This window comes from Alteromonas lipotrueae, from assembly GCF_019249255.1.
GTDB lineage: Bacteria > Pseudomonadota > Gammaproteobacteria > Enterobacterales > Alteromonadaceae > Alteromonas > Alteromonas lipotrueae.
The window spans coordinates 1-57,671 of the sequence record NZ_JAESDJ010000019.1 but is presented as its reverse complement, the minus strand read 5'-3'; the positions used below and the strand labels follow the sequence as shown (position 1 = coordinate 57,671).

Genomic DNA, 57,671 nt, shown 5'->3' with positions numbered 1-57,671 from the left:
AAAGCTGCGATAGTTGCTAAAACCAATACCCCCATAATGGCTTTTGCTACGCCTTCGAGGGCTTCAAAATGCCCTGCCAGTAAGATAAATAAGATGGCGCCGAGAATAGCCGCAGAGGTGATAGCAATAGAGATGTTGAAGGGCAGAAAGTAAGAAAGCAGGCTTGCAGCAAAGAGCAGGAGTGCGGCTGCGTTCACTACTGACGCCAACGCATTTAAGCACAGCGCCACAATCAAATAGCCTTTGCCCATTTGGTGGTAGCCGTATTGCAAGGTTTGCTTCGTACTGATGGTATAGCTGACACCGGCTCGGAAAAAAGGGTACTTGAGCACGTTAACCGCAAGAATAAGCACAACTAACTGCCAACCGAATTTCGCACCTGCTTGCGTTGAAGCAACAAGGTGGCTTCCGCCAACGGCGGCAGTGGCCATTAGAACGCCTGGACCAAGTAACTGCACCATGCGCATGAAGCGGTGATATTGTGTAAGTGAAATACTGAGGCTCAATCCTTTTCCTTTAATCGCAAACTGCTAGAAGCGGTTACGGAGTATACATATTCCCGCCACAAAATTGCGAGCTTCCAGCAGTATTAGATTAAAACGAGTAAGAATTAGCACTTATTTAGAACTTGTATAACGCGCCGGTAAATACAAACTGGCTATCATCAGGGTAATCCCCACGCTCAAACCCATCACCTTTCAGCAGATAAGCCGCACCAATGGCAACCCTCAGCGAGGGTAATATCTGCCAGCGCCACCTTGCTTCCAACTGTTGCCCGATAAAGTTATCAACAGAATCAGGGGCTTTTTGGTACCACATGGCCTTGTAGCTAACCATAATATTATGTTCTTTAGAAGGTTTAGTCACACTTCTCGCGCCAACTGTGTATAAGTTTCTTCGAGGCATAGCCTGATAAACATCCGTTGGACCAAAATCGAAACGCCTTACCCCATAAAGGCTATCAAAGTTAGAAATGGTATTATCTGAGCTATCATTATCACCGCTAATCGCGTCTATTTCGCCGCGTAAGAACGTATGTTCGGTGATTTTCTTGCCTACGTTTGCGTGAAGTAACCAGCTCTCCACGTCTAGCTCCGTGGTGTCACTTGCACTGGAGGTTTGATGTGACGTGCCGGTTTGCCCAATCACTTCAATATTAGCTTTCCAAGTCTCTGCAAACGGCTTGGTGTAATCAACGGAAAGTGTGTATAAGTCACGATTTTTCGTGGCAAGTTTTTCAGAGTCTTCCTCTTTTAACCAGTAACTGTGAACCTTCACGTTTTTATCTGGTGAGGTTATATACAAACCAAAGAACTCACGTTCACTGTAGCTTTTATCAAAAGCACGTTCTGCATCGGCAACCGCCCCACTGTCGCTGGGTAATCGGCTGACCGGCAGCAAATAAAAACCACGGATGTCCCAATCATTAATTTGGTAATCTACCAGCACCCCATCGAATGCATTTTTTGTATTGCGGTACACGCCTTGACCTATCAGCCTGCGACTACCGTGATCGAAGGTAACTCGTCCCGCCGTAATCCCTTTTAAATATTGGCTATCTTGGGGCGTATACCGAGCGAAAAACTGTAGGGGTTCTAACGTATTTACCTGAGATGATTTCAACGTAGGATCGTTGTCGTCTAACCATACACGGGAATCGGCCAACTCAAGGGTGACATTGAATACATCCCAATTGGCTTCAGTTTTAAGTAGCACACGCGACGATACACGACGATTTACTTGGTCCCTGTCTTCGCTTGAGGAAGGAAATATGGGGTTATTTAAATGTTCGTAACGAAGACGCCATGAACCGCTAACGTCGAAACTGAGTTCGCTAGCAAACGACGGAACCGATAACGTTAGAAACACACCTAATATGACTATAAACTTCATAAGAGCTCTCCCCACAAAAACACTATTTCGATTTTTAAATAACCTAATTTCATTTCTATACCTCAATCGTTTTACAACTTCGACTGCTCTTAAGGCGTGAAGTATAGACGGTTAAATTAAAATCACATTACCTCTTTTGTCTACATTGTCTTGCTGTATATCTAACTAAAAATGTATTGGAAAGTCTAAGTGCAAACTTAGAATTCTTGGACTAACCTTTGCCTACGTGATTTGTAGATTAGTGCGTTATTACTAGCTAGGAAGTAAAGGCCATGCTGAACTTTGATAATTTATCTGTCAGGCAAAAATTTGCCGTTCCATTGAGTTTTGTTGCAATTTTAGTTCTGATTGTGAGTACAATAAGTATCAATAACAGTCGATATCTGGCACACAATACAGAGACACTATCTACGGTGTATACCCAATCCATCAGCATTGCCCTAAATGCCGACCGAGATTTATATCAAGCCCATTCGGCGCTGTTAGAACTCATGCTCAACCGCTCAATGAACTCAACAGCTGGCAGTGATCACCTTGCAGATTACGAAGAAAATGCTGATCAAGCTAAAGCTCGGATGATGGAGGTTAAAAGCCTGATTAAAGATTACCCGGAAATGCTCAGTGTTACGCGAGATTTCACCCAAGATTATCAAAACTGGATAGCTTTAAACCAAACCGTCATTGAGCAAATTGAGAATGGGAATATCTCTGCGGCAGCACAGCTATATCGCACCGAGGGGATGGAGTTGTTCGAAACCTTGCGAGGGAATTACGATCGTATCGGTGAGGCTGTTAAAACGCAATCTGATGAAGTTACTCAACAAAGCCTAGATTCAAATGCAGTGCAAACGTGGTTTCTCATCATTGCCATTGTACTAGCTGTGCTGGCTTGTATTGGTAGTATTATTGTTGGCCCCCGACTTGTCACCCGTCGCATTCATATTCTGAAAAACATGCTGGTTTCTATAAGCGAAGGTGAAGGTGATTTAACTCAACGCTTAAACACGGATGGGAACGATGAAATTACCGCAGTGGCTGTAGAATTCAATAATTTCATGAACAACCTACAACGACTTATCACTATGGTGAAAGCCGATGCTGAATCGCTCGCTGACGCACAGTATTCATTAATTAGTGCAGCCGATGCTACAAACACTATTTCGGGGCAGCAGAGCGAAAATTTAGATCAAATTGCGACTGCGGTTACCGAATTAAGTCATGCACTACGTGAGGTAGCAAATAGTACGCAAGGGTCATTGGCCGAAACTCAACTAGCGAACGATGAAGCACTTGCGTCCCAAGAGGCGGTATCACAATCGACCGAGAGTATTTCACTGATGTCAGGAACCATCAGCCAAGCAAGAGACGTTATTGAGGAATTAGCCAAAGAAACATCAAAAATTTCATCCTTGCTAGGGGTAATTCGCGATATTGCTGACCAAACCAATTTGCTAGCGCTAAACGCGGCTATTGAAGCGGCAAGAGCGGGCGAGCAAGGCAGAGGATTTGCTGTTGTCGCAGATGAAGTACGTTCTTTAGCAAACAGAACGCAACAAGCTACAGGCGATATTAACACTATGCTCGTTAATCTTAATAAAGGGGTAGATGAGGCAGTAAACTCAATAAACAGTGGTGCATCACAGGTTACCGATGTGGTGGGTTTATCTTCGGCACTTTCTGAACGATTGCAAAAAGTAGTAGAGGCAGTGAGTGGCGCTAACGACGGCATCTATCAAATAGCCTCTGCCACTGAACAGCAGAGTCAGGTAGTTGATAGCGTAAATGAAAACATTTCTTCACTGAATACGCTAACTCAAAAAGCAGTACACACTGTTACTAGGTCAAGCGAAGCCAGCGAGAACGTTAATAAGGTGTCGAATAGCTTAGGTCAGAATGTAGGGCGCTTTACTGTATAAACGCAGCAAAACTGAAATAAAAAAGGAGAGCGCGCTCTCCTTTTTAATGCCTCATTTCCGGCATAACCTTCATCGGTTAGCGCAACGGTTTAACCGTTAGCGCCTGTCGAAGTTAACCGGCTTTTTAGGATCTTGGTAAAAACCGTCTTTTAACAACCGTTTAAAGCGAGTTAGTTTCCCTTCTAATGTTAGTTCTTCTAAGCCTTTGTTGAAAAGCTCAATAAGAAGCCTGTCGTCATTTCTCCCCTTTGCTACCAGTAAATGCGTGGTGACGGTAGAGATAAACGGGTCGATAGTCATTACCGCTTGGCGCTGCTCGTTAGTGAAGTCTCGTTGAAGCAAGTACCAACCAGTAAGATCATCTATTGGAAATAAATCTATTTCACCGCTTACTAATGCCTCTAAATTCTCTTTGTCTGTAGCGTAAGTCGTTACTGTTGGGGTATTTTTAATATAAGTCGCTAGCTCGTTATTGTACAAATAGCCTTCTGTCACCCCCATTTTTTTGTCTTTAAGTTCGTCAAAACTCGACCATGACGCTATATCAGACTTAGCATTTACATAAAAGACTAAGCTTTCGGCAGTGATAGGGTCGCTGTGCCAGAATTTCTCGCCTCTAGCGCGCACAAAATTACCGTACGACAGTGCATCAAATTCGCCATTCAATGTGGCTTCTACCGCTTCATCCCAAGGCATTGAGACAAATTCAACCACCACTCCGGTTTCTAAAAAAGCCTGTGAAATAATGTGGTTAATATAGCCGTTGTGCTCCATCTCTGAAGAGGTGTAAGGTGCATATTCAGTGGTAGCAATTTTAATTTTTAGCCAGGCATGCCCCCAGCTTTGCAGTGGGACTAACGCCAAAAGTAGTGTGAAAATAGCTAATAAACGCATAATCTTCCCTTAGAAATAGATACCTAAATTAATATTCAATCTGTGTGTTGTTTCTTGTCGACCACCTAGGTCTAAGCCCACGCCTGGACCGCCAGAAAACCACATATTTTTCCCTTGAATACTATCTACATAAACAAACAATTTGTCCCAGCCAAAACTACAGCCATTTATCCATTGCGATGAATCTCGGCCTGACGCTTCGTCACCCTGCGCCACACTGTACTCGGTATAACACGTAAGTGAGTTAATACGGGTGAATTTATAAGGTACGGAATACACCAAATTCGCCGAATACGTTGACCCATCGGCAGCCGCTAAGAATGGAAAGGTAAATGCAGAAAGCGAAATTCTATCTGTGGCTTGTCCCTCAGGCGCAGCTAAATCGTATTCGTAATCAATGTATTGTAGCTCTACTTTAAAATCACCTTGCTGATGACGAACGTGAACGGCGTAAGCTGTCATGTCGCCATCTTCTAGCGTATCTAAGTTTAAGATATCGCCATATTGGTAAGACACACCAATGTCGGTGGTACTCCTAGGCAGCAGCTTCGCGGTATAGTTTGCACGTAAGTTGTATTGGCCATCTTCTTGGTTACGAAACTCACCATCGTCGGCCACATCGAATGAGTAGCGGCCAAATTCAGCGGCATCGTTATATTCATCATTCATGAAGTAAGCGGCTTGAAAGTCCCAATTACCGTAATCATGATTTATCTTAATGCCGGCTTCGTAGTCATCTTCAAAGCCTAAGTAGTAATTTACCGAAAACCAGAAGTTGTTTGAACCAAAGGGCTGCAAGCCGAAAGGAGTTTGGGTGATACCCGCGGTAATGTCGGTCGATTCGTCCCAATGGTAGGTAAGTTCGGCAAAGCGAATAGTGTCGAAATCGGTATTTTCATACCATCGGTATTCTGCTTTATAGCTAAACTGATCTGACTCGCCAGCGACACCTAACTTAATAGATTCAAATTCAAATCCATCTCTTATCTCAGGTAGTTGCCAATCTTGGTGCCCATAATTAACTCGCACATGGCCACTAAGCGTAAAAGGGAGCTCATCTGCCTGCACTGCTAAGGAATTGCTGCCTAGTAGCGCGGCTAAGGAAAGTAGTGGAAGTTGTCTGTTCATTCCTTGTCCTAATGTCAATTTGCTCACAATCTGGACCACCCCATTTTTGGAAGCCCTCGTTGTGATATATATTCCTTCAGTACAAATTATATAGAGTGAACCTTACAAAAAGATCATTGTCGTACACGAAATATGTAAAGTAAGTTTGTCGATGAAGCACATTTCATTTGCGTTAAATAGTGGGTAAAATTTCACAAAATTTACGTAAAACAAGATTCTATGCAGCATCACATTTCAGCTATTACCTTCCTTGTAGACAATTACGACAGCGCTATTGCCTATTTCACCCAAACCCTTAATTTTTCACTTACCGAAGACAGAGATAAAGGGGAAGGATCGCGCTTTGTATTAGTAACACCGAAAGGCAGCGCAACGTCACTCTTGTTAGCTAAAGCTAACTCGTACGAAGATAAAGCGATGATTGGAAAGCAAGCTGGGGGTAAAGTGTTTATGATTTTATATACCGATGACTTTTGGCGCGATCATCAATCAATGTGCGATAAAGGCGTTGAGTTTTTAGAAGCGCCGCGAGAAGAAGCTTACGGTACAGTAGCTATTTTTAAAGATTGTTTTGGCAATAAGTGGGATTTACTTCAACCCGCGCCTGCCGACCTTAATTAGGTGTAACTACACCCTCTGGAGATTTGTTTTGTCCCCCATGAAGCGTTCAATCATTACCGACATTGTGGCTGTATTGGCCATTGCGATACTCATTGCAACGGCGTTTTATGGGCTTGAAGCCAGAAAAGAAGTTATTTATTTATGTGATAACTTTACGCCGGGGGTATCGAAAAATAGTGTTGAACGACAATTAAATACCACTAATTTACTGGTATGGGATACCGAGTTTTTAGCGGTTGGTAGCCGCATAGTGGCCTATAGCCCGCTAAATTTCGGCTACATGCACTGCCGGGTTGAGTTCAACAGGCAAGACATTGTGGTGTTTTCAGTAGTGGAATAGCCCGCTTTTCGCTCAGAAACGGTGCAATGTTTACAAGTCAGCAACTTACCGTTTACTCTGCGGTTAAAAGTCGTAAAGCTGTGCGTACCAATAGATTTTAAGCTAAGCATGTTATCTAACCACAGCCCTGTATACCCCATCAGCGTAAACGTATAATTACAGCGTGTCTTATCAACTAAGAATCGCCACTTATGCAAAACTCCAATCACAGTGTTATCGAAGATATCTTTGCATTAGTTAGTGCCGGGTTATTCGTGGCATTTGGTGTATTTCTATTCCAGTCTCAAGATTTGATGGTGGGTGGCGCTGCGGGTATCGCATTGCTGGGGACTTACGCAATTGATATGGACTTTGGTGTTCTATTTTTCCTAATTAACTTGCCCTTTTATACCCTTGCTTGGACTCGCATCAGCAAGCGCTTCACATTGAATACGTTTATTTCTGTGACCACGGTATCGGTCTTAACTGAGCAGATCCCAGCCTTCGTCGACATTTCTAGCATTGATCCTATTTTTGCTGCCATTTTTGGTGGCTTGCTTATAGGCGTGGGCATGCTGATTATGTTCAGACATAGCTCTAGTTTAGGTGGTTTGGGTATTTTAGCGTTTTACCTGCAGTCTCGATTTAATGTGCGCGCAGGTACATTTCAACTTACGGTAGATAGCGTTATTCTGCTTTGCGGGCTTTTCTTTATTCCATGGCATTTAGTGCTTATTTCGATTCTTGCCGCGTTCTGCTTAAATATGGTCATTTCGTTAAACCATCGCCCAGAACGTTATATACCTGCGAATAAAGAGAGTGAAAAGTCGCCTGAAAAAAAGGGGCCTAGCGTGCAGTCGTGTGCAACAGTAAACACTAATCTACACGCTCAAAACAACTAGTCTGTTAATTTTTCGCCTGCGCTAAACGTAAAAAACCCGGCCATATCAATGCCGGGTTTTTATATTATTCCTAACGTAACGCTTTGTATCCTTGTCGCTACCCTACTGCTTTTTTCTGCACAGGCTTAAACGGTCGACTTACTAGTCCTCGATTCACCCTAGGGCGAGAAAACGAAGTACGCATACAAACCTCACTTACGTGATATACCCACAACAGTCGAAGATGAAATATTCATCTCAATACTGAAAGTGGGACGTTAGTATAGGCACAAGCGAGTGAAAAACACCCCATTGTTTCGGTGAATGGTCATTCATCAGCGCATTTACAAGAATGTAAACTACTGTAAGTACTAGCGATATTTCACTATGCGAGGTACACGGGCTGATACTCGGGTTAACAATTCGTAATCTATGCTACCGGCAGCTTCTGCCACCTCGTTAATAGGTACATTCTCACCCCAAAGTTCTACCCTATCGCCAATGTTAACGTTCGAAATATGGGTAACGTCGATGGTGATCATGTCCATAGACACACGCCCGGCTAGGCCAGCGCGCTCGCCGTTTACTACAACAGGCGTGCCGTTCGGGCAATGTCTTGGGTAACCGTCAGCATAGCCAATACCGACCGTAGCAATGCGGCTATCTTTTTGCGCCACCCAGTTTTGACCGTAACCAACCGACTCCCCTTTTGGCACATCGCGAAGGGCAATAATACTAGAACGTAACGTCATGGTAGGGGCTAATGCCACATTGGCCGTATTTGGCTGGCCGCCGTAAACAGCAATGCCTAGGCGGTTCCAATCGCCACGGCTTTGTGGCCATTCAATGGTGGCCGGAGAATTAGCAATACTAACAGGTAGGCCTAATTGGCTAACAACCTGAGTGAAGGCACTTAGCTGTTGTTGGGTGAAGTCGTTACTGGTGTCGTCTGCACAGGCTAAATGAGTAACTAGCACGGTATCTTGCGTAATAAGCGACGCATATTGCTTAACAATACTCGGTAGCGTGTTCAGCGCGAAACCCAACCGATGCATACCGCTGTCGGCTTTTAGCCAAATAGTAGGCCGCCGGTCTTCAGGGCAGGCTAACATCCATTCTAATTGCGCTTGATTGTGCATTACTAGAATACAGCCATGTGATGCAGCCATAGCGCACTCTTTAGCTTGGTGTGCACCTTCTAACACTACGATAGGCGCTGTTATCCCTGCCTCTCTAAGTGCAATAGCTTCTTCAATAATTGCCACTGCAAACCGAGGGGATACATGTTGTAGAATACGTGAAACGTTAACTGCACCATGCCCATAAGCATCTGCTTTTACCACCGCCATAGAACGGCTTGTAGGGGCTAATTCTGCTAATCGTTTAAAGTTACTTAAAATAGCATCAGCGTGAATAATGGCTTGGGTTTGACGGCTCACAGTAAACAGATAATCCTTTGTATTTGCATAGGGGAAGAGTGTATCACGAGTTGAATGAAATCGAATTCTCGGTACACAAATTTATGAACGCACGTACGAACTATGCTTCTGTTATCTTTTGCCCTATGGAGCACGCCTTGTTGGTTTGCGCCTCTCTGGTTTACGCTACAGGTTCGCCACATTATAATGCGTTGTAAATATGGTTAATTTGCTCTTACACATATATGCAAATTCAGTATGCTAGCCAAGACATCCAGCATGAATGTATAGCAAATTAACTCCCTTTGTCTTTCGTAAGGTATCACCATGCAGCCCACCGACTCATCACGTAGTATTCACCACCTCGCTAAAGATTTAGAACGGGTAGTGTCTGAAGGGCGAAACCCCAATACTGTAGATATTGATACCCTTTCCACAGAAGGAATGCTGGCGCGAATTAATCATGAAGACGCCAAAGTTGCCCCAAGTGTGGCAACCGAAATTCCTGCCATCGCAAAAGTGGTAAACGCCGCTGCACAAAGCATCGCAAAAGGCGGGCGACTCATTTATATAGGCGCGGGCACCAGTGGCAGGCTAGGTATTTTAGATGCAGCTGAATGTAGACCCACCTTCAGTGTGCCAGATGGGGTTGTAATCGGCATTATTGCTGGCGGCGAACGAGCGGTTTTACACGCAGTTGAAGGGGCAGAAGATAATCGAGAAGCCGGCAAGCAAGATGTTATTAATATTACGCTTAGTCAACACGACACACTGGTTGGGTTGTCGGCAAGTGGGCGCACGCCTTATGTTTCAGGCGCCCTTGCGTATGCGCAATCTATAGGCGCGGCTACTGCGGCTATAGCCTGTAGCCCAAACTCGGCCATATTTGAACATGCCGATATTGCCATTTGCCCAGTGGTGGGCCCCGAGGCACTTACCGGTTCAACAAGAATGAAATCTGGCACTGCGCAAAAGCTGGTACTTAACATGATAAGTACCGCCACCATGATCAAGCTGGGCAAAACCTTTGAAAACTTAATGGTGGATGTCAACGCAACTAACGAAAAGCTAAAAGCCCGCGCCCTACGCATTGTGATGCAAGCCACTGAATGTAATGAACACGACGCCGCTACCGCGCTAAAAGCATCGAACAACAATGCAAAGCTGGCTATCTTAATGGTGCTAACGGGGGCTAATGCCGACGACGCGGCTAAACAATTGGTGGCCAGCAATGGCTATTTGCGTCACGCTGTAAAACAACCGCTTTAAAAGGCCACCTTCATAAATGCCTATCAAGTCGCTACTTACATTCGTTTTGCTATTAAGCGCTGCTATTACTTTTAGTACGCCAGGCTATGCCAAAGTTCATGAGGAGGCTGACGTTGCCGAACGTAGGTTACAAGTGGGCGCAGCGCAATTTGATGAATATTTGCCTTTACTTGAAGGCAAACGAGTTACCCTGGTGGTTAACCAAAGCTCAATTATAGAAAGCACGGGGGTCGAAGGCTCAACTATAAAAAGCTCGGCTGTAAAAAACTCGACGGAGCCTACCCACTTAGTTGACGCGCTGCTAAGTCGTGATATCAATGTGGTGAGTATTATGTCACCTGAACATGGCTTTCGTGGTAAGGCGGGAGCGGGTGAAAAAATAGATAACGATGTTGATGCTAAAACCGGTCTTCCTATTCACTCCCTTTACGGTAAAACGAAAAAGCCGACGGATGACATGTTAGCCAATACCGATATTTTGGTGTTCGACATTCAAGATGTAGGCGTGCGTTTTTATACGTATTTAAGCACCTTACATTACGTGCTAGAGGCCGCTGCTCAGGCGCACATTCCTGTCGTAGTATTAGATAGACCCAACCCTAATGGCGCCTTTACTGATGGCCCTATTTTACAGCCTGATTATGCATCCTTTGTAGGCATGCATGCTATTCCTGTATTGCACGGTATGACGTTAGGCGAGCTCGCATTAATGATAGTGGGTGAACAGTGGATTGCGACCGATGCCATTGATGCGAAACAGCCAGCGCAGCAGTATCAATCTAAGCCGCAGGCGCTGTTAACAGTTATTCCCGTGGCAAATTATCATAAACAAATGCCTTACTCTCTGCCTGTTGCCCCCAGCCCGAATCTACCTACTGATGCTGCCATTGCCTTATACCCCACCCTTTGCTTTTTTGAAGGCACGGACGTAAGTGTAGGAAGAGGTACACCGCTTCCTTTTCAACTTATCGGCCACCCTGTGGTAGCGCTTGGCGATGAAAGTATAGACGTAGCTGCTAACCAAGCAGCCCCATCCCCTAAACACAATAACACTGCCCTGAAGACTTCGTTATTCGTAGATGCCCCCTTTTCAGGAATAGATGTTGAGATCCTACTTAGCGCTTATGCTCAGTTTAAAGAAGAAGGCATTACCTTTTTCACTCGCCCAGATTTTTTCGATAAGTTAGCCGGAACGGATTCACTCCGACAGGCCATTATCGCGGGGAAAACCAGCAACCAAATACAAGCAAGCTGGGCTGAAGGCTTGGCTACATTTAAACAGCTTCGCGCTCCCTATTTACTTTACCCGTTTACGGCTTCTGAATTACCTAGCGAAGGAAAAGGCAGCGTTGTAAACCGTAAATTTCAAAGCGATGACGCCCAATGAATAGCCGCAATACGCCGGAAAAAGCTCAAACAGAGATGGTAGTGAATAATGTGGCAAGCACACCTGCTGATGATATTAACTTTCATGCCTTTTTAAAGGGCATTAGTGAATGGTTAGCGCCCGATAATATTATTAACGATAAACCTAGGCTAATTGCCCTTGCTACCGACGCCAGCTTTTACACCAAAATTCCTAAGTTAGTAATAAAAGTGCCTAGTATTCACGTTATGTGCCGCGTATTAGCAATGGCTAATCGCTTAAATATCGCCCTGACATTTCGTGCGGCGGGCACCAGTTTATCTGGTCAAGCAATTACAGACTCGGTATTGGTCATGCTAACCCCAGATTGGCAACAGTTTGAGGTAATAGATAACGGTGAGGCCATATCATTAGCGCCGGGTATTATTGGCGCAAAAGCGAATCGAATATTGGCAGGTTATGGCCGAAAAATTGGGCCAGATCCGGCTTCTATTAACGCCTGTAAAGTGGGCGGGATTGCAGCGAATAATGCGTCGGGCATGTGCTGTGGGGTGAAAAACAACTCGTATCACACTCTGCGTCACATTCACGTATTGTTGCCCGACGGCAGTGAAGTCAATACCGCTGATGCACAAAGCGTTGCAGCGTTTGAGCAAAGCCATAGTGTGTTGTTAGCCTCTCTTGCTGAGCTTCGCAGCACGCTCTTGGCGAATACAGCACTGACTGAAAAAGTGCGTTACCAATATCGCCTTAAAAATACTATGGGGTATGGCCTCAACGCCTTACTTGATTATGAAAACCCGCTAGATATTTTTACACACCTAATGATTGGTTCAGAAGGCACATTGGGCTTCATTGCCAACATTACCTACAACACCGTGCCTTTGCCTAGTGCGCGAGAAACCGGGTTATACTTATTTGAAGATTTTGAAGCCGCTTGTGCCGTTATCCCTGCGCTAAAAGCCTGTGATGTAGATGCTGTAGAGTTGATGGACGCCAGAGCATTGCGCGCAGTTGCGCCGTTGCTAGACGAGGTGGTAGTTAGCAAACGCAATATTAGCAACCCAGATGCTGTTGCTCTACTTATTGATGTAGGTGCCCCTTCACAGGCTGAACTTGATTGTACGCTTAAAACGGTACGCGACATTTTAAGCCAGCCAGCACTGGGTTTAAGTAAAGAACATGAGCACCCAGCTAAGCAAGAGCAGAAGCAAGGCCAGCCTCTGCAAGATTTCACCGCAGAGCCTAGCATCATCGAGAAATTGTGGAACATTCGAAAAGGGCTATTTCCCGCAGTTGGCGCAGTAAGGCCGACTGGCACCACGGTCATTATTGAAGATGTGGCCTTCCCGCTTGAAAATTTAGCCGATGGGTTAAATGCGCTAGTCGCCTTATTCGAAAAGCACGATTACCACGACGGCATTATTTTTGGTCATGCACTCGATGGCAATGTGCACTTTGTTTTTAGCCAAGGGTTCAATTCCGCAAAAGAAGTCAGCCGCTATCAGGCCTTTATGGCCGATATAAGCGTGCTAGTGACACAGCGCTTTGCGGGGAGTTTAAAGGCCGAGCATGGCACGGGGCGTAATATGGCACCGTTTCTTACTGCACAGTGGGGTGAAGAAGGCGTGGCGTTAATGCGCGCTCTCAAAGATATTATCGATCCTAAAGGTATTCTAAACCCAGGGGTTATTTTAAATGACGATCCTAAAGCACATATTACTCACTTAAAGCCGATGCCGGCAGTACAAGACACGGTAGATGCCTGTATTGAGTGCGGCTTTTGTGAACCTCAGTGCCCTTCGCTTAATTATACCTTGTCGCCACGCCAACGCATTGCATTGAAGCGGCGACAAACGTCATTAACAGAACCTAGGGTTATCAATGAAATTAGCGACGCATTTTCACATTTAGCGGTAGATAGCTGTGCAGCAACCGGCTTATGCGCAAGCGCTTGTCCGGTAGGCATTGATACTGGGCAGTGGATAAAACAAATACGTGGCCAGCGTGTTAGAGGTCCTGCGACCAAATTAGTAAGTGACCTTGCCGCTAAACATACCGATAAGGCGTTATCAATTGCACGTTTTTCACTAAATATCGGCCATAAAGTAAAAGGGGTAATTGGCGAAAAGACATTTAATTCTATTACAGGTGCACTTCATTTACCCCAGCTTCATAATGCTGTTCCCCAAGCTTCGAAATATAATAAAAATACTTCGCAGTATAAAAACGGGACAGATTTTAACGCTACTACTCTCGCTAATGAAACAGCATCTGAAGCACATAAAGCGACTGAAAAAGACGCTGAGTACATCGCAGAATTACCTACCCATTTAGGGCAGCAAAACTGCTCTGAAAATACAGCTGAGAAAGTGGCTGGGAAAGCGCTTTCTCAGGCGACTTCAAAAGTAGTTTACATGGTTAGTTGCCCAAGCAAAGTTTTCGGTGGCAACGCTAATGAAAAAAGTGTTATTCAGGCTGTGGTTTCTTTGTGTGAAAAGGCCAACGTGGAAGTGGTGTTCTCTAGCGCAAAAGACCTTTGTTGTGGCCAACCTTGGGATAGTGAAGGTGAAACAAGCACTGCGAGAGATAAACTCGCGGCATGGACACAAGAAGCTTATACACTTTCTGAGCAAGGACGCTGGCCTGTCATCATTGACAACAGCGCTTGTGCTTACAACGTAACTTCAAAAAACACCAATAACTCAGACTTCAACAAAATAGAGATATTGGAAGTTAGCAAGTATTTACTTCAGTACATTTCACCTCGGGTAAAGGTGGTTAAAACAGATGCCCCTACAATGCTTCATATTGGATGTTCAAGTACTAAGCTAGATTCAGGGGTTGCTATCAACGCGTTGACGAACCTTTGCACTTCAAACGTTATTATCCCTTCTGATATTACTTGTTGCGGCTTTGCGGGAACTAAGGGCTTCACTACCCCAGGGCTGAATAAAAGTGCACTGGCACCGCTTGCCAGTCAGGTGCCTGAAAATTGTTATAGAGGGGTATCTAATAGCGTTACATGCTCTATTGGGTTAAGCCGGCACAGTGGGGTGGTTTATTCACACATCGCGGTGCTGCTCGACGAGGTCAGCCAGCCGCTTTTCTAACGTCGCTTTGTGTGTTTTTAATTGTTCTTTTTCATCACCCTCTGCGGTTTCAAGTTGTAGACTGATAGCCGCAATTTGTTCGGCTAAACCTTCTCGATTTTTCTCATGCTGCTCAGCCTCTTCCGCTTTATCAAAAATGATTGCTTCGGGATTACCCTCTTCTTCATCTTGAGGCGCCGCTATCTCTTTCGATGTGCCAGATTGCTGAGGAATCATTTGCAGCCCCTCAGGTTGGGGCCGCTGATTCATAAAAGTGGGCGATACGATTTCAATCCCAGTATTGTGCAATGCATCAAGCACCGACTTGTGCAATCGAGAACGCGCACTTAGCATGCTTTTCACTTCTTTAAGCAGGCCAGCAACTCGGTAGCTTACTGAAAAATCGCCTAGAGAAATCACTTGGACAAAAGGCTCTTCTAACCCCGCATTGGCTGCTGCAGTTAGTAAGTGCTTCTCAACCTCTGAGTGATGAATATCATAACCTAGGCTTAAATCAACCGAGATAATCGCCCCTGAGGCACGAGTCACTCTCACCGGAGTGTTCACCATTAGGGTATTAGAAAAAGCAATTAACTCACGGGTTTCGGTTTGAATTTCCGTATCTAGCAAGCCCATTTCAGCCACCCTCCCGCTGTAGTCTTCCACGCGAATAAAGTCTCCCACTTTAAACGGTTTATTTACCCGCAATACCAAGCCAGCCATCAGATTACCCACCATGGTAGTAGATGAAAATGCAATGACACCAGATAACAAAACACCAATTAGCGCGATCACTTGATTGCGTGTACTTTCGTTCACCGGAAGTGCCATGGAGATGGCGACCAAACCTACAATAGTAAGTACTAACAAAGTAACTTGGCGCGGCAACTTTTGCTCACTGGTTAGGTGAGATTGTCGCGCAAGTAGCACGTAATGAAGTGTGCCCAACCCCACCACTACCAAAATAATCGCTAAGACTAGCGGAATAAAGGGAATGAGAAAAGCCACCATCGTATCCACACTGAAACTCCATTTTTTCTTATTTCCAAGTTACATTTAACTTAGGTTTTCGCCGTATAGCGTTGAATTTTAAATTTTGTTTTTTGCTTCAGCCCATTAGCAACACTAGCGCTAGCTGAAAGTTTTTAATTAAATTTTCAGCCTCAATTGCTTACATACATAGCCTAGTCATTCATCGGCTGTCTGGACGACGCTATGACTTTAACACTACTCAGAGTCGCGATTCCACTGAACAGGTAAGTAATCGTTGGGTCTGTTCAAGCCTAGTAAGGTTTCTACTAAAGCATCGAAGATTGGGCTGTATATTTGACTATCCACGTTGTAACTGAATGTAGCAATAGCAATATCGGTGTGTGGCTGCATTTCTTTTGCTATATAGGGCATGCGAAGCGGCACTAGAACCGTGGTAAGCCCTTGTTTTTTCGCTTTTCCCAAGGCTGATTTAGTATATCTATGTACATCAACCAGCGACGCCCGTGAAGTCATCGCCTCTTCGCTATCGAAGCCTTTCATTTCATAAACGGCATGTTGTGGTGAAATATCTCCCACCATCAATAGGTCGGCTTGCTTCAATGCGTAATCGAAGGTGGCTTTGTTTGGAAGCTTGGTAAGCGGCAGGCAAGCCATTCCTACCTTGGGCGCAATCGTAGATAGGCTTTTTTCAAGCGCTAAACACCTAAGCGCATCGGGCATTAATGCCAGCCAGGTTTTCTGAGTAACGGGTAGTTTTTCGGCGCCAAAAAGTGATGTGATCGCCGCCCTGGAAAGCGCTTTCTCAATTTGAATATTTCTTGTTTTTTTAGCGTTATTATTTACATCAGAGACCCACCAAGAAAGCGCTTTCCCAGCGTAGCTATTCAGGCTGAATTTAGCTTTAAGTAACGCAATGCGTTGTAAGGAAGTTGCAAGCTGTGTTGAGGGGACTTCCCCACTGCTTATCCGCTTACTTACCTTGCCCATTAATGCAGCAAACATTTTAATATCTTGTGGCGTTCTAATGGTAAACGGCATTAGGGCGATGTCGGCACCAGCTTGATAGGCTTTTATCATGGCATCTTCAGGTGAGAAGTATTTAGCAATACCCGCCATATCTAGTGCATCGGTAACAACCACTCCTTGGTAACCCAACTCGCTTCGCAATACATCATGGAGTATTTTACGAGACAACGTTGCAGGGATTGTCATCACCCTTCCCTGTTTGTCTTTTACTGTAGTGCTATCTAATGATGGGTATTGGATATGTGCACTCATCAACATACCAGGCGGATTACCACCGCTGATAATTCGGCTAAAAGGCAATAGGTCTCCTTTTAGCGCTTGAGGTTTTGAATGTTTAACCTTAGGCAGGCCCGTATGGCTGTCTGTTTGCGTATCGCCATGACCAGGAAAGTGTTTAATAGCACTTATCACGCCCGTTGAATGCAACCCGTTTACAAACGATTGTCCTAGCACGGCAACATCGCTAGGTGATTCGCCAAAACTACGTACATTAATAACCGGGTTTTTTGGCTCGCTGTTAATGTCTACCGACGGGGCAAAATTCGTATTTATCCCTAATGAACTCAAACTACTGCCAATACCTTTCGCTACATTTTCAGCAAATGCTGTGCTGTGCTGATAATAGCTTGCCCCTATAGCCAAATTTCCGGGAAAAGGCGTGAGCATAGAAGAGGGTAAACGAGCCACTCTTCCCCCTTCTTGGTCTACAGCAATAAATAGCGGTGGCAAATTCGCTTTTGCCATTGACTGTTGCATGGCGTAATTCAGCTCTATTAGTTGCTTATTGGTTTTAATATTTTCAGAAAATAAGATAACGCCACCAATGTTGTGGGTGACGAGTAACTCTTTTAGTGCATCTGGTAGCCTGGTTACCGGCTTTTTGCACGCTTTCGAGCTAGTGCCATCATCGCAGTAGAATCGAAAATCGAGAATGACTTTTTGACCAATAGCGCTTTGTTCCTCAGAGCTTTGTTTAACAGAGCTTTGTCCAAAAGACTGGTTTATCTGTTCGTATTGGCTTGACTGATTCGCATAAGCGCTCGGTTGCATGACTATGCATAGACTAAACAGGAAGCTGTAAGGTAATAAGTTGGCTAGTAATGGGAGAAGGCGCAAATAGGATCCTAGTTTTTTATAATGGCTTGAACAATGGTTTTGCCAGAAGTTGTGTTAGTTATTTCGGCAATCGCTGCAACAACCACTGTTATTTTGTTGTCGTTAACGTGATAAGCATAACGATAAGTTACACTCTGATACGCATATTAATTGCCATGGTATCAAAAACCAATGCATACAGAATAAATACGTGTCATTCTGTGGAATTAACCGTGTGCTCTGCGTTACGCTAGTCGCTATTGCACATAATCATGCATATGAATTGCTGTTCAATGTGCAAATGTATAGCTAACCGCCCGTTTCGCATTCACGAACAGCGTCGTGTAGATTTAGTATCAACGTACAAGCTCAGATATTCGCTCTATAAGCGAATGGCAGTATTTCACAATAATAAAGTATGGAAAGTAGTATGGATTGGGTATCAATTATCCCCCCATTGGTTGCGATCATTGTCGTATTCTGGAAAAAAGAAGTTATCTTGGCATTGCTACTCGCGGTGCTGTGCTCTGAAGCACTTATTTTGTTAACTGCAAGCCCCGCCACCAGCTTTCTTGCGCCAATCAATGCTATAGAGCGCGTAGTCGATACCGCTTCAAGCCCAGGTAATACCCGAGTCATTTTATTTTCTGTTTTAGTTGGCGCCCTGCTGGCGTTCATTCGCGACTCTGGCGGTGTAACCGCTACGGTTAATTACTTAGTGGGCAAAGGGGTGGCCAAGAACAAAAAACAGGTTGGCAGCCTGACAATGTTTACCGGTATCGCAGTATTTATTGAATCGAATTTGAGTGTGTTAACGGCGGGGATCTTTGCTCGAGGTTTATTCGACCGCTTCGGCATGAGCCGCGCCCGTTTGGCGTATATAATTGATTCCACCAGCGCACCAGTATGCATACTCATTTTACTTAATGGTTGGGGAGCGTTCATATTGAGCTTGCTCGACACCTACGAGCTACCAGCATCTTCAGCCTCCATACTGTGGGGCAGCGTATTCTTTAACTTCTACGCTATTTTCACTTTGTTGATTGTGGCTTACACCATAGCCGCAGACAAAGTGCACGGGCCATTGGCTTTAGAAGAGAAAACCCTATCGAAAACAGACATTCCCCAACAAACTGAAACCGCCACTAAAGCGCGTTACATGTTAGTGCCATTGCTAACCATGGTATTCAGCATGGTGGGTTTTATGTTTTGGACCGGCAATGGCACCTTGTCTGAAGGCAGTGGCAGTAAATCTGTGCTTTATGCAACGGCTCTTGCCACAGCAATCGCTTATGGCCTTTTACTTTGGCACAAACGATTCACTCACAAAGAAGCCGTTGAGATTGGCTTTAAGGGTATGGGCGAATTACTACCACTCGTCACCATTGTGTTGCTGTCTCTTACCTTGGGCAATAGCTTAAAAGACTTAGGGACAGGTGTATTTGTGGCAGGCGTGGTGGGTGAATACCTCCCCCTTGTTTTCATCGTACCTATGTTGTTTATTGCAGGGGCGGTGATGTCCTTTACTACCGGAACCTCGTGGGGCACCTTTGCCATTCTTATTCCTATCGGCGTGCCATTAATTCAAACCCTTGGATTACCCCCTTCGTTGGTTGTTGCAGCCATTTTAGGTGGTGGTATTTTTGGTGACCATTGTTCACCTATTTCCGATACCACTGCTGTGTCGTCATTAGCCGCAGGCTGCGATGTATTAACCCATGTAAAAACTCAGTTTCCTTACGCGCTTGTGGCGGGCGGATTAACCTTGGTGGGTTATCTCATTGCAAGCATTATTATGATTGGCTAGCGCGAGTTACGTAAGGCTAGCGCTAGGTCTTTTTTTCACAATTCTGATAGTAAGTTTTATCAAAGTTTCTAAATTTTAAGGAGTGAGGCAGTGTTGAAGAAAACGTTTTTTCTATTCTCATTTATATTTCTGACAGCATGTAGTCAAACAGGCGGGGATTTAACGCCAACTCAGCAAGAAGCCGTAGCGATGCCCGATACCTTTAGTGCCGACGCCGCTTATGCGATACTAGAAGAGGGGGGTAATGCGATAGACGCTACCATTACTGCACAGTTTGTGCTGGCAGTAACCCTACCTGAAGCGGGTAATGTGGGCGGTGGTGGCTTTATGACCATTGCGTTTGAGGGCAACACTGATTTTCTCGATTACCGCGAAATGGCACCATCTGAGGCACATCGAGATATGTACTTAGATGACGAAGGAGAGGTAAAACCCTACGAGTCACTTTTTGGCGCGAAAGCATCAGGTATTCCAGGCACGGTGGCCGGTATGTGGGCTGCCCATCAAAAATACGGCAGTTTACCGTGGAGTCGCTTAGTAGCACCTGCGGTTGAGCTAGCTGAAAATGGCTTCTTGGTACCAGAAAAGCTTGCCAATAATATAACTCGCTACTTAGCTCGTACCCGCGAGCAAGACTTAAACAGCAACTTTGCAGATTACTTTGAACAAGCCAAAGCCAATACGGTATTCAAGCAACCTGAACTAGCAACTACCTTAAAAGTGATTCAACAGCACGGCCAAGACGGTTTTTACCAAGGCGAGGTTGCAAAGAAAATTGTTTCCTTTATGCATGAAAACGGTGGGCTAATTAACCACAGCGACCTTGCGGCTTATAAAGCCGTATGGCGTAAACCGCTAGAACTTAATTGGCAAGGGTTCACACTAGTTACAGCACCGCCACCAAGTTCAGGCGGCGTGGCTGTAGCCCAGTGGATTGGCATGCTTGAAAGCTATGGTAGCAATCATACACTGCCAGATCATAACAGCGCCGAATACCTGCATGTGATGTCTGAAATTGGTAAACGTGTATTTGCAGATAGAGCAGAATACTTAGGCGATCCTGATTTTGTTGAAGTCCCTGTAGCTAAGCTTGTTGCCCCTGATTATATCAAAGGCCGCGCAGCCCTTATTCAACCCAATAGTATTTCAGACACGCCAAGTGTTAAACCTGGCTTAAAAGAAAGTGAAGATACCACCCACTTTTCTATTATAGATAAATGGGGCAATGCTATTGCTAACACCACCACCATTAACCTTACCTTTGGTAGTGGCGTGGTAGTAACGGGTGCAGGGTTCTTGCTTAATGATGAGATGGATGATTTTAGTGCCAAGCCTGGCGTACCTAATTTCTTTGGTGCTGTCGGCGGTGAAGCGAATGCTATTTCACCTTACAAACGCATGCTATCTTCAATGACACCTACTCTAGTAAAACAGGGCGGTGATGTGGTTTTAGCAACCGGTTCGCCTGGTGGCACTACGATTATTTCGTCGGTAGCACAGTCGTTATTAAACGCATTATTGTTTAATTTTGATGCCACAAAATCTGCTAACGCTCCTCGTTTTCACCACCAATTACTGCCTAAAGATACCATTCGTGTTCACCCAGGGTTTGATGAGTCAACATTGGCTGAATTAACTGACATGGGCTACACCATAGATGCCCGCCGCTTTGGAGATGTGCATTTAATTAAGCGCACAGCGCAAGGTGTAGAGGCCGCTTCTGAAGCAAGCGGACGCGGTAAAAGCATAGTGTCTGCACGCTAAATCGTGCTGTTGTTGTAGCGCTTTCGCCTTTGAAAGCGCTCACGGTTCAATACAGGCTAATCAGTCGCAAATAACTGTTCAATAGAGGCAAATGCTTTGAACTCCAGTGCATTACCGCAATAGTCCATAAAGAACATGGTAGCTTGTTCTCCTGACTGGCCTTTAAATCGAATGTAAGGCTCAATAACAAACTCAATATCGGCAGCGCTTACTTTGTCAGCCAACGCCTGCCATTGAGACATTTCGAGCACGACGCCAAAATGCGGAACAGGTACAGCATAGCTATCCACCCCATTATGGGAAGGGGGTGAAGGCATTTTCTCAACGCAATGGGTGACCAACTGATGACCGAAGAAATTCCAATCAATCCATTGGGTATCACTACGCCCTTTTTCACAGCCTAATAGTTCGCCGTAAAAGGCCTCTGCATTGGCAAGGTTACTGACGGGTATTGCTAGATGAAACGGCTGCGCCATGGTTACGTCCTATAAGAATTTCTTCAATAACGATAGTTTGAATTTAGAAAATGGCGCATATCGTACGGGGGCATCTAAAGCGAAAGCCCGCTTCATTACGGTTTTTACATGACTAAAGGTATCAAACCCAGCTTGGCCATGGTAACTACCCATGCCGCTGTTACCCACGCCGCCAAAAGGTAGCTCTGGGTTAGTCATGAAAATCATCGTGTCGTTGGTGCACACACTGCCCGAGCTCGTTTTTTCAATGATATTATTAAGTACTTTATCGTCATCACTGAACGCATACAGCGCCAAAGGTTTAGGTCTGTCGTTGATAAACCCGATAGCTTCGTCGATAGAGGCGACGGGCACTATGGGTAAAATAGGTCCGAATATCTCTTCTTGCATGATTGCGCTGTCTTTCGCAGGGTCGAGTACCAATGTAGGCGTCATGGCAGGCCGCGCTTCATTTATATCTCCGCCGTAAACTACGTTAACCCCATCTAAGTACCCTTGAAGGCGATGCAAATGGCGGGTATTGATAATATTACCGTAATCTTTCGATGAAAAAGGGTTTTTACCAAACTGGGATTTAAGCTCTTTCTTAATGGCGTCTATTAGCTTTTGTTCAAAGCCTTTCACCACTAGCACGTAGTCGGGCGCAATACAGGTTTGCCCCGCATTCATCCACTTGCCCCAAACAATTCGACGCGCGGTAATTTTCAAGTTGGTGCTACTATCAACAATACAGGGGCTTTTACCGCCCAGTTCCAGCGTAACAGGGGTTAAATGCCTAGCGGCTGCAGACATGACAATTTTGCCAACCGCTTCGCCGCCAGTGTAGAAAATATGATCCCATTTACACGCAAGTAATGCCGACGATTCTTCCTTTCCGCCCTCAATCACTTCTACACATGAAGTATCCATGTACTGGGGAATGAGTTTCGCCACAATCGCTGAGGTTTCAACGGCCAGCTCAGATGGTTTCAACACCGCGCAGTTACCTGCTGCTAATGCGGCAATGTAAGGCGCCAGCAACAACTGAAGTGGGTAGTTCCACGCGCCTATGATAAGCACTGTTCCCAAAGGTTCTGGTTGCTGAAAGCTTTTGCCCGGCCACGCAATAAGTGGGGTGGATACTTTTCGGGGCTGCATCCATTTATTTAAATGCTTTTGGGTATGCTTAATATCCGATAGCAAAAAGCCATGTTCGGCCACGTAGGCTTCACTTTCGCTTTTACCTAAGTCTTGATGAAGTGCGTGCAATATCTCTTTTTCGTTTTCAATCAGCAGGCGCTTTAGGGCGTCTAATTGACTCTTACGCCATTCTAAAGAACGGGTTTTGCCAGACTTAAAACTTGTTTGAAGCGAAGCTACCGTATCGAGAAAGCAAAAACCGGGTTCTACGGCATGAAGCGTTGGTTGATTAGACATAATACATTCCACCTGCATGTGAAGACTGTTGACCTGCTGGGTTTTAAATTCAGGTTCAGGCACAACCGAATAAGCCAATATTCATTTTATAGTAATGAGGGCAATAAACCACAACCCAATTATTTTGTTAATTAATGTTTAATTATTACCTGAATATCAGTTGACTGCCTACACGAAAAAGCCCGGTACTTAAAAATAAGTACCGGGCTTTTAAATGGCCTAACTAGACGGGGCTAGTTTACGCGTCGTATGGGTTGCGTAAAACAATCGTCTCGTTACGATCAGGGCCAGTAGAAACGATATCTACTGGAACACCGGTAAGGTGCTCTAGGCGCTGAATGTAGCTTTTCGCAGCTTGTGGTAAGCCTTCAAACGTCGTTACACCGTACGTGTTGTCGCTCCAGCCTGGCATTTCTTCATACACTGGGGTGACTTTATCGTAACCGTCAGCCGCCATAGGAGGAACATCTTTCACGTTACCGTCTGCATCTTTATAACCGATACAAATTTGTAGTGACTCTAAGCCGTCAAGCACATCTAATTTGGTTAAGCAGAAACCGGTAATCGAGTTAATTTGAACTGCACGCTTCATTGCTACAGCATCAAACCAACCAGTACGGCGCTTACGACCTGTAGTTGCACCAAACTCGTGGCCTTTAACGCCTAAATGATTACCCACTTCGCAATCGAGCTCGGTAGGGAATGGGCCAGAACCTACACGAGTTGTGTACGCCTTAACAATACCCAATACATAATCTAACTTTAACGGCCCAAAACCAGCGCCAGTGGCTACGCCGCCAACAGTGGTATTAGAAGACGTTACATAAGGATACGTACCGTGATCGATATCAAGCAATGTACCTTGCGCACCTTCGAACATGATTGGCAGACCCGCTTTATGGGCTTTATCTAGTTCGTCGGTTACATCAACAACCATTGCTTTAAGAATGTCAGCAACGGCCATGGCACCTTTTAAGGTTTCATCGAAATCGACTGCTTCTTCACCATAGTATTTAGTCAATGTGAAGTTGTGTACATCAAGTACTTCTTTGAGCTTAGCTGCAAAATCTTCTGCATTGAACAAATCGCCCACGCGTAAACCACGGCGAGCCACTTTATCTTCGTACGCTGGTCCAATACCGCGACCAGTAGTACCAATAGCTTTAGCGCCACGGGCTTTTTCGCGCGCTACATCTAAAGCAATGTGATAAGGAAGAATAAGGGGGCATGCTTCACTGATTTTCAAACGCTCACGTACCGGAACACCACGCTTTTCAAGCATCGTCATTTCCGTCATGAGTGCATCAGGGCTAAGTACTACGCCGTTACCAATAATGCAGGTAACGTTGTCACGCAGAATGCCTGATGGAATTAAGTGAAGAACGGTTTTTTCACCGTCGATTACTAGAGTATGACCTGCATTGTGACCGCCTTGATAGCGAACCACATATTTTGCTCGATCAGTAAGTAGATCTACTACTTTGCCTTTACCCTCGTCACCCCATTGAGTGCCGAGTACCACAACGTTCTTTGCCATGAATCATATTGTGTAAGAAAATTAGGCGGGGATTCTACCAAAAATTCATACCCTTTATCATCTGTTTTATGCGCAAAAATACGCCAGTTATTGAAGATTCATAGTCTTTATCAGTCTAATCCTTGCTAACCAACTGTATATTAGACCAATTTTTAGTAATACATTTAAACTTATTGTGACAAGTAAAAAAGACAAACCACGCCTATCACAACTAAAACACCGCCGGTTTGACGTAGCTGATTGGTTGGCATTTGACTTATTTGTAATAAATACAAGCGCCAGCGCGTAGGAAATAACAAAGGGCCAATGCCCTCTACAATAAGCACTATTGCTAGCGCGGGCCAAAGCCAATCCATTTAAAACCTCGTTGTTTTATTTAAATTCATTTACACAAACCGCGTAAACTTCCATAAAGCTTGGTAGCAGCTAGCAGCGCCTAAGGTAATCACTTAAGCATAGAAATGACTCAATAGGGATAAACACTCGCACACACATCCCATTTTGCTAACCTGATGGTCATTCGAATATTTTATATTCAACCTACTGAAATTTTTCATTTTTAAAACGCTAAATAGTGCAAAAATTCTATCATCTGCTATACGTAGAGTATTGCACTTAATCACACGGAAACAAATTCATGCGTTTTCCCAAATATGGAAATTATACGTTAGATATCTCTGGGAATGTATTGGAAGTGTTTGCAACGGGTGCGTGGAATTTTAAAACCGCAGAAGCCTTTACTGAAGAAATACATGATTTAGTAGTTAGATTCGATGATAAACCATGGGGAGCACTTCTAGATGGCCGCAGATGGGTATTGTCTACACCAGATACACAACAAGTCGTCATTGACGCTATAAAATATAGCATTACTAAAGGGCTACGACGCTCTGCCTATGTATTAGACACAGGTATGGTAAAGCGCGCGCAGTTAGAATATACCCACCCTGCTAAAGAAAGAGATTTTAATCTTCTAGGCTATGAAAGGAACTACTTTCAACATTACTTTGCAGCGCTTAATTGGCTAGACAAAGAAGGCTTTTCACCTATAACTAAAAAGTAAGGGCACATCATGGCCCTTACTTTCAATGCTAATAAAGCAAGCTGTAGACCTTGCGTCTATATTCAGATTTCAGCGCATCGCCGTCGGTTAATGCATTAATCATATCCAGCATAATTTTACGTGCATCTCCAAAACCAAGCTCTTTTTTCAGTACGGTAAGCAACAAGGATAACGCTTCTTCAGATTTATTGGCTTGGTGTAATTGCACGGCCAAATCCACTTTAAGTTGTAAGTCATCAGGATTGGCTGCTACCGACGCCTGTAATTGGCGAATTTCAGGTGTATCGGCGGCCTGTTCAGCAAGTTCTATTTTACCGTTAAGGGTATTATAACGCGCATCCTGATCGACTAACTTAATCTCGTCCAACAAGGCTTTAGCCTGTGTTATCGACCCTGTCTCAATGTAGCAATCAATCACCATGTACTTGGCATTGATGTTGTCAGGGCTCATCTCTAAAACTTGTTTCGCATTCGATAAGCCTTCTACATAGTCGCCCCGTTGAATAGCTTGTCCTGCCGCGGCAAGAAAATCGTCTTCAGGGTTGGGCAGATATTTAGCTAGCATTTCACGAATTTGCGCTTCTGGTTGAACACCCGCAAAGCCATCTACAGGTTGACCATTTTGCACCACCATCACAGTAGGCAAGCTACGAATACCAAATTGACCTGCAACTTCTTGCTGCGTTTCACAATCCACTTTGGCAAGAATAAGGTGCTCGGCATACTCCCCTGCAATCTTTTCTAAGATAGGCAGTAGATCTTTACATGGTTCGCACCAGTCCGCCCAAAAATCAATAAGCACCAGCTTTTCTTGTGATGCTTCTAAGATAACTTGCTGAAAATTCTCAACAGTAATATCAACGATAGTTGCCGCATTGTTCGCAACAAGATTGTCCATAAAGTGGGCCTTTTAAACATTTATTTTCTGACAATGAATATGGGGTAACTGATAGCAAAAAACAACCGCTACAAAAAATCGGCAACAATGTCGTATTCGCGACATACTTACCTAGGTTGACGTGTTAATTTGTTGTTAACTTACGCGTAACGACACTCACTGGAGGGCTACGCCATGGCTACCGAGTCAAACGTTCACAATCAATTTCAATCTTTTAGCGAGTTCTATCCTTATTACCTTGCGGAACATGCCAATTTAACTTGTAGAAAATTACACTTTATTGGTTCGTGGTTAGTGTTAGGTGTCATCGCCAGTAGCATAGTTACAGGTAACTTAGCATTATTGTGGCTGATTCCGGTAGTTGGCTATGGCTTTGCTTGGGTGGGACATTTCTTTTATGAAAAAAATAAACCTGCGACTTTTCGCCACCCGCTCTATAGCTTGTTGGGCGACTGGGTGATGTTTAAGGACATCTTAATAGGTAAAGTCAGCCTTAGGGCTTAACAATTGCTAAAAACTTAATGGGTGCGAAAAAACAAAAACCAGACGCACCCAGTGCGCTGGCTTTTTAAGTTTTTACCGCAGTGCCTCGCTTTTAATCTACACACTAGAAATAGCGCTGCACTGACCGTTTACTTGGCGGGGGTGAGTTTTAACACTTTGCCGTTGGTAGCATCGGTTAGCAGATAGATAGCACCGTTAGGCCCAACTTCTACATCACGAATACGGGCTTGGTTATCACGCACATATTCATGTTGCTCACCAGGCTTACCGCCATCCATCTCGATTCGTCGTAAATGCGTGAACTTTAACGAGCCTACCAACAAATCTCCGTTCCACTCTGGAAACAAATCACCTTGGTAGAACGCCATACCGCTTGGTGCGATAGAGGGGTCCCAGTAAAGTATTGGTTGTTCCATACCGTCCATATGGGTTTTGTCACTGATAATGTCACCGCTGTAATCAATACCATAGGTAATGACAGGCCAACCGTAGTTAGCACCTTTTGACAACACATTAACTTCATCACCGCCTTTTGGCCCATGTTCCATGGCCCATACATCCCCGGTTTCTGGGTGAATGGTAATACCTTGAACATTTCGGTGGCCGAAGCTATAAATTTCAGGGGCTTTCCCGTCAATAAAAGGGTTATCACTAGGCACGCTGCCATCGCGGTTAACACGCACAATGGTACCGAAATGGTTATCGGTATTTTGCGCTTCCTTCATATATTTATAACGGTCGCCCAAGGTGATAAAAAGCTGCTTGTTGGCATCAAACGCTAAGCGACAACCAAAATGAAAGCCGTTATCAATAAGTGGAGCGGCACTAAAGATAGTTTCAACATTTGCTAGCGCGTTGCCGCTAAGCGTTGCTTTGGCAACGCTACTGCTGCTTCCACCTTCACCAGGTTGGCTGAAACAAAAGTATACCGAATTGTTAGTTTCAAACTCGGGATCGATGGCAATGTCTAACATCCCCCCCTGATTGTTCGCTTCAACCTCAGGCACATTTGATAAGCGCGGCGATAGTTCACCCGATTGGCTGAGGCGTCTGATGCCGCCCTCGCGCTCGGTAATCAGCATGTCGCCATTAGGTAGGAAGGTCATCCCCCAAGGGTGAACTAACCCTTGTGCTAATTCAGTAACCACTAGATTTTTATTTGTCTGTGTTTTAGCGTCTGCTTGTTGCGAAAACGCTGGCTGAGTTGCCCCAGCCAGCGTTAATGTACAAACAGACAGCACGTTTATCATAGTGCGTGTCATAATTTATCCGCCGTAAAGAGTATTTCGGCTTATTTTGCCAACATTGCGCGAAGCATCCAAGCAGACTTTTCGTGAACGCGCATACGATCACCAATCAGTGCAGCAGAAGACTCGTCATCTGCGTCTTGCGCTAACTTAAGTGAATCACGCGATGTTTTAACCACTTGCTCGTGACCATGGGTAAGTAATGCCACCATTTCTGATGCTTCAGGTACGCCTTCCACTTCATCAATTGCGCTTAATTCAGCGAATGACTTGTAGGTACCTGGCGCTGAAACACCTAGTGTGCGAATACGTTCAGCAATCTCATCAACTGCCTCTGCAAGCTCTGTGTATTGTTCTTCAAACATCAGGTGTAGTTGTCTAAATTGTGGACCTTCTACATTCCAATGGAAGTTATGGGTTTGTAGGTAAAGCGTGTAAGAATCTGCTAATAGTTTTTTAAGGCCTTCAGCCACTGCATTACGATCTTCTTCTGAAATGCCGATATCAATCTTGCTCATATGTCTCTCCTTGGGTTAGCAACTAATTCACTAATTTAGAATTGAAAATACCATTCAAATGTTACCTTAATGATACTCTAAGAATATTGATTTGGATTATAATTATAGCGATTGTGCACATCTACTTTGTCGATTCACTTCAATGATGATGCTGATGGCTCGCTTCTTTATCCATTCCTATAATCGGTAAATCTACGGTGTAATCTGGGGCAGCGTCAAAAGACAGGGTAAGTGACACACTATTGCCTTCAACTAGCCCTTTTTCTAACCCCAACAACATCACGTGATACCCGCCCGGCGCAAAGGAAAGCGATTCACTTGGCGCAATGACTATTCCCTCTTTTACTTCTCGCATACGCATCATGTCATTATTCATTTCGGTGGTATGAATTTGCGCGTCGCTGGCAATATCATTGCTTACGTTTACACCTGTTAATTTAACCGGTGTTTCGCTTTTATTACGCAGCGTAAAGTAAAGGGCGGCAGATTGTGCCATTGGAAATGTAGCGCGGGCGAAGCCGTCACTAACAGAAACAGGGTGCGTAGCTTGAACACTGCACGCCGTCAGTGCAAACATAAACACTGAAAGTAACTTAAAGGATAGTGAATGAGTATTGGGTGTCATACCGCCGCTTCCAAAATAAAAAGTTGGCTAATAGTGTACGGTAGGTTTATTCAATAAAGAAGAAAATATAGAGATTCTGAAAATGTATCCCGAAAGGGAAAGCTATAGCGAGGAAGTTAACCTAGAAAGGACTAGATAAAAACGCGATGTGAAAGAATGGTGCCGACTGCCGGAATCGAACTGGCGACCTACTGATTACAAGTCAGTTGCTCTACCAACTGAGCTAAGTCGGCACACTTTTCACACCCACTGGGTTAACAGCGGATGCGTATAATAGCCACAATTAAAAGGTTGTCAACCTTTTAAACGTTTTGCCTCGCCAATCAGTTTCGGAAAGTACTCTAACGGCAAATATTGGCTCAAATCGTGTAATTTTTCGCCCAATTTTTGGTAGCTGTCAGTGGTAACATTGATATGACCCATCTTGCGTTTTTCACGCACCGATTTTCCATACCAATGTAAATGACTGCCATCAATACTCAATAGCTCTCTTGAAAAACTACTGCAGCCAATAATATTTATCATTGCGCTTAACCCAATAGCCGATGTGTCACCCAAAGGTAAGCCACAAATTGCACGAAGGTGATTTTCAAATTGACTGGTTACTGCACCTGATTGACTCCAATGGCCAGAATTGTGAACTCTTGGCGCAAGTTCATTAACCAAGAGTTCATCACCACATTGAAACAATTCAACCGCTAACACGCCGACATAGTCCATACCTTCAGCCAGTTTCACAAAAATATCGTGAGCTTTGGCCTGAAGCGCTTCATTAACATGAGTAGCAGGGGCAACCGACACATGTAGTTGGCCTTGATAATGTAAATTTTCAGCGAGCGGGTAAGTGCGCACATCGCCTTGCTTGTTGCGCACGCCAATTAATGAAAGCTCACGTTCAAAGGCCACCATCTTCTCTACCACAAGAGGTACTTTTTCTAAATTTAAGGTGGCTAAAGCCCGTTTAAGTTCAGGCAGCTCATCTTTATTGGCTAATCGCCATTGCCCATAGCCATCATAACCATCACGACTGGATTTTAGAATCAGCTTCTCGCCCAATGCTTCAACACATTCATCAAGCTGATCTAAGTGAGTAACAATACGGTGCGCACTGTTAGCGACTTTCATGCCCTCAAGTAATGCTTTTTCTCGCACTCTATCAGCGCCAACCAAAATGCTTTCAATACTGGGCATTAACTTGCCCGTTTTGGTCGCTTCTTCAAGCAAGCGCTCTGGCACATGTTCAAATTCTACCGTGAGTGCATCAGCACCTTCTAAGGCTTGATCTAAGGTGGTATCAAGGGGGGTTTTACTTACTGGGTGCACGACAGTATCGTTGTTTACGTCGACAGCCTGCACGTCAATGCCGAGCGGACTGCCCGCCAAATACATCATTTGCGCCAATTGGCCTGCACCGTAAACGACTACTCTCATTCGTCAAGCTCCAAGGTATTGCTTGAAGCCAATACCGTCTCGGTTTGTTGCTTTCGAAAGGCAATGACTGCATCGCGCACATTCTTATCTTGCAAAGCCACCACTTGAGCCGCTAGCAGACCCGCATTGGCTGCACCTGCTTCGCCGATGGCTAATGTGCCAACCGCTACGCCCTTAGGCATTTGTACAATTGATAACAGGGAATCAAGACCGCTTAATGCTTTAGATTTTACCGGACAACCAAATACTGGCAAGTGCGTGTGCGCAGCAATCATACCCGGTAAGTGTGCTGCACCACCAGCGCCAGCAATAATGGCACTAAAGCCTTCATCTGCTGCACCTTCTGCAAATTCAACCAACAAGTTTGGCGTTCTGTGTGCTGATACCACTTTTGCGTCGAATTCAACACCAAACGACTTCAGCATTTTCGCTGCTTGTTGCATGGTAGGCCAGTCTGAGGTTGAGCCCATAACTATTGCGACTTTCGCCATCTAGAAATCCTCTGAGATAGGTAAATTGGATAACCGGAAAAGCCCGCGATTGTAGCCTAAATCGCCAACAAATCCCACATATTAGCCGTAAGTGATCTAGCCGAGCCCTCATTTTCGTAAAACACTTATATAATTACAAATGGTTAATACTTCCAGTGCCACTTGGTAATCTTTACGACTACCTCTTTTTTCTCGACTGGTTGTAAGCCTTTATTTGGCTAAGGTAAACGGAGGTATCAATAATGTCGAAAGAGCATCAAACAGGCGTAATTGATGAAGTTATTGAAGAAGTGCAGGACGTAGTATCAGATTTTCTTAATAGAGAAGCCGCGCCTGGCATTTTACTGATGATTGCTACTGTTCTGGCGCTTATCATTGCTAACTCTCCTCTTGATCACCTATACGACCAATTAATTAGCCTACCGGTGCAAATTTCAGCAGGCACGTGGGCGATTGATAAGCCCTTACTTTTATGGATTAACGATGGCTTTATGGCCGTTTTCTTCTTTCATGTTGGGTTGGAGCTCAAACGTGAAATATGTGAAGGTGAACTATCAAACCCCAAAGATATTGTTTTACCTGCCACCGGTGCCATAGGCGGCATGCTATTACCGGCCTTAATTTACGTTGGAATTAACTGGGACAACCCTGTAGCAATTGCCGGGTGGGCGATTCCAGCGGCAACCGATATTGCCTTTGCATTGGGTATTTTGGCGTTATTAGGAAGCCGTGTGCCCACTAGCCTTAAGATCTTTTTAGTCACCTTGGCCATTATTGACGATATTGGCGCTATTGTGATTATTGCGCTTTTCTATACCAACCACATCACTATGGGTGCGCTGTTGGTGGCAGCGGCTTGCTTACTGCTGTTATGGCACATGAACAGACGCAATGTAGTGGATATTCCTGCTTATATGATGGTAGGCATTATCTTATGGGTGGCGATGCTCAAATCTGGAGTACATGCCACGCTAGCCGGTGTTATTTTGGCGGCCTTTATACCCATGCGTGACAGTAAGGATGAAACCTACTCGCCGGTAACCCGCTTAGAACGTAGCTTAAATAGCACAGTGAGTTTTGCCATTTTACCCCTCTTTGCTTTCGCTAATGCAGGGATAAGCTTCGGTAATATAAGCCCAGAGGGCATTTTTCACCCCGTTACTTTTGGCATATTTTTGGGCCTAGTGATAGGCAAGCAAGTTGGGGTATTCGGCTTTTGCTATTTAATGATTAAGCTCAAGCTGGCAACCTTGCCTGATGACCTCAACTTAAAACATATTTACGGTTGTGCCCTGCTGTGTGGCGTGGGCTTTACCATGAGCTTGTTTATTGGTGGTTTAGCCTTTGAAGAAACGGGTATTAATCAGATTTTCGACGAGCGAGTGGGTATTTTGGCCGGCTCAATTGTATCGGCAACCTTGGGCTACATTGTATTGTATATGGTAGGCAATAAACCTGTTAACAATAGAGGAAAAGTAGCGTCAAACGCGAGCAAGTTCACGGGCAATACTGTCGATTAACACCTGTTTTCTAATCGGCTTGCTTAAATGTGCATTCATACCGGCGGCTATACACGCCGCCTTATCATCGGCATAAGCATTTGCCGTTAATGCAATAATGATCACGCTATCTTTGTTCAGCGCATGCTGACGAATCTGTTTCGATGCAGTAAGGCCGTCCATTACAGGCATTTGGTAATCCATTAAAATAACATCAAACGTATGACGTTTCGCAGCCTCTATCGCTTCAATACCATTTTTAGCCCTGATGCGTTTAACGCCAACAGAGCCAAGCATATCCATGACAATATCAGCGTTTACATCGTTATCTTCAGCAAGTAATACTCGTAGTGTGCTTGGTAAAGAATGCGCTTTTACATTGGATGTAGCTTCTTGCGTTTCGCCTTTTTCACACGGAAAACTAAAATAAAAAGTGGTTCCTGTGCCTTCAGTACTTTCAACTGTAATACTGCCACCAAGGAGCTCTACAAGCCCTTTCGTAATGGCCAACCCCAATCCAGTCCCCCCATAATCACGGGTTATAGAGGCATCAGCCTGTTCAAACTGATCGAATATGCTATCAATCTTTTCTGGTGGTATGCCAATGCCTGAATCTGTAACCGAACAATAGAGCTCGCCTTGGGTGTAGCTATAATTGGCTTCAACCAAAATGGTGCCTTGATGGGTAAACTTAATCGCATTGCTTACCAAGTTATTAATGATTTGGCTAAGCTTGCCTCCATCGGTAATCACCACTTGTGGAACATTTTCATCAATACTCACGTCAATCGAAATGCCTTTCTTGCTTGCACTTCGCTCGTACAGCACACTGCACGCATCGATGGTTTGTGCAACGGAAACACTTCGCTTATCCAGTAGCATTTTACCTGACTCAATTTTTGACCAATCTAAGATGCTGTCGAGGATCATTAAAAGGTGGCTGGCAGAAGTCGATATCGTTTCCGTTCTATGGCGTGCCCCGTCAGGTAAGGGTAACTCCATCATTAATTCGCACGATCCAATAATGCCATTCATTGGGGTACGAATTTCATGGCTCATATTGGCTAAAAATTGGGTTTTAGCCACGCTCGCCGCTTTTGCTTCTTCAAGCGCCGTGGCCAAGTGTCGCGTTTTCTCTTCAATCTTATTTTCTAAACTATGGTTAAACTCAGCGAGTTCAACATTTAGCGCTTGTTCTTTGGCGCGGGCGAATTCAAGGGCTTTAAAAGCATCAAATAAGCGCCCTTCTAAGCTACTAAACTCATCATTAAGAGAAGCAAGTTCTTGTATGTGCAACGTACTCCCCGCTAACGTTGCCTCTCTACGTACTTCTGAAGGCGTAAAATTGGCTATATAGCGTATTAGCCTGCGAATGGGAGACTCAATCATTCGTGCCACCACAGAGCCCATGAACGTACCAAACACTGACAAGGCGAGGAGCAATAATAAGTCAATCAACAAATACTCGCTCATTGCCGACAAAAAACGTCGATAATCGTAGTAATAGCTAACCTGCCAATCTGCGGTAGGCAGCTGACCTTCCAGCCTCAACCATTGCTTGTTAAGCGGCCCATCTTCAATTTTGATATCGCACTCACCATCGCATGAATACGCAGGCGCCTTGTTCAGTGGCTTTAAGCCTAACGCGTCTGACGCGTAAATAACCTCACCTTTAGCATCTTCGAGTAAAAGCGAAAAACCATCAAGATTAAGTGCATCTACTGTCGAGAAGCTTCGAAGGGATAATGAGCCTTCTACAATACCAATAGGTGCGCCATTGTCATTTAGAATAGGCGAGGACATGGCAACAATGGCATCGTTTCCAAACCCTTGCCCTTGGAAAACATTAGAAAGATACGGCCCGCCCGTTTCCATTGCCTGAGAAAAATAAGGTCGGTAAGCCACATTGCCAGCACCGACTGCCTGTGCTTTGTTCAATAGTCCAGGTGGGTAGGAGTGGGTTATATTTCCACTTTCATCGGCCACTAAAAAAGTGATGAATTCAGGGTAATGCGCAGCTAAAACTGAAAGCTGATTGCTGCTAGCCTCTTCTAACTTTTCAATTGCATAGGGCGTAGATAGTGATTGCGAAGCAACAGCGATCGCTTTTTGATGTTGCCCTATAAAATCGGATAATTGTTGCTCTAATACCGCAACACGTTGTTGCATGTACCGAATGATTTGTGCTTCTTGATCATCTTGATATAGCGCGACAGATAAATACACCACCGCCATGGAGGCTGCAAAAAAACAACCTGAAAAGAAATAACTGAACAGAAAATGCAGTGAGACTTTTTCTTGCGACCCCGTATTGGTGTGTTTAAGCCCTTTATTCGCTAGAAACACAAAGTGCCCAGAGATAAGCCCAAACACACCGCTTACCCAGGTGACAAGCACACCCGAAAACATCATTGTTGGCTGGTCGGCTTCGTAAAGCGCATGTTCTAACAATAATATGGGTAGGAAAATAAGCGACCAAAAGCCAGCGCCTACTTTAATTACTCGGCTCAGGGATTTTTTGTACCCGAATAAGCTTACTACGATTGGGAGTAAAGACAGGCTTTCTTTACCCACAATACTGCCGTGAGTTAGCCATAAAGGAACGCAGATAACTAACGCAATCGGTATTGCGATTACAGGAGGGAACCGAAGTGCGGCATATACGCCAACCCCAACCCCGAAAACAGCGATACCGCTGCTATCAAATGGCGCAGGCACTGCGTTTAAAGCAATACCCACAACCACTACAAGTAACAGGTGTAATACCAGAGTTAACGACCACTGATGTTTATCGTACAACAACGCCCCCCTCTGGCATCACCATGATTAATGTTGCGCCATGTAATCTAACGTAAAGTTAGTCAGTAATTTCACACCTAGTTTCATACCCGAATCGTCTACATAAAACTCAGGGGTATGGTGAGCAGGGCTATCTTGCTCGGAAACATCCAGCGGCTTCCCACCAACCCAAACATACAAGCCTGGCACTTCCTCTTGGAAAAAAGAAAAATCTTCCGCTCCCGTGACAGGTTTAGACACGATGGCATTTTCAGCCCCTGCAGTACGTTGCATGGTTGGCACCATGGCTTGCGTAAGTTCGGGGTCGTTATAGGTAATGGGATAGTAGTAATCTAAAGGAAGCGTTAGTTCTGCTTGAGCACCCATACTCTCAGCGATAGCGTTCACTTTACGCGGAAGCGATTCGTAAATATGTTCACGTGCTGCTTTATTTAACGTGCGAATGGTGCCTACCATTTCGACTTCGTTGGGAATAATGTTTGAACGGTTTCCGCCATGAATTGAACCGATAGAAACCACTGCAGCATCATCAATGAGCTTAAGTTCACGACTAACAATGGTTTGAATAGACATGATCATTTGCGCCGCAGTGACCACTGGGTCGACACTTTTCCACGGGTACGCGCCATGGGCTTGCTTACCGTGAATAACAATTTTGAACGGGTCTACCGCAGCCATGGTGCCGCCAGAGTTGTAGCGCACTGTGCCTACATCGGTGTTTGAACTAATATGTAACCCGAAAATAACATCGACATCAGGGGTTTTAAGTACCCCTTCTTTTACCATGACTTCAGCACCACCCGTCTCACCAGAAGGTGCACCTTCTTCAGCAGGTTGAAAGATGAACTTCACTTTACCTTTAAGTTCATCTTTAATATTAGTCAGTATTTTTGCCGCCCCCATTAGCATGGCCATGTGAGTATCGTGTCCACAAGCATGCATAACTGGCACGTCTTGGCCGTTATATTCGCCCATTTGCGTAGAGCGGTAGGATAAATCACCCTGCTCTTTAACCGGTAAACCGTCCATATCAGCTCGCAGCGCGACAACAGGGCCGGGTTTGCCGCTATCGAGTATCGCAACTACACCTGTGCTAGCTACGCCGGTTTCAACTTCCAGGCCTAGCGATGTAAGGTAGTTTGCTACGTATTTCGCGGTATTAAATTCACGATTAGACAGTTCTGGGAATTCGTGAAAGTGGTGGCGCCATTCAATAACGTCTGCTTCAACTTCCGTGGCCAATGCATCAACATCGACTTGTGCAAAGGCAAAAGTGGCACAGCTTGCCATAGCGAGAGAGATTAACTTTCGATACATAACATCTATTCCGTTGTAGAGTAAAACGCCAGAATAAACTATCTGGTAGCTAAAAAATACGAGTACCAATTGCGGTGTGACTTCTGAAAGTAACCTATTCAATGGCCAGTGAACATTAGACAGAAGTCTAATAAGAATTGTTTCTATTAAGTGGGAAGTAAGATTCGGGCACAAAAAAAGCGCCCTTAGGCGCTTTTTCTATAAAAACGGGTTAGCTCTTTTGACGCTTCATGGCGTTGAAGAACTCATCGTTAGTCTTAGTCATAGCGAGCTTATTGATAAGGAACTCTATGGCATCAATCTCTGACATCTCGTGCACAATTTTACGTAAGATCCACATTTTCTGTAGTTCTTCTTGCGACGTTAATAGCTCTTCGCGACGAGTACCTGAACGATTGAAGTCAATAGCTGGGAAAACACGCTTTTCAGCAATCTTACGATTTAAGTGTAATTCCATGTTACCGGTACCTTTAAACTCTTCATAGATAACTTCATCCATTTTAGAGCCAGTATCGATAAGCGCTGTAGCGATAATCGTTAAACTACCGCCTTCTTCAACGTTTCGAGCAGCACCAAAGAAGCGCTTAGGCTTATGTAGTGCATTGGCATCAACACCACCGGTAAGTACTTTACCTGATGATGGGATTACCGTGTTGTAAGCACGTGCTAAACGAGTAATTGAATCAAGTAAGATAACGACATCTTTCTTGTGCTCAACTAAGCGCTTCGCTTTTTCAATAACCATTTCAGCTACCTGAACGTGACGGCTTGCAGGTTCATCGAACGTTGAAGCAACCACTTCACCTTGTACAAGGCGATGCATTTCTGTTACTTCTTCTGGACGTTCGTCGATAAGCAATACCATCAATTCAGCTTCAGGGTGATTCGCTGCAATAGATTGCGCGATGTTCTGAAGTAAAAGGGTTTTACCGGCTTTAGGTGGTGCAACGATAAGACCACGTTGCCCTTTACCAATTGGTGAGGCTAGGTCTAATACACGCGCCGTAATATCTTCTGTTGAACCATTACCACGTTCCATGCGCATGCGAGATGCAGCATGTAGAGGAGTAAGGTTTTCGAAGAGGATTTTATTACGGGAGTTTTCAGGCTTGTCGAAGTTTACTTCGCGAATTTTTAACAGGGCAAAATATCGCTCACTGTCTTTAGGCGGGCGTATTTTACCAGAAATGGTATCGCCCGTTCGCAAGTTAAATCGACGAATTTGGCTTGGTGATACGTAAATATCATCAGGCCCTGCTAAATACGAAGAGTCTGCTGACCGCAAGAAACCAAAACCGTCCTGTAAAATTTCCAGAACCCCGTCACCGAAAATATCTTCGCCGCCTTTCGCATGCGATTTCAGTATCGAGAATATGATGTCTTGTTTTCTAGCGCGAGCCATGTTTTCCAGGCCCATTTCTTCGGACATGGCGACTAATTCGCTAATCGGTTTGTTCTTTAATTCTGTTAAATTCATACTGGTGGGTCTTTGTGCTTGGGGTTTGCTTACAGGACTGGTAGTCACTCTGTTCTAATTTTTGATTTGATTATGCCTGAATAGAGGCTAAGCAGAATGCTGCTCGGGTGAGCGCTAAGGAAAAGTTAGCACTAAAATTAATCAACGTCCAGCGTTTTACTCGTCAATTGTTAAATAACTTGTATTCACACTGTTGCAGGCGTTGTAACTGCTTATTTTTCATGTGTAAATAAAAAACCGGCAGCTAAGCCACCGGTTTTTTCTGAATTACTATTTTACTAAAGGTTTTCGTTTAAGAACTCAGCAAGTTGCGTTTTAGATAACGCGCCTACTTTGGTTGCCGCTACGTTGCCGTTTTTGAAAAGTAGTAATGTAGGAATGCCACGAATACCATATTTAGGTGGAGTTTCGTTATTTTCATCGACATTCAACTTGCCAACTGTTAACTTGCCTTCAAACTCGTTCGCAACTTCTTCTAAGATTGGCGCGATCATTTTACAGGGGCCACACCATTCGGCCCAAAAGTCAACCAGTACAGGACCTTCAGCATTGATAACATCTGCTTCGAATTTATCGTCAGATAACTGGATAATTTTGTCGCTCATTCTTTTCTCCATTTTTGGTCGGTCGCTGATTTGTTTCAGCTCTACCATAAGTGTTATATAGAAACCGTTTTTAATGCAAGCACTGATAAGCTATAAGCTATGCCTACTCACTTAACTGATACTCATTTTTCCGACCTGCCGATTAATAGCAAGGTTGTTGACGCCTTAACGGCGGCAAATTTCAATAATTGTACACCAATACAGGCGTTATCTCTGCCTCCATTACTGGAAGGCTTAGATATTGCCGGACAAGCTCAAACGGGTACAGGTAAAACTATTGCCTTCTTGGTTGCTACTTTTCATTATTTGCTAAGCAAAGCAGATAATGACGAGAACAGCAAATCAAAAGGCCCTAGAGCCATCATAATGGCGCCAACCAGAGAGTTAGCCGTCCAGATTTTCAACGATGCCAAATTGCTCAGTGAGCATACCGGTTTGTCGCTTGGATTGATTTATGGGGGCGAAGGTTACCAAAGTCAACGTGAAACCCTTGAAGAAGGGGTAGATATCATTATTGGTACGACAGGACGCATTCTGGATTATTACAAACAGAACGTGTTTACCTTGAATAACATTCAAGTTGCCGTACTTGATGAGGCCGATCGTATGTTCGATTTAGGCTTTATTAAAGATATCCGCTTTTTGTTCCGACGCTTACCGCCTGCAACTGAACGCCTAAGTATGCTGTTTTCAGCTACACTTAGTTATCGCGTTCAAGAACTCGCTTACGAGCACATGAACAACCCAACTCACGTTCAAGTGGCACCAGAGCAAACGACAGCAACACGGGTATCGCAAGAGCTGTTCTACCCCTCTGATGATGATAAAATGTTGCTGCTTCTTACGCTATTTGAAGAAGAGTGGCCAGATAAAGCCATTGTGTTTGCTAACACCAAATACAGCTGTGAGCGCGTAACCGACTGGCTTACTGCCGACGGTCATCGTGTTGGCTTGTTGAGCGGTGACGTACCACAGAAAAAGCGCTTGGGTATTTTAGAAGACTTTACCAAAGGTAAGCTAGACATTTTAGTGGCCACGGATGTTGCCGCACGTGGCTTACATATTGATTCGGTCACTCATGTGTTTAACTATGATTTACCTGACGATGCAGAAGACTATGTTCACCGAATTGGCCGAACCGGTCGTGCGGGTCAAAGCGGTATCGCCATCAGTTTCGCCTGTGAAAAATACGCATTGAACTTGCCAGATATTGAAAAATATATTCAGCATGCTATTCCTGTTACCGATTACGATGCGAGTGCCTTGCTTGATGATGTAAATGCGCCTAAACCAAGACGCAGACGCACACCAAACACGAGAAACTCGTCTCGACGTGGCAATGGTAAAGGTCGTGGTAACAGCGGTGGAAATAGAGGTAAACCGTCTAATCGCGGAAACAGTAACTAACATTCGAGACAATATGCAGGCAGAACTTCAGCACGACTCTGAAAGCTATGGCGAATATTACGCCGCAGTAGACTTAGGCTCTAATAGCTTTCACATGGTCATTGTTCATGTCGTTAATGGTAGCGTTCAGATCATTGGCAAGGTGAAACAGAAAGTACGTTTAGCGGCAGGGTTGAATGACGACTTTGCACTAGATGAAATGAGCATGGAGCGTGGTTGGCAATGCCTGCAAACCTTTTCCGAACGGTTACAAGATATTCCCCCCTCAAATATTAAGGTAGTGGCTACCGCTACCTTACGTCTTGCGACTAATGCCCAAGTGTTTATTGGGAAAGCCGAGCAAATTCTCAAGCATAAACTCAACGTGATAAGCGGCGAGGAAGAAGCACGCCAGATTTATCTTGGCGTAGCCTATACCTCGGCAAATCAAGGTAATAGCTTAGTGATAGATATAGGCGGTGCCAGTACTGAAATTGTTATTGGCAACGACATGCAACCCATCCACTTAAAGAGCTTGGATATGGGGTGTGTGACCTTTATGGAACGCTATTTTGATGGCGGTAAGATCACCGCTGAAAACTTCGAAAGTGCTAAAAAAGCCGCGAAGGCATTACTTTCCCCTGTAGCGGACGCTTTTCTTTGTTTTGATTGGGAAAATTGCTTAGGTGCCTCGGGTACACCGCAGGCCATCACTGAAATATTGGTGGCGCAGGGCATTAGCGATTCAATACGACTTGATTACCTTCATCACCTAGAAAAACAATGTGTTGAATGTGGTGAAATTAACCAGCTTAACATTGAAGGTTTAGAAGAAAATCGCAAGGCCATTTTTCCTTCTGGCTTAGCCATTTTAATTAGCTTATTTGAAGCGTTAGCCATTCAAAATATGAATATTTCTGGTGGTGCGCTGCGCGAAGGGCTTATTTACGGCATGTTAGATAACATGCAGGAAAATGACCGCCGCGACCAAACACTTAACCAGACCATGGCTCGATACCATATCGATAAAGCCCAAGCGAATTCAGTAAAAAGTGTATCAACACAGCTATGTACACAGTTATGCGCACAGCAAAACATCTGTCATCTTGATACCGAAGCTATTTTAGGTGCAGCTGCGTTACTCCATGAAACGGGCTTGCATATAGAATACAAAAAGCATCATGAGCACGGCGCTTATATTCTGTCTTTTATAGATTTGCCTGGCTTCACACGCCTGCAGCGGGCGGCTATTCGAGACCTTGTTGCCCATCATAGATTAACTATTCCAGCTGATGCTTTTAGTAATTACCATGATGACTCTCAACCTATGTTATTGGGTTTACTTAGGCTATTACGTATTTCTGTGGTGCTGTGTTTGCGACGACAAAACAAGCATATTCCCCATGTAGATTTAGTCTGCGACGGTGATAAATGGGAAGTTACCTTCCCTGAGGGCTGGCTGAAAGCACACCCGCTGATTAACGCTGAGCTAGCCAATGAAAGCTGGTTACAGCACAAAGCAGGCTGGGAACTTATCTGTAAATAGTCAGTGCTGAAAATTGCAAAGAACAAAAAAATGGGATGTAACCTAAGGTTGCATCCCATTTTTGTTTTTAGCCTATTTATTGTTTCTTTGATTTTCTATTCACGGCTCTAGTCGCCAGCGAGAAGCGCAGCCGCTTTCGGAGCAAAGTAAGTAAGAATGCCGTCTGCTCCAGCGCGTTTGAAAGCCAGTAAAGACTCTAGTATTACTGCCTCTTCGTTTAACCAACCATTCGCAAATGCCGCTTGATGCATGGCATATTCGCCACTGACTTGATACGCAAAGGTAGGCACCTTTAGCTCGTCTTTACAACGGCGCACAATGTCTAAATAAGGCATACCAGGCTTAACCATTACCATATCAGCACCTTCTTGTACGTCTAACGCAATTTCGTGTATGGCTTCATCGCTGTTTGCAGGGTCCATCTGATAGGTTTTCTTATTACCGCCTTTTATGTTCGCTGAAGAGCCAACAGCGTCTCGAAATGGCCCATAATAAGCAGATGCATACTTTGCTGAATACGCCATAATGCAGGTGTTAATAAACCCCTCGCGCTCAAGTGCATCACGAATAACCCCAATGCGCCCATCCATCATGTCAGAAGGTGCAACAATGTCTGCGCCTGCTTCTGCATGTGAGAGCGCTTGTTTTACCAACACGTCAATGGTGACATCATTCATCACATAACCGGTCTCATCCACCAAGCCATCTTGCCCGTGAGACGTAAAGGGATCTAACGCGATGTCAGACATTAACATCACATCTGGAAACTGTGCTTTTATTGCACGCATAGCCGTTTGTGCAAGGCCATCTGGATTGAACGCTTCTTTGGCGCACTCGGTTTTAAGTGACATGGGGGTAACAGGAAACAGGGCTAGTGTACGTATACCAAGGGCTACCCATTTTGCCGTTTCCTCTAATAACAGATCGATAGACAGGCGCTCTACCCCAGGCATTGAAGGCACTTCTTCACGCTGACCTGTGCCAGGAAGAACGAATACAGGGTAAATAAGGTCGTTAGTAGTAAGACGTTGCTCGGCAACTAGATCTCGCAGTGCATCTTTTGCACGAAGGCGTCGCATGCGACGAGCGGGGAATGAAGCATTCATAAATTATCCTGAAATCGGTTTAAAGAGTACTTTGTTTCGTCCTGATTCTTTCGCAGCATAAAGCTGCTCATCGGCCAACCGAAGCAACGCTGCAGCATGATCTTCATCCGTGATAACACTGGTAGCCAGCCCTGCACTTATGGTTAGTTGTATTGCTTCTCCATCAAACATGATAGGAGATTTTTCGATGCGCTCGCGAATGGCCTCTACCACATGGTAGGCACCTTGGCTGTCGGTATTCGGAAGAATAAGTGCAAATTCCTCCCCGCCTATTCGACATAAATCATCGGATAAACGAAGCAACATACTTTGAATAATGCCCGTTATATGAATAAGACAGGCATCTCCACCAGCATGTCCGTATTTATCATTAATACGTTTAAAGTGGTCAATATCGATGACTGCAATAGACAAAGGAGTTTGCTCTCGGCGACTTCGTCTGCCTTCTGATTTTAACTTTTTATCAAAGTGACGACGATTATTAATTCCGGTAAGTGGGTCGATTGCCGTTAGCCGCTCTAGCTCTTGGTTTACTTCAGACAGCTCACGTAAGGTAATCTCAAGTTCTAACGTTCGCTCTTCTACTTTGTATTCCAAGTCATCTTGATAACGTTTCTGCACTTCTAGCAGGTCTTCTTTTGCCTTACTCGCCTGCTGCTCTTGTTCAAGGGCAAATTGTTGCGTGGTAATAAGTTCGTCGTACCTGTGACTATAATTAATTGCCAAGATAAGGGCTAAAATCACCGTTTCAACGGTACCTGCAATTATGAGTAAATAACTCGTAGAAATGCCTAAATTTATTATATTCACGCTATCTAGGCTAACGACAAAGCCGCTAAACAATAAAAATAGCCACGCCACAGAGAAGTATCGGGCAATAGGCACGCCTTTAAATGATAACCAGCCACCTGTGAACATTGCCACAAACACGATTATCGACAACATGACTAAATAAAGTTTTATGGCAAAGGGGTAAGGCAGTATCGCACTCGTGAAAATACAGCCTGCAAATGCCCACGCCGCTACCTTAGATATTTTATCTACTACTGCGCTAAATTCGGCAATAGGCAGTAAATGCCGGGAGAACAGTACGGCAAATAAAATCGTCGCATTACCAAAAATGAGTACCGCCTTGCCCTGCAACCACGCCTGCTCAGGCCATAAATAGGCATAGCCCAACCCCTGCAATGAAGCCAAGGTTAAGCCTAAGCTCAGTGCATAGCCGGTATAGAATAAAAACGAGCGATTTTTGGTAGTAAAAAATAAAAAGATATTACTGATGGCCATGGCACATAAAAAACCAAAAAACAGCCCCAGTGCTATATTTTGGCTTGCTGCGTATTCTATAAATTCTTTTTCTTCCCACACCACAATAGGCATGCGAATAGTGCCGCTAGATTTGACGCGAACTACTACGGTTTGCGGTTTAGCACTTAAAGGTAAGGAAAAAAGTGGCGTGTTATTCGCGATGGGGCGTACATTAAATGCTAGGTTGTCTCCGGCCTGGTAACGTACAACAGGCGAACTTGCTAACGGCGGATAAACCGCAACGTCAACACTATCTAGCAAGGCGTAGTCAATCTCGAAAAGGTAACGTAGCGCTTGAGATTCGTTGGGAGTGACAACAAAGGAGAACCAATGTACATCACTGCTCATTCCTAAATTTATTGGCGACACCGCTGGCGTCCACAGTTCTCGGGGTTTATCGAGCACTGTTTCGAAGGTTAACTGGTTCTCGGGATCGCTAACAAAGGCTAACTGAGAAACTCGGCTATTTGTGGTTCGCTCTGGTACTACACTTAGTGCAATGAACGCAAAAATTGACACCGCAACAACGGTAATAACGAAGAGGTAAAGATCGTAATTGCGAACTTTTTGACGATATATGTGCATTACCATTAATCACTGATACAAAATAAACGACAAGTATTAGCATAACTGCAATCTCGTAATTTATCAGGGGCAACCTGTATTAGTTCGCTAATTTGTTCACCAATATGAGGCAATAGCGCAGGCTCATTGTTGCGCTTTCTAGGCCGAAGAGTTTTCGGGAATAAGTAAGGGGCATCAGTTTCTACAACGATACGGTTTAAGGGAATGGTTGGAATTGCGTTACGAAGAACCTCTCCGCGCTTTTCATCACATGCCCAACCAGTAATACCGATGTACAACCCCATATCTAAATAGGCACCTAACTGGGTGGTATCGCCTGTAAAACAGTGTGCGATACCACCGCTAAGAGACGGCAGCACTTTTTGAAGGCAGGACACTTGTTGTTCAAACGCATCTCGTTCGTGAAGATACACAGGCAAGTTCAATTCTACCGCCAACGATAATTGGGCTTCAAACACACTTATTTGAACATCTTGGGGAGAAAAGTTGCGATTAAAATCTAAGCCACACTCGCCCACCGCCACTACGCCAGGCTCTTTTGCCATGCTTCTTAATCGCTCGTAATCACTATCAACGACATCTTTAGCATTATGGGGGTGTATGCCTAAGGTATAACTACAAATCTGCGGAAACTGGTGATGAAGTGCAGCTGCTGCATCCCACTCGTTGGGATGAGTGGTAATAATACACAGCCTGGAAACACCGGCGTCCACGGCATTTGAAATAATCTCTTGAGGATTAAATCTGCGATCTAATAGATTAACGCCAGCGTCAAACCAAGGCATATTATTTTACACGTTTTACTTTCATGCGTTTGTTAAGCCCTTCTTTTTTCAAATAGAAAGCGCCTAATAATCCACGCTCAATTAGCACGGTTTCACCTTCTTTTACTTTCAACGTGGTATCTGTAGTTTGCTGCCAAACCGAGCCGTTATCGAAGGTTAAAATAAACTTCCCACGTGCAGTTTTCTTAATCTTAGTTACCTTACCTGCAAATGTGTCGGCCAAGGTTTCCGTTTTTACTTTGTGCTCTAAACCAAACTGTTCGTCTTTAGGCGCTGGGGTTTGGCTTACCGGTGCTTCGCGGCGACGTTCAGCGGCAACGGTTGGTGTGTGGCTAGGCATTGTAACCGGCAGACCTGCCTGCGCACCTGAGAGGCGATTGACTTGTTTTTCAACGCGGTCGTAGCATACTAAACGTTGAAGACTATTTTTGGTTTCGCTACATTTGGCTAGCGCTTCGCCTACGGTTTCTGCCTGTGCTAAAAACGCACTGAAAGGAAGTACACTTATTAGCAGTAATAATGTACGTTTTTTCATGGTAAATCCTTTGTTTTAATTAATTGTTATTCGATTTCAGTGCCCGTTTTTTCATCGTTATCTCGGCGGCCTTTTCCCGCATACAAGCTACCTACCACAACACCTATTTCAAACAATATCCACATAGGGATAGCTAAAAGCGTTTGAGAAATGATATCCGGCGGCGTAAGTAACATGCCCACCACAAACGCACCAACAACCACATAGGGGCGTTTTGCTCTAAGTGATTTTGCGTCGGTTACCCCCGTCCAGCACAGTAAGATAATGGCAATGGGAATTTCAAATGAGACCCCAAAAGCAAAGAAGAGTTTCAATACAAAATTAAGATAACTAGAGATGTCGGTACTGACCGTAACACCTTCTGGGGCCACACTATTAAAAAAGGCAAACGCGATTGGAAATACCACAAAGTAGGCGAATGCCATGCCCGCATAGAACAATAGAGTACTTGAGAGTAAAAGCGGCGCAACGAGCTTTTTCTCGTTACGATATAGGCCTGGCGCAACAAATCCCCACACTTGATAAAGTACGTAGGGAATAGCGATAAAGAATGACAACACCAGCGTAAGTTTAAACGGTGCGAAAAAAGGTGAGGCGACATCGGTGGCAATCATGCTAGCGTTTTCTGGCATAGAATCAAGCAACGGCAACGCGAGCCATTGATAGAGGTCTTGCGAAAAGTACGCCAAACACAAAAATACCACCAGCACACTTAACAGTGCTTTTAGAATGCGGCTACGAAGCTCAATTAAATGAGATATTAAATTGTTTGCGTCAGACATTTACTGTTTTTTATATGGTTCCTGAACCGACTCAGCCGCTTTTTTAAGCTCATCAACACTTTGTTCAAGCTCTGGCGAGAGATCTTTCAAGCCTTGCTGCTCAGCTTTCTTCAGGTTTTCGTGTAATTCGTGCACGCGCAGCTGATGCTCAACTTCTTGCTTAAAGCCAGTTGCTGTATTTCGCACACTTCGAATAGTGTTAATGGTGGACCGCATGGCACCTGGCAAACGTTCTGGACCCAGTATCAACAAGGCCATCACACCAATTACCAATAGCTCCCAAAAGCCAATGTCAAACATCAGGATTTTTCTTTAACGTCGCTCTGCGTTTTCGTTGAAACAGTGTCAGCGGTATTAGCGGTGTCTGTATCTTCTACCTGCTTCTTCTGCTCGAAATCGGCATCTTGTTCGTTTTCAGTTACTGCTTTTTTAAAGCCTTTGATTGCGCCACCTAAATCGGTGCCAATCCCTTTCAAACGTTTAGTGCCAAAAAGTAAAACTACAATTACTAAGATAATAAGTAACTGCCAGATTCCAATACCGCCCATAAAAATAATCTCCGATACAACAGTTAGGGTAGTATGCCACCCAAAGCGCTAGCTTTCACGTGAATATTTGCGTGGATGAATAATCGTTGACGTTTATTATCACAACACGCATCCTGATGGTAATTAATTGATACGGATATCATTTCACCGCGAAATCGTTAGAGGGAGTTTGGGTTGTTATGTTGTGTTTAGCAGTCTCATTGTGTTTATTGCTTACTGACCAGAGTGATAACCGGCCTGTTCCTACCCACGAGGTAGTGAATAATGCACAAAACAATGTTGAATATCATCAACCTATGCAATGGTTTGATGTGTGGCAACGCAGCTTCACCGACTCTATGGACTTTACCGTAAGTAAGTTCGATGGCTTATTCTCCGATGGCTCAAAAACCAAAGAAAAAGCAAAAGCAGAAGGGAGAATTCAACTTAGCTGGGAACCTAGAACCAGAGATATCGCTGAAACCGATCTTCGGTTTCGTATTCGTGTTTCCCTCCCCCACCTCGAAAATCGCGTAGACTTGCTATTAAGTGATAATGAAGACGAAACCCAAAGTGATACTATAAAAGCGGCGCGCTCTCCCTCGCTGGGAAGGCAAGACAATACGACCATTTCACTACGCTTTCGCCCAGATCAAAACTCTCACTATTCATTTCGTGTTGGTGCAGGAAGACGGGATCAGCTGTATGTAAAAGCTCGCTACCGTGATGCCTATGCATTTAACTCCCATTGGGCCATGCTATACGACACTGAAATATATCAATACACGCGGGATCAATTTGGCGCAGAGTTAGGTACCTCTATCCAGCATGTTAGCAGTAACAATAACGTCACTCGGTTAAATAACCGCTTTTATTTTCGAGACAATAGCAACGACTGGTTGTGGCGACACGAGTTACAACACTTATACCCTATCAACAACAACAACGCCTTGGTTTACAGCTTTATGGTGGAAGGCTTGAACAAACCTACCTACCAAGTAGAAGAGGTTTACACAGGTTTGCGTTGGCGCAGCAATCCAATAAGAGAATGGCTTTACTTCGAGGTAGAACCATTTGTATTGTGGCTTCGACGTGAAGACTTCTCGCCGTCTTATGGTATGGCACTTCGCTTAGAAGCTTATTACGGAAAAGGCGAGTAACACTCGTTACTCGCCCTTTTTCATTTCTTTAGCGCTTTATGTGCTTCGCTTTGCACGTTAAATGTCACCCGTTAAGGGCGTAATGCGCGCTCGCCTCGTGCTAAACCACACACACCAGTGCGTGATGATTCAATTACTTCCGCACATTGGGCCATGGTAGCCGCAAAAGCGTCTAGTTTGTCGGTAGTGCCCGTAATTTCAATGGTGTAGTTATTCGCATGAACATCTAAGATGCGCCCACGGAAAATATCACTATTACGCTTTACTTCAGCACGCACAGATTCAGTACGAGTAGCCACTTTAATTAGCATCAACTCACGCTCAATATGTGTGCCTTCAGTTAAATCCACCACTTTAAGCACATCAATAAGCTTGTTCACTTGCTTAGTAATCTGCTCAATGACTTTATCATCACCATGGGTAATGATGGTAAGGCGAGATAAGCTACCATCGTCAGTAGGGGCTACACAAAGAGAGTCTACGTTGTAGCCGCGCTGTGAGAAAACGCCCACAATACGAGATAACGCGCCAGGTGCGTTTTCCATTAATACAGAAATGATACGTTTCATTAGGTACGCTCCGTCTTACTTAAGCGCATATCATCCATAGCGCCAAACTTAATTTGCATTGGATATACGTGCTCGTTCTGATCTACCGCTATGTCCATAAACACAAGGCGGTCTTTAAGACTGAAACATTTTTCCATCGCTGCATCTAATTCGTCTAATTTATCTACTTTGATACCTACATGGCCATAAGACTCTGCAAGCTTCACAAAATCTGGCATTGAGTCCATGTAAGAATGCGAGTGACGACCTTTGTAAATCATATCTTGCCACTGACGAACCATGCCTAATGCGCGGTTGTTCAAGGTAATGATTTTAATCGGCAGGTTGTACTGCAAACAGGTAGATAATTCCTGAATATTCATTTGAATACTACCGTCACCCGTTACCACTACCGAGGTAGACTCTGGGTGTGCGAACTGTACGCCCATCGCCGCGGGTAAACCAAAGCCCATGGTGCCTAAGCCACCTGAGTTGATCCACTGGCGAGGCTTATCAAACGGATAATATAAGGCAGCGAACATCTGATGCTGGCCTACGTCAGAACTTACATAAGCTTCACCATTGGTATGCTTATAAATAGACTGGATAACTTGCTGTGGCTTGATTACCGTATCGCCTTGCTCGTAATTCAAACATTCACGAGAGCGCCACTGAGTAATTTGTTGCCACCAATCGGCTAGCTTCTCTTTTTGACCAGATAGGTCTTTATTAACAAACTGTTCTAAAATTTGGTCGAGTACTTTATCTACCGAACCAACCACCGGAATATGTGCGTTGATGGTTTTAGAGATAGAAGCCGGGTCGATATCTACGTGAATAATATCAGCATGAGGGCAAAATTTCGCTACGTTGTTGGTAACGCGATCATCGAAACGTGCGCCCAAGGCAATAATGCAATCGGCATTATGCATGGTTTTATTTGCTTCAAGGGTGCCGTGCATACCTAGCATACCCACGAACTGCTCATGTGTACCTGGCATAGCGCCTAGCCCCATTAACGTACAGGTAACTGGTGCATTTAACTTTTCAGCTAATTCGATAACTCGTGACGACGCTTCAGATGTAACCGCGCCACCACCAACATAAAGTACTGGACGTTCGGCTTTCATCAATGAAGCGACCGCTTTCTTAATTTGCTTTGTATGCCCACGCTCGGTTGGGTTATACGAACGCATGGTTACATCGGTTGGGAACACATAAGGGTGATCTTCAGCCACATTTACAATGTCTTTGGGTAAATCGACTACCACTGGGCCCGGTCGGCCAGTATTTGCAATGTAATACGCTTTCGCAATGGCTTCTGGAATATCTACCGCACGCTTTACTAGAAAGCTGTGTTTTACGATTGGGCGAGAACACCCTACCATATCGGTTTCTTGGAAAGCATCTTCACCAATGTGCATAGAGGGAACTTGCCCAGACAATACAACCATTGGAATTGAATCCATATAAGCGGTAGCAATACCCGTTATGGTATTGGTTGCACCAGGGCCTGAGGTGACGAGGACTGTGCCGGTTTTGCCAGTTGAACGTGCATAACCATCCGCCATATGAGCGGCTGCCTGTTCATGACGCACGAGGACATGTTCGACATCTTGTTGCGCATATAAAGCGTCATAAATGTCTAGTACGGCACCACCTGGGTAGCCGAACACATGTGTTACTCCTACATCTTTTAGCGCTTCTACCACCATGGCAGCGCCCGACATCATTTTCACAGTTCTCTCTCCTGTATCGGTTTGGTGTATTGTCAGCGAATGTTGACGATGAGCGGACTATAACGAAGGAAGTAGGAAGATAAAACACCAAACCACACAAAAGTGAGATATATATCCCAATATTCAAGATAAATAGGATAAACCTTTCGTTACGATGAAAATAATGGCGCTTATTAGGATGAATTTCACAAGAAATTAACAACTAATCGTCATCAATGTCTATTTCAATGTCGCTGTTATCCTCTATTCCCATATTATCGTCTGCATCTTCTGTTACAGCACGCTTAGAACCATAAATACTGGCCGCTTTGGGTCGGTTAATTCGGTTTTGATATTTTATCCATGCTTTTGCCTGAGGCGTTTGTGGCTCACATTGCCCTAACGCAGCATTAAGATAGTTAATTTCGACATCAGAACTAGGTTCAATCTTGCCATCTACTAAGGCTGCAAACAAACTACCATGGGCTTGTAATAACTTACTTTCAGAAATTGAAAAGTCACCGGAGCGAGCGAAGCCATATGGGTAATGCTTTTTATCTGCAAACGGACGGTTAATCAGTTTCTCTCTGGATAACGTTGTCATATGACCCCCTATCTCAGCCTTTCTAGCTATTATCATACTCCGCATCGTGCGCCGATGAGGACCCATTAGCCGCGCGCCTGTGCCGCTTGGCTTATTACACTGATAATTAGATAGTTGGGATCAACAATGCTGTCAAACAGAAAAACGTGATAAGAGAAAACTTAATAAAACTGTAAAATGCTTAGATTGAACATGCGCGTTGCATAAGCAACGCGCACATGGTAATCAGGCGTACTCGGCCTAATTTTTAAATACAGGTACTACTTCCTGCTTTTAGGCACCCAAGCCCAAATCATTTCACATAGAACAGGCTCGATACCTTGAGCATCGGTTACTTTAACCGCTACCGTAACTTCACCTTTCTCTTGAGTTTGCATTAACGCTATTTGTTCATCGGTAAGGTGCGCTACTGCATGCATATCGCCCTGTGCGCGCTTCACATATTTAAAATTCATTTCTTTAATCAGCGGTAACTTGTCGCCAGGTAGGTTAACTCCAACAACAAAACCCGTAGAAGACTCCGCTAGCAATGCCATAGCAGCCGCATGCACACTGCCAATATGGTTCTGCGCCTTCTTGTAGTTTTTTTGACGAAACGTTACCGACTTTAAATCGGTTTCCAGAATATCTATGCTGACCGTGCCCGTTAACTTTACTTTGTACCTGAACATCCACGTGAGCATGCGTTGACGTAGCCATGTTGGATAGGTATTGGCTTTTTTCACAAAGTTGCGCAACGGGTTTGGTACGGACATAATTTTCTCTCTGAAATTCACTTCTTCTGGTTAGACCAGTGAGGTTATGCTGCCACCGCAAAGGATGCAAGTAGTTTTAACAATACCCTAACAATTTCTGGAGCGAATTGGTGTGGTTGCTATACTGCTTCCAGCGCCCAATCGAACGCGTATTTATTGCTTCACGCACTTGTACTTTGCTCGCCGTAGACACTGGCAATGTGTTTCGCTCTACATGCAGACACTGCTCTTCCCAGGCTAAATCACAAAACGAAAGTAATTTGGGGACTTCTTCATTAGGATTTATCGCCAAGGCTTCGTAAGACTGAATATGTACGTTGCCAGGAAATTTCTGCGCCCACGCTTCCATTACCTTGTTAAATCGCAAGTAAAAACGTCCAACGGCATTCAAATCATAAGCATAAGCGTAGTATGGGCTGTGAATAGAAAATAGTTGGCGGTAGTTGCCCACACAGGTATCCATGGGGTCACGCATCAAGCAAATGATTTTGGCATTCGGTAAAGCACGACGAATAAGATCAACATAAAAGAAATTAAACGGCAGTTTGTCTACTAAACGCTGCCCGTCTTGTTTAAGATAAGCGGTTCGCGCTAGGTAGCACTCCCCAATTTCTTGCATATTAAGGTTTTCCGCTGCTTTTAGGGTGTCTAAATCAAGTACATGTTGTGAGGGCGTGTTGGCCAGCGATTTTACTGCCACTCCAAAATCTTGCAGTTCACCGCCTGAAGCAACTTGACTATGGTGGCTTAAAATACGCTCTACCAAGGTAGTGCCAGAGCGGGGCATGCCTATTACGAAAATTGGCGAGCTGTCTTGGGCGCCATGTGCTTGAATGCTTTTAATTAAGTTCTTATTAGCGCTTCCACATGGGCTATTCGCCTGCTGCTGTAGATAATCGAATAACATTTCATAATCAGCCAAGGCGTCTTGACTAGCCTGCTGCTTAGGCGCTTTGGCGTACTGTAGTGCTTCAAAAGCCTCATCGTATTGCCCTAATGCTTCATATTCTTTTGCTAGTGCATGGCCAATATGTAGTCGTCCTTCTACGTGTTTTTCACAAGTGCGTGATGCGTTCAGCAAACGGTTGATATGGTTTTTCTCAGCTGTGATCCCCCCTAAATCAGACAGCGCAAAATGCGCCTGATAAAAATTGGGGTTCAGTGAAATAGCTTGCTCGAAGTGGTCTCTGGCTTGAGTAAAACTACCGGCGAACTTACTACTGACGCCATAGTTATAATGAAACTGTGGATTGTCATTATTAATAGATAACGCGCGCTTGAAGTAAGAAAGTGCCCCTTCATGATCGCCTACTCTGCTTAACGCTACCCCAACGGTATCTAAATCAAGCGCTCGGGTGAGTGACGTTGGTGGGGCGAGTTTAGCGGCGGCTTGGGCAAGATTAAGATCGCCAATGAGGGCAAAGCATTTGGCAAGATAAGCATAGGTGAGCGCCCTAGCATCAAGGCTATTCGACTTCTCTAACAACTTAACCGCTTTATTAATTTGTCCTAATTCAATGTGGATGATACCCAGAAGAAAATAAGCATGAGGGTCATCGCCGAAGGCCTGAATAACCTCTACGCAGGCTTTATGTGCTGACGTATAATCTCGTTTGCTAATGGCTGTGGTGGCCACATTGAAATGCTGTTGTTTATCTATCATTGCTGTCTATCATTGCTGTCTATCATTGCTATTATCATGATGCGCCTGAAAAAAAGGCACTCCATGGAGTGCCTTTATTAAGTACTGTTGGTAATACTACTACATATCAAACTTGTAGTTGAACTTCAGACCTACTGTACGTGGCGTAAGTATGTAATGCCCATAGTTACGGCTTAATTCAGTACCGTTTGGTTCAAGCACACTGTCATAAACACCTTCGCCAATATCACTTACGTTGCGTCGTGTAGACACAAACGCGTACTTGTCGAATAGGTTGTCGATGTACAAGGTTACCGACCAAGTTTCAGATGAAATACGCGCATTTAAGTTACTGATTGCATATCCTGGTAATGCTTCACCGTCCTGGCGTAAACCAACCGTAGTATAAATATCACTTTGTGCAGTGATACCATAATTCACGTCTAACATCTTATCGCCAAATACTTCTTGGCTGTATGTCATACCAAATGAAAATTGATGCTCGGCTGAACCTGGCAAACGATCACCATCTTTACCATCATAAAAATCTTGTAGTTCAGATCCCTCTTCACCTTGGGCTGTAAACAAGAATGGCGCATCAGCGGTTAACTCTGCTTTCGTATGAGCATAAGTAGCATACATGGTTAAATAGTCGTTTGCGCGACCACGCAACGATAACTCTAGCCCTTTAGATGCAGCACCTTCAGCATTAACCGTAATGGGTTGCTGACCATTTACGGTTGCACCAGTAACTTGTGGATCTTCCCAATCAACATAGAACAATGCGGTGTTCACTTGTAGTTTGTTGTTGAAGAAATTGGTTTTAACCCCAAGCTCGTAGTTGGTAGTGGTATCCGCTCCGTAAGTCTGCTCATCCGGTAATGCGCACACTATTTGGTTATTCAAGTCATCAACATTGTCGGGGCACGCCGGGGCACCATTAGCGCCACCAATTCGGAACCCTTCGCTGATTGTCGCGTAAGCCATGGTATCGCGGGTAAACTTATAACTGGTATTAAATTTAAACAGTGTACCGCTGTCATCCTCGGTAGGCGCTTCGGTGAGTTCTAAATCGATGGAATCAGAAGCTCGACCTTCAAATACTGAGTAGTAAAGCGGCAAGTCTACGCCTGAGCGGGCTGACACTTCATAGTCGTAGGCTCTCAAACCGATGGTAGCATCCCACTTATCGGTAATTTCATAAGTGAGCTCACCGAAAAGGGCTTTTTCAGTAATATCGATTTCGTCTGCTGAGAAGTATTCAAGGCTGTCTGGACGATAGTTGCCGTCAACGCCCCACACTTCAATAGCGTACACGTCAAAGTTTGGGGTAAATTCTTTACTGGTACCTTCGCTGTCGGTGTCGTAATAGAAACCACCCACAATCCACGATAATGGACCATCATCTAGCGACACTAAGCGCACTTCTTGCGTCAGCGTAGAGCGTTCTGTTAATTCTTCCGTGTAAGAAGAAAACGCCGGAAATTCTTCGTAACTGTAGTCTAAGCGAATAAGCAGGTCAGTTTGGTCCCGTTGACCGTCTGATTCAAACTTCGAATAACCTGTAGCCGACACCAATTCAGCAAAACCAAGATCGGCTTTAACTTCTAAGCTTAATAATGAATCTTCTTTCTCACGAGGCTCTTCGTAACGATAAGCCGACTCGTATTTACCTACTAACGCACTTAACCCGTTTTCATCAGACAACGCATTGTAGTGGCTGATTGAACGGCCTTCTACGTCTTGTGTCTGGAAGAAATAAGTCAGCGTAGCGTCAATGGTGTCGGTGGGTAACCAACGTACTGCTACGCGACCTGTTAGCGTGTCTTCACCGTTAGCATCTTCTACTTGGCGTAAGTTTTCGCTAATAGCCGTGCTGTCGGTCCAATCAGGATCGGGCAGTGAAACACCACCTTCTTGCACAACGTAATTGTAATCAATAAACCCCGGATTATTGAAATAATTAAGTGATGCACGAACACCCAATTCACCTTCAATAATAGGCGCGTTGAATACGAAACTTCCTTCGCCACCTAATGAATCACTTTCTTGAATGGTGAACACATCACCGGTAATTTCAGCAGTAGTAAAATCTAAATCTACTGTTTTAGGTATATAGCGAATGGCACCGCCAAGCGTACCAGCACCATATAAGGTGCCTTGCGGCCCAATGAGTACTTCAACACGATCTACATCAAGTAAACGCATGTTAAGGAATAATGGAATTTCACCAAAATAAGTAGCTACCGTCCCCCCATCTGAACCTGGGCCAGATGAGTTTGTATTTAAGCCTCGCACGATAATAGGAGAATCGTTTCGACCACCCTGATCGGTGACGGTCAAGCCTGGTACCCAGCGAGCTACTGAGTCAAGGTCTTCAATATTTTGTTGGGCCAACACGTCCGATGTTATGGCGGAGATATTAATTGGAACTTCCTGCAAAGTGCCGCTTCGGCGGGTTGCAGTAACTTCAATTGTTTCTACTTGTTTTTCATCTACAGTAACTTCTTGGGCGACAACTGCACTGCTACTTAAAGCAGTAAATACAGCGCCGGCAACCAAAGAGTACCCGAAGGTGCTGCCTTTATAGTGCATGCTTGTGTTTTCTCCTGGCGGGGCTTCTATCTTTGTACCCGTTAATTTTATTGTTGGGTACGTGCATCAGTGTTTTCAGCATGATCCGTAGCAGAATCTATGCCGTTAAGGGCGCGCATTCTAAAGCAAAAACACATAAATTTTTAATTATTTTTGAATAAATATGCTCTAATATCGCGCATGCATGCACTAAATCTGAATTAAGAGTAATAAGCAGCGGATCTAATGCAGCATTAGAAGTTGATATATAAGGACTTTTATAGATCATCACCAAAACAGTGAGTACATGCTCGAACACGGTGCAAAGCTGCGGGAATAAAAACCCATTCAAAAAAAGGAGCCTTTTAAAGGGTGTAAAAAGAGAAAATTTACACTCGCTGACGCTAAAAAGTGCATTATTGGCATGAATAAACATAGAAAGCTTAAATAAAGACAGCGGGTTTAAGCTGGGAGATGATTTAAATATTAACGCTGATTAAATTCAGATAAGAAAATTTGAAGCGAGAAACGAGACTTGTAACTGGCCGACACTCGCTGGGCCGACATTCGGTCGCCGGGAACCGGTCGTGACCCGTGGGATCGCATTAATCAAACTGAAGTAGGTTGATTTAATTTTATATATGAAAATTTGGAGCGGGAAACGAGATTCGAACTCGCGACCCCGACCTTGGCAAGGTCGTGCTCTACCAACTGAGCTATTCCCG

The 57,671-nt window shown here is 44.5% G+C and carries 49 protein-coding genes and 1 tRNA gene (1 of these 50 running past the window's edge); 15 read left to right on the top strand and 35 right to left on the bottom strand.

Annotation, left to right across the window (positions count from 1 at the left end):
• Both KYS23_RS18560 and KYS23_RS18555 read right to left on the bottom strand, forming a co-directional pair.
• Positions 1-506, bottom strand: the beginning of a protein-coding gene (locus tag KYS23_RS18560) for an NRAMP family divalent metal transporter (protein ID WP_420838765.1). It extends 757 nt beyond the left edge of the window; 506 of the gene's 1,263 nt are visible here — the first part of the coding sequence; it begins with the start codon at positions 504-506; its stop codon lies beyond the left edge, outside the window.
• Between the two features lie 115 nt (positions 507-621).
• Positions 622-1,893, bottom strand: coding sequence for an alginate export family protein (locus KYS23_RS18555; RefSeq protein ID WP_159528453.1), 1,272 nt, complete (start codon positions 1,891-1,893; stop codon positions 622-624).
• 272 nt (positions 1,894-2,165) lie between these two features.
• Between KYS23_RS18555 and KYS23_RS18550 the strand changes: the two genes are divergently transcribed.
• Positions 2,166-3,809 (top strand): methyl-accepting chemotaxis protein, encoded by a 1,644-nt coding sequence (locus tag KYS23_RS18550; protein WP_159528451.1) that lies wholly within the window; start codon positions 2,166-2,168, stop codon positions 3,807-3,809.
• A gap of 96 nt (positions 3,810-3,905) precedes the next feature.
• On the opposite strand, the gene KYS23_RS18545 is transcribed toward KYS23_RS18550, so the two are convergent.
• Positions 3,906-4,703 (bottom strand): substrate-binding periplasmic protein, encoded by a 798-nt coding sequence (locus tag KYS23_RS18545; protein ID WP_218419743.1) that lies wholly within the window; start codon positions 4,701-4,703, stop codon positions 3,906-3,908.
• Between the two features lie 9 nt (positions 4,704-4,712).
• On the bottom strand, positions 4,713-5,831 hold the full coding sequence (locus KYS23_RS18540) for a TonB-dependent receptor (protein WP_159528447.1): 1,119 nt from the start codon (positions 5,829-5,831) through the stop codon (positions 4,713-4,715).
• Between the two features lie 219 nt (positions 5,832-6,050).
• On the opposite strand from KYS23_RS18540, the gene KYS23_RS18535 reads away from it, so the two are divergent.
• The 3 genes from KYS23_RS18535 (at position 6,051) to KYS23_RS18525 (ending at position 7,673) form a co-directional block, all read left to right on the top strand.
• The gene (locus KYS23_RS18535) at positions 6,051-6,452 is read left to right on the top strand and encodes a VOC family protein (RefSeq protein ID WP_159528445.1); all 402 of its coding nucleotides are present in this window, start codon (positions 6,051-6,053) and stop codon (positions 6,450-6,452) included.
• 37 nt (positions 6,453-6,489) lie between these two features.
• Positions 6,490-6,792: a hypothetical protein gene (locus KYS23_RS18530; RefSeq protein ID WP_246604494.1), complete on the top strand. Its 303-nt coding sequence runs from the start codon at positions 6,490-6,492 to the stop codon at positions 6,790-6,792.
• Between the two features lie 191 nt (positions 6,793-6,983).
• Positions 6,984-7,673, top strand: coding sequence for a YitT family protein (locus KYS23_RS18525; RefSeq protein ID WP_126872893.1), 690 nt, complete (start codon positions 6,984-6,986; stop codon positions 7,671-7,673).
• A gap of 350 nt (positions 7,674-8,023) precedes the next feature.
• On the opposite strand, the gene alr is transcribed toward KYS23_RS18525, so the two are convergent.
• A complete protein-coding gene (alr, locus tag KYS23_RS18520; protein ID WP_218419739.1) occupies positions 8,024-9,091 on the bottom strand; it encodes an alanine racemase in 1,068 nt (355 codons plus the stop codon).
• 306 nt (positions 9,092-9,397) lie between these two features.
• Here alr and murQ point away from each other — a divergent pair, with 306 nt between their 5' ends.
• Genes murQ through KYS23_RS18505 form a run of 3 tightly spaced genes read left to right on the top strand, consistent with a single transcriptional unit; the run spans position 9,398 to position 14,818 of the window.
• Positions 9,398-10,339: an N-acetylmuramic acid 6-phosphate etherase gene (murQ, locus tag KYS23_RS18515; RefSeq protein WP_013785583.1), complete on the top strand. Its 942-nt coding sequence runs from the start codon at positions 9,398-9,400 to the stop codon at positions 10,337-10,339.
• Between the two features lie 16 nt (positions 10,340-10,355).
• Positions 10,356-11,726 (top strand): exo-beta-N-acetylmuramidase NamZ family protein, encoded by a 1,371-nt coding sequence (locus KYS23_RS18510; RefSeq protein WP_218419737.1) that lies wholly within the window; start codon positions 10,356-10,358, stop codon positions 11,724-11,726.
• On the top strand, positions 11,723-14,818 hold the full coding sequence (locus KYS23_RS18505; protein ID WP_218419736.1) for an FAD-binding and (Fe-S)-binding domain-containing protein: 3,096 nt from the start codon (positions 11,723-11,725) through the stop codon (positions 14,816-14,818). The genes KYS23_RS18510 and KYS23_RS18505 overlap by 4 nt, the downstream gene beginning before the upstream one ends.
• On the opposite strand, the gene KYS23_RS18500 is transcribed toward KYS23_RS18505, so the two are convergent.
• Together KYS23_RS18500 and KYS23_RS18495 are read right to left on the bottom strand one after the other, a co-directional pair.
• Positions 14,771-15,808: a mechanosensitive ion channel family protein gene (locus KYS23_RS18500; protein ID WP_218398199.1), complete on the bottom strand. Its 1,038-nt coding sequence runs from the start codon at positions 15,806-15,808 to the stop codon at positions 14,771-14,773. The two genes, KYS23_RS18505 and KYS23_RS18500, sit on opposite strands and share 48 nt — an antisense overlap.
• A 216-nt stretch (positions 15,809-16,024) precedes the next feature.
• Positions 16,025-17,866, bottom strand: coding sequence for a glycoside hydrolase family 3 N-terminal domain-containing protein (locus KYS23_RS18495; protein WP_246604492.1), 1,842 nt, complete (start codon positions 17,864-17,866; stop codon positions 16,025-16,027).
• 475 nt (positions 17,867-18,341) lie between these two features.
• Between KYS23_RS18495 and KYS23_RS18490 the strand changes: the two genes are divergently transcribed.
• Positions 18,342-19,718: a Na+/H+ antiporter NhaC family protein gene (locus tag KYS23_RS18490; RefSeq protein WP_126872899.1), complete on the top strand. Its 1,377-nt coding sequence runs from the start codon at positions 18,342-18,344 to the stop codon at positions 19,716-19,718.
• A gap of 123 nt (positions 19,719-19,841) precedes the next feature.
• Positions 19,842-21,482: a gamma-glutamyltransferase gene (gene ggt, locus KYS23_RS18485; protein ID WP_338081898.1), complete on the top strand. Its 1,641-nt coding sequence runs from the start codon at positions 19,842-19,844 to the stop codon at positions 21,480-21,482.
• A 56-nt stretch (positions 21,483-21,538) separates the two neighbouring features.
• Here ggt and KYS23_RS18480 read toward each other — a convergent pair whose 3' ends face one another.
• From KYS23_RS18480 to KYS23_RS18465, 4 genes are all read right to left on the bottom strand, one after another.
• Complete coding sequence (locus KYS23_RS18480; RefSeq protein WP_218419730.1) at positions 21,539-21,958, bottom strand: VOC family protein; 420 nt, start codon at positions 21,956-21,958, stop codon at positions 21,539-21,541.
• Positions 21,959-21,967: 9 nt separating this feature from the next.
• Entirely contained in the window at positions 21,968-23,374 is a 1,407-nt protein-coding gene (locus tag KYS23_RS18475) for an aldehyde dehydrogenase family protein (protein WP_218419727.1), read from the bottom strand.
• Between the two features lie 238 nt (positions 23,375-23,612).
• A complete protein-coding gene (locus KYS23_RS18470; RefSeq protein WP_218398171.1) occupies positions 23,613-24,911 on the bottom strand; it encodes an adenylosuccinate synthase in 1,299 nt (432 codons plus the stop codon).
• Positions 24,912-25,081: 170 nt separating this feature from the next.
• Positions 25,082-25,267, bottom strand: a complete 186-nt coding sequence (locus KYS23_RS18465) for a DUF2065 domain-containing protein (protein ID WP_159528427.1) — start codon at positions 25,265-25,267, stop codon at positions 25,082-25,084.
• Positions 25,268-25,548: 281 nt separating this feature from the next.
• Here KYS23_RS18465 and KYS23_RS18460 point away from each other — a divergent pair, with 281 nt between their 5' ends.
• Positions 25,549-25,974: a hypothetical protein gene (locus KYS23_RS18460; RefSeq protein WP_159528425.1), complete on the top strand. Its 426-nt coding sequence runs from the start codon at positions 25,549-25,551 to the stop codon at positions 25,972-25,974.
• 28 nt (positions 25,975-26,002) lie between these two features.
• Here KYS23_RS18460 and trxA (KYS23_RS18455) read toward each other — a convergent pair whose 3' ends face one another.
• A complete protein-coding gene (gene trxA, locus KYS23_RS18455) occupies positions 26,003-26,872 on the bottom strand; it encodes a thioredoxin (RefSeq protein ID WP_159528423.1) in 870 nt (289 codons plus the stop codon).
• A 174-nt stretch (positions 26,873-27,046) separates the two neighbouring features.
• Between trxA (KYS23_RS18455) and KYS23_RS18450 the strand changes: the two genes are divergently transcribed.
• Positions 27,047-27,376, top strand: a complete 330-nt coding sequence (locus KYS23_RS18450; protein WP_159528421.1) for an Mpo1-like protein — start codon at positions 27,047-27,049, stop codon at positions 27,374-27,376.
• Positions 27,377-27,504: 128 nt separating this feature from the next.
• Here the strand turns inward: KYS23_RS18450 and KYS23_RS18445 are convergent, their stop codons facing one another.
• The 6 genes from KYS23_RS18445 to purE form a co-directional block, all read right to left on the bottom strand.
• The gene (locus tag KYS23_RS18445; protein ID WP_159528419.1) at positions 27,505-28,638 is read right to left on the bottom strand and encodes a PQQ-dependent sugar dehydrogenase; all 1,134 of its coding nucleotides are present in this window, start codon (positions 28,636-28,638) and stop codon (positions 27,505-27,507) included.
• Positions 28,639-28,667: 29 nt separating this feature from the next.
• Positions 28,668-29,141 (bottom strand): Dps family protein, encoded by a 474-nt coding sequence (locus KYS23_RS18440; protein ID WP_013785598.1) that lies wholly within the window; start codon positions 29,139-29,141, stop codon positions 28,668-28,670.
• Positions 29,142-29,280: 139 nt separating this feature from the next.
• Entirely contained in the window at positions 29,281-29,766 is a 486-nt protein-coding gene (locus KYS23_RS18435; RefSeq protein WP_159528417.1) for a copper chaperone PCu(A)C, read from the bottom strand.
• A gap of 157 nt (positions 29,767-29,923) precedes the next feature.
• Positions 29,924-29,999: transfer RNA gene (locus KYS23_RS18430), tRNA-Thr, on the bottom strand.
• A 61-nt stretch (positions 30,000-30,060) separates the two neighbouring features.
• Positions 30,061-31,197 (bottom strand): 5-(carboxyamino)imidazole ribonucleotide synthase, encoded by a 1,137-nt coding sequence (locus KYS23_RS18425; RefSeq protein ID WP_218398174.1) that lies wholly within the window; start codon positions 31,195-31,197, stop codon positions 30,061-30,063.
• The gene (gene purE / locus KYS23_RS18420; protein ID WP_159528413.1) at positions 31,194-31,688 is read right to left on the bottom strand and encodes a 5-(carboxyamino)imidazole ribonucleotide mutase; all 495 of its coding nucleotides are present in this window, start codon (positions 31,686-31,688) and stop codon (positions 31,194-31,196) included. Before purE ends, KYS23_RS18425 begins: the two co-directional genes overlap by 4 nt.
• A 242-nt stretch (positions 31,689-31,930) precedes the next feature.
• Between purE and nhaA the strand changes: the two genes are divergently transcribed.
• Positions 31,931-33,208, top strand: a complete 1,278-nt coding sequence (nhaA, locus tag KYS23_RS18415) for a Na+/H+ antiporter NhaA (protein WP_159528411.1) — start codon at positions 31,931-31,933, stop codon at positions 33,206-33,208.
• On the opposite strand, the gene KYS23_RS18410 is transcribed toward nhaA, so the two are convergent.
• The 4 genes from KYS23_RS18410 to trxA (KYS23_RS18395) all read right to left on the bottom strand — a co-directional run bounded on the left by KYS23_RS18410 (position 33,170) and on the right by trxA (KYS23_RS18395) (position 39,385).
• Entirely contained in the window at positions 33,170-35,986 is a 2,817-nt protein-coding gene (locus KYS23_RS18410; protein ID WP_159528409.1) for an ATP-binding protein, read from the bottom strand. The genes nhaA and KYS23_RS18410 overlap by 39 nt on opposite strands.
• A gap of 27 nt (positions 35,987-36,013) precedes the next feature.
• Entirely contained in the window at positions 36,014-37,303 is a 1,290-nt protein-coding gene (locus KYS23_RS18405; RefSeq protein ID WP_218419726.1) for an amidohydrolase, read from the bottom strand.
• A gap of 211 nt (positions 37,304-37,514) precedes the next feature.
• The gene (gene rho, locus KYS23_RS18400) at positions 37,515-38,780 is read right to left on the bottom strand and encodes a transcription termination factor Rho (RefSeq protein WP_057794263.1); all 1,266 of its coding nucleotides are present in this window, start codon (positions 38,778-38,780) and stop codon (positions 37,515-37,517) included.
• 278 nt (positions 38,781-39,058) lie between these two features.
• On the bottom strand, positions 39,059-39,385 hold the full coding sequence (gene trxA / locus KYS23_RS18395; RefSeq protein ID WP_013785606.1) for a thioredoxin TrxA: 327 nt from the start codon (positions 39,383-39,385) through the stop codon (positions 39,059-39,061).
• A gap of 99 nt (positions 39,386-39,484) precedes the next feature.
• Here trxA (KYS23_RS18395) and rhlB point away from each other — a divergent pair, with 99 nt between their 5' ends.
• Positions 39,485-40,792, top strand: a complete 1,308-nt coding sequence (rhlB, locus tag KYS23_RS18390) for an ATP-dependent RNA helicase RhlB (RefSeq protein ID WP_218398180.1) — start codon at positions 39,485-39,487, stop codon at positions 40,790-40,792.
• 13 nt (positions 40,793-40,805) lie between these two features.
• The gene (locus KYS23_RS18385) at positions 40,806-42,317 is read left to right on the top strand and encodes a Ppx/GppA phosphatase family protein (protein WP_159534339.1); all 1,512 of its coding nucleotides are present in this window, start codon (positions 40,806-40,808) and stop codon (positions 42,315-42,317) included.
• Positions 42,318-42,424: 107 nt separating this feature from the next.
• Here the strand turns inward: KYS23_RS18385 and hemB are convergent, their stop codons facing one another.
• The 7 genes from hemB to tatA are packed head-to-tail and all read right to left on the bottom strand — an operon-like array spanning position 42,425 to position 47,966.
• On the bottom strand, positions 42,425-43,423 hold the full coding sequence (hemB, locus tag KYS23_RS18380) for a porphobilinogen synthase (RefSeq protein WP_218419719.1): 999 nt from the start codon (positions 43,421-43,423) through the stop codon (positions 42,425-42,427).
• A 3-nt stretch (positions 43,424-43,426) separates the two neighbouring features.
• The gene (locus KYS23_RS18375) at positions 43,427-45,316 is read right to left on the bottom strand and encodes a sensor domain-containing diguanylate cyclase (RefSeq protein ID WP_232370557.1); all 1,890 of its coding nucleotides are present in this window, start codon (positions 45,314-45,316) and stop codon (positions 43,427-43,429) included.
• A gap of 5 nt (positions 45,317-45,321) precedes the next feature.
• Positions 45,322-46,101 carry a TatD family hydrolase gene (locus KYS23_RS18370; protein ID WP_218419717.1) on the bottom strand — a complete coding sequence of 260 codons (780 nt, stop codon included), beginning with the start codon at positions 46,099-46,101 and terminating at the stop codon, positions 45,322-45,324.
• A 1-nt stretch (position 46,102) separates the two neighbouring features.
• Positions 46,103-46,636: a hypothetical protein gene (locus KYS23_RS18365; protein ID WP_218398186.1), complete on the bottom strand. Its 534-nt coding sequence runs from the start codon at positions 46,634-46,636 to the stop codon at positions 46,103-46,105.
• A 26-nt stretch (positions 46,637-46,662) separates the two neighbouring features.
• A complete protein-coding gene (tatC, locus tag KYS23_RS18360; protein WP_159528390.1) occupies positions 46,663-47,418 on the bottom strand; it encodes a twin-arginine translocase subunit TatC in 756 nt (251 codons plus the stop codon).
• A complete protein-coding gene (gene tatB / locus KYS23_RS18355; RefSeq protein WP_013785614.1) occupies positions 47,419-47,718 on the bottom strand; it encodes a Sec-independent protein translocase protein TatB in 300 nt (99 codons plus the stop codon). It abuts the gene before it with no gap.
• Entirely contained in the window at positions 47,718-47,966 is a 249-nt protein-coding gene (gene tatA / locus KYS23_RS18350) for a Sec-independent protein translocase subunit TatA (RefSeq protein WP_159528388.1), read from the bottom strand. The genes tatB and tatA overlap by 1 nt, the downstream gene beginning before the upstream one ends.
• 179 nt (positions 47,967-48,145) lie before the next feature.
• Here tatA and KYS23_RS18345 point away from each other — a divergent pair, with 179 nt between their 5' ends.
• Positions 48,146-49,105, top strand: coding sequence for a TonB-dependent receptor (locus tag KYS23_RS18345; RefSeq protein ID WP_218398188.1), 960 nt, complete (start codon positions 48,146-48,148; stop codon positions 49,103-49,105).
• 71 nt (positions 49,106-49,176) lie between these two features.
• Here KYS23_RS18345 and ilvN read toward each other — a convergent pair whose 3' ends face one another.
• The 6 genes from ilvN to KYS23_RS18315 form a co-directional block, all read right to left on the bottom strand.
• Positions 49,177-49,674 carry an acetolactate synthase small subunit gene (ilvN, locus tag KYS23_RS18340; RefSeq protein ID WP_013785617.1) on the bottom strand — a complete coding sequence of 166 codons (498 nt, stop codon included), beginning with the start codon at positions 49,672-49,674 and terminating at the stop codon, positions 49,177-49,179.
• A complete protein-coding gene (locus KYS23_RS18335) occupies positions 49,674-51,392 on the bottom strand; it encodes an acetolactate synthase 3 large subunit (protein ID WP_159528384.1) in 1,719 nt (572 codons plus the stop codon). Before KYS23_RS18335 ends, ilvN begins: the two co-directional genes overlap by 1 nt.
• Before the next feature lie 202 nt (positions 51,393-51,594).
• Positions 51,595-51,975 carry a MaoP family protein gene (locus tag KYS23_RS18330; RefSeq protein WP_159528382.1) on the bottom strand — a complete coding sequence of 127 codons (381 nt, stop codon included), beginning with the start codon at positions 51,973-51,975 and terminating at the stop codon, positions 51,595-51,597.
• A gap of 260 nt (positions 51,976-52,235) precedes the next feature.
• A complete protein-coding gene (locus KYS23_RS18325) occupies positions 52,236-52,730 on the bottom strand; it encodes a DUF4442 domain-containing protein (protein WP_159528380.1) in 495 nt (164 codons plus the stop codon).
• 76 nt (positions 52,731-52,806) lie between these two features.
• Positions 52,807-54,393 carry a tetratricopeptide repeat-containing sulfotransferase family protein gene (locus KYS23_RS18320; RefSeq protein WP_218398190.1) on the bottom strand — a complete coding sequence of 529 codons (1,587 nt, stop codon included), beginning with the start codon at positions 54,391-54,393 and terminating at the stop codon, positions 52,807-52,809.
• Positions 54,394-54,492: 99 nt separating this feature from the next.
• Complete coding sequence (locus KYS23_RS18315) at positions 54,493-56,967, bottom strand: TonB-dependent receptor (RefSeq protein ID WP_218398192.1); 2,475 nt, start codon at positions 56,965-56,967, stop codon at positions 54,493-54,495.
• Positions 56,968-57,671: the final 704 nt, after the last annotated feature.

What these genes read in the sequence shown, in the direction of transcription:
- KYS23_RS18325 (WP_159528380.1), bottom strand. Translation starts at nt 52,730, where the DNA reads ATGTCCGTACCAAACCCGTTGCGCAACTTTGTGAAAAAAGCCAATACC.
- KYS23_RS18470 (WP_218398171.1), bottom strand. Translation starts at nt 24,911, where the DNA reads ATGGCAAAGAACGTTGTGGTACTCGGCACTCAATGGGGTGACGAGGGT.
- KYS23_RS18365 (WP_218398186.1), bottom strand. Translation starts at nt 46,636, where the DNA reads ATGAAAAAACGTACATTATTACTGCTAATAAGTGTACTTCCTTTCAGT.
- KYS23_RS18525 (WP_126872893.1), top strand. Translation starts at nt 6,984, where the DNA reads ATGCAAAACTCCAATCACAGTGTTATCGAAGATATCTTTGCATTAGTT.
- KYS23_RS18440 (WP_013785598.1), bottom strand. Translation starts at nt 29,141, where the DNA reads ATGAGCAAGATTGATATCGGCATTTCAGAAGAAGATCGTAATGCAGTG.
- KYS23_RS18370 (WP_218419717.1), bottom strand. Translation starts at nt 46,101, where the DNA reads ATGCCTTGGTTTGACGCTGGCGTTAATCTATTAGATCGCAGATTTAAT.
- KYS23_RS18490 (WP_126872899.1), top strand. Translation starts at nt 18,342, where the DNA reads ATGGATTGGGTATCAATTATCCCCCCATTGGTTGCGATCATTGTCGTA.
- KYS23_RS18475 (WP_218419727.1), bottom strand. Translation starts at nt 23,374, where the DNA reads ATGTCTAATCAACCAACGCTTCATGCCGTAGAACCCGGTTTTTGCTTT.
- KYS23_RS18425 (WP_218398174.1), bottom strand. Translation starts at nt 31,197, where the DNA reads ATGAGAGTAGTCGTTTACGGTGCAGGCCAATTGGCGCAAATGATGTAT.
- KYS23_RS18510 (WP_218419737.1), top strand. Translation starts at nt 10,356, where the DNA reads ATGCCTATCAAGTCGCTACTTACATTCGTTTTGCTATTAAGCGCTGCT.
- KYS23_RS18315 (WP_218398192.1), bottom strand. Translation starts at nt 56,967, where the DNA reads ATGCACTATAAAGGCAGCACCTTCGGGTACTCTTTGGTTGCCGGCGCT.
- rhlB (WP_218398180.1), top strand. Translation starts at nt 39,485, where the DNA reads ATGCCTACTCACTTAACTGATACTCATTTTTCCGACCTGCCGATTAAT.
- KYS23_RS18505 (WP_218419736.1), top strand. Translation starts at nt 11,723, where the DNA reads ATGAATAGCCGCAATACGCCGGAAAAAGCTCAAACAGAGATGGTAGTG.
- tatA (WP_159528388.1), bottom strand. Translation starts at nt 47,966, where the DNA reads ATGGGCGGTATTGGAATCTGGCAGTTACTTATTATCTTAGTAATTGTA.
- hemB (WP_218419719.1), bottom strand. Translation starts at nt 43,423, where the DNA reads ATGAATGCTTCATTCCCCGCTCGTCGCATGCGACGCCTTCGTGCAAAA.
- KYS23_RS18530 (WP_246604494.1), top strand. Translation starts at nt 6,490, where the DNA reads ATGAAGCGTTCAATCATTACCGACATTGTGGCTGTATTGGCCATTGCG.
- KYS23_RS18540 (WP_159528447.1), bottom strand. Translation starts at nt 5,831, where the DNA reads ATGAACAGACAACTTCCACTACTTTCCTTAGCCGCGCTACTAGGCAGC.
- murQ (WP_013785583.1), top strand. Translation starts at nt 9,398, where the DNA reads ATGCAGCCCACCGACTCATCACGTAGTATTCACCACCTCGCTAAAGAT.
- ilvN (WP_013785617.1), bottom strand. Translation starts at nt 49,674, where the DNA reads ATGAAACGTATCATTTCTGTATTAATGGAAAACGCACCTGGCGCGTTA.
- KYS23_RS18445 (WP_159528419.1), bottom strand. Translation starts at nt 28,638, where the DNA reads ATGACACGCACTATGATAAACGTGCTGTCTGTTTGTACATTAACGCTG.
- KYS23_RS18550 (WP_159528451.1), top strand. Translation starts at nt 2,166, where the DNA reads ATGCTGAACTTTGATAATTTATCTGTCAGGCAAAAATTTGCCGTTCCA.
- KYS23_RS18375 (WP_232370557.1), bottom strand. Translation starts at nt 45,316, where the DNA reads ATGCACATATATCGTCAAAAAGTTCGCAATTACGATCTTTACCTCTTC.
- rho (WP_057794263.1), bottom strand. Translation starts at nt 38,780, where the DNA reads ATGAATTTAACAGAATTAAAGAACAAACCGATTAGCGAATTAGTCGCC.
- KYS23_RS18480 (WP_218419730.1), bottom strand. Translation starts at nt 21,958, where the DNA reads ATGGCGCAGCCGTTTCATCTAGCAATACCCGTCAGTAACCTTGCCAAT.
- nhaA (WP_159528411.1), top strand. Translation starts at nt 31,931, where the DNA reads ATGTCGAAAGAGCATCAAACAGGCGTAATTGATGAAGTTATTGAAGAA.
- KYS23_RS18405 (WP_218419726.1), bottom strand. Translation starts at nt 37,303, where the DNA reads ATGTATCGAAAGTTAATCTCTCTCGCTATGGCAAGCTGTGCCACTTTT.
- KYS23_RS18330 (WP_159528382.1), bottom strand. Translation starts at nt 51,975, where the DNA reads ATGACAACGTTATCCAGAGAGAAACTGATTAACCGTCCGTTTGCAGAT.
- KYS23_RS18465 (WP_159528427.1), bottom strand. Translation starts at nt 25,267, where the DNA reads ATGGATTGGCTTTGGCCCGCGCTAGCAATAGTGCTTATTGTAGAGGGC.
- KYS23_RS18345 (WP_218398188.1), top strand. Translation starts at nt 48,146, where the DNA reads ATGTTGTGTTTAGCAGTCTCATTGTGTTTATTGCTTACTGACCAGAGT.
- trxA (WP_013785606.1), bottom strand. Translation starts at nt 39,385, where the DNA reads ATGAGCGACAAAATTATCCAGTTATCTGACGATAAATTCGAAGCAGAT.
- KYS23_RS18385 (WP_159534339.1), top strand. Translation starts at nt 40,806, where the DNA reads ATGCAGGCAGAACTTCAGCACGACTCTGAAAGCTATGGCGAATATTAC.
- KYS23_RS18450 (WP_159528421.1), top strand. Translation starts at nt 27,047, where the DNA reads ATGGCTACCGAGTCAAACGTTCACAATCAATTTCAATCTTTTAGCGAG.
- KYS23_RS18320 (WP_218398190.1), bottom strand. Translation starts at nt 54,393, where the DNA reads ATGATAGATAAACAACAGCATTTCAATGTGGCCACCACAGCCATTAGC.
- purE (WP_159528413.1), bottom strand. Translation starts at nt 31,688, where the DNA reads ATGGCGAAAGTCGCAATAGTTATGGGCTCAACCTCAGACTGGCCTACC.
- tatC (WP_159528390.1), bottom strand. Translation starts at nt 47,418, where the DNA reads ATGTCTGACGCAAACAATTTAATATCTCATTTAATTGAGCTTCGTAGC.
- KYS23_RS18460 (WP_159528425.1), top strand. Translation starts at nt 25,549, where the DNA reads ATGCGTTTTCCCAAATATGGAAATTATACGTTAGATATCTCTGGGAAT.
- KYS23_RS18435 (WP_159528417.1), bottom strand. Translation starts at nt 29,766, where the DNA reads ATGACACCCAATACTCATTCACTATCCTTTAAGTTACTTTCAGTGTTT.
- KYS23_RS18555 (WP_159528453.1), bottom strand. Translation starts at nt 1,893, where the DNA reads ATGAAGTTTATAGTCATATTAGGTGTGTTTCTAACGTTATCGGTTCCG.
- KYS23_RS18495 (WP_246604492.1), bottom strand. Translation starts at nt 17,866, where the DNA reads ATGCAACCGAGCGCTTATGCGAATCAGTCAAGCCAATACGAACAGATA.
- trxA (WP_159528423.1), bottom strand. Translation starts at nt 26,872, where the DNA reads ATGGACAATCTTGTTGCGAACAATGCGGCAACTATCGTTGATATTACT.
- KYS23_RS18500 (WP_218398199.1), bottom strand. Translation starts at nt 15,808, where the DNA reads ATGGTGGCTTTTCTCATTCCCTTTATTCCGCTAGTCTTAGCGATTATT.
- KYS23_RS18535 (WP_159528445.1), top strand. Translation starts at nt 6,051, where the DNA reads ATGCAGCATCACATTTCAGCTATTACCTTCCTTGTAGACAATTACGAC.
- tatB (WP_013785614.1), bottom strand. Translation starts at nt 47,718, where the DNA reads ATGTTTGACATTGGCTTTTGGGAGCTATTGGTAATTGGTGTGATGGCC.
- KYS23_RS18545 (WP_218419743.1), bottom strand. Translation starts at nt 4,703, where the DNA reads ATGCGTTTATTAGCTATTTTCACACTACTTTTGGCGTTAGTCCCACTG.